The organism is Pseudomonas sp. DR 5-09, from assembly GCF_001655595.1.
GTDB classification, from domain to species: Bacteria; Pseudomonadota; Gammaproteobacteria; order Pseudomonadales; family Pseudomonadaceae; genus Aquipseudomonas; species Aquipseudomonas pharyngis.
In genome coordinates, this window is sequence record NZ_CP011566.1 from 4,397,093 (window position 1) to 4,454,763 (window position 57,671).

At 61.9% G+C, this 57,671-nt stretch carries 46 protein-coding genes and 1 rRNA gene (2 of these 47 running past the window's edge); 26 read left to right on the top strand and 21 right to left on the bottom strand.

Annotation, left to right across the window (positions count from 1 at the left end; all coding sequences use genetic code 11):
* Nucleotides 1-1,383 (bottom strand): 16S ribosomal RNA (locus PDR5_RS19650); it reaches 154 nt to the left of the window's first position.
* Between the two features lie 657 nt (nt 1,384-2,040).
* Between PDR5_RS19650 and rhtA the strand changes: the two genes are divergently transcribed.
* A complete protein-coding gene (gene rhtA / locus PDR5_RS19655; RefSeq protein ID WP_064598184.1) occupies nt 2,041-2,928 on the top strand; it encodes a threonine/homoserine exporter RhtA in 888 nt (295 codons plus the stop codon).
* 168 nt (nt 2,929-3,096) lie between these two features.
* On the top strand, nt 3,097-3,378 hold the full coding sequence (locus PDR5_RS19660) for a hypothetical protein (RefSeq protein WP_064598185.1): 282 nt from the start codon (nt 3,097-3,099) through the stop codon (nt 3,376-3,378).
* A gap of 10 nt (nt 3,379-3,388) precedes the next feature.
* On the opposite strand, the gene PDR5_RS19665 is transcribed toward PDR5_RS19660, so the two are convergent.
* Nucleotides 3,389-3,958: a TetR/AcrR family transcriptional regulator gene (locus PDR5_RS19665; protein WP_064598187.1), complete on the bottom strand. Its 570-nt coding sequence runs from the start codon at nt 3,956-3,958 to the stop codon at nt 3,389-3,391.
* Nucleotides 3,959-4,048: 90 nt separating this feature from the next.
* On the opposite strand from PDR5_RS19665, the gene PDR5_RS19670 reads away from it, so the two are divergent.
* Nucleotides 4,049-4,777 (top strand): SDR family oxidoreductase, encoded by a 729-nt coding sequence (locus PDR5_RS19670; protein ID WP_064598189.1) that lies wholly within the window; start codon nt 4,049-4,051, stop codon nt 4,775-4,777.
* 33 nt (nt 4,778-4,810) lie between these two features.
* Nucleotides 4,811-5,401, top strand: a complete 591-nt coding sequence (locus tag PDR5_RS19675) for a 2-hydroxychromene-2-carboxylate isomerase (RefSeq protein WP_064598191.1) — start codon at nt 4,811-4,813, stop codon at nt 5,399-5,401.
* A gap of 89 nt (nt 5,402-5,490) precedes the next feature.
* Here PDR5_RS19675 and PDR5_RS19680 read toward each other — a convergent pair whose 3' ends face one another.
* From PDR5_RS19680 to PDR5_RS19695, 4 genes are all read right to left on the bottom strand, one after another.
* Complete coding sequence (locus PDR5_RS19680; protein ID WP_064598193.1) at nt 5,491-7,299, bottom strand: aminopeptidase P family protein; 1,809 nt, start codon at nt 7,297-7,299, stop codon at nt 5,491-5,493.
* A gap of 55 nt (nt 7,300-7,354) precedes the next feature.
* Nucleotides 7,355-8,521 carry an aminotransferase class V-fold PLP-dependent enzyme gene (locus PDR5_RS19685; protein WP_064598195.1) on the bottom strand — a complete coding sequence of 389 codons (1,167 nt, stop codon included), beginning with the start codon at nt 8,519-8,521 and terminating at the stop codon, nt 7,355-7,357.
* A 206-nt stretch (nt 8,522-8,727) separates the two neighbouring features.
* The gene (locus tag PDR5_RS19690) at nt 8,728-9,342 is read right to left on the bottom strand and encodes a LysE family translocator (protein WP_039770336.1); all 615 of its coding nucleotides are present in this window, start codon (nt 9,340-9,342) and stop codon (nt 8,728-8,730) included.
* A gap of 101 nt (nt 9,343-9,443) precedes the next feature.
* A complete protein-coding gene (locus tag PDR5_RS19695; RefSeq protein ID WP_064598197.1) occupies nt 9,444-9,713 on the bottom strand; it encodes a hypothetical protein in 270 nt (89 codons plus the stop codon).
* A gap of 389 nt (nt 9,714-10,102) precedes the next feature.
* Here PDR5_RS19695 and msuE point away from each other — a divergent pair, with 389 nt between their 5' ends.
* The 4 genes from msuE to PDR5_RS19715 are packed head-to-tail and all read left to right on the top strand — an operon-like array spanning nt 10,103 to nt 14,148.
* A complete protein-coding gene (msuE, locus tag PDR5_RS19700) occupies nt 10,103-10,666 on the top strand; it encodes an FMN reductase (RefSeq protein ID WP_064600909.1) in 564 nt (187 codons plus the stop codon).
* A 10-nt stretch (nt 10,667-10,676) separates the two neighbouring features.
* Nucleotides 10,677-11,822: an FMNH2-dependent alkanesulfonate monooxygenase gene (ssuD, locus tag PDR5_RS19705; protein ID WP_007955828.1), complete on the top strand. Its 1,146-nt coding sequence runs from the start codon at nt 10,677-10,679 to the stop codon at nt 11,820-11,822.
* Between the two features lie 10 nt (nt 11,823-11,832).
* A complete protein-coding gene (locus PDR5_RS19710) occupies nt 11,833-13,020 on the top strand; it encodes an acyl-CoA dehydrogenase family protein (RefSeq protein ID WP_007955826.1) in 1,188 nt (395 codons plus the stop codon).
* 24 nt (nt 13,021-13,044) lie between these two features.
* Nucleotides 13,045-14,148 (top strand): sigma-54 interaction domain-containing protein, encoded by a 1,104-nt coding sequence (locus tag PDR5_RS19715; protein WP_064598199.1) that lies wholly within the window; start codon nt 13,045-13,047, stop codon nt 14,146-14,148.
* On the opposite strand, the gene PDR5_RS19720 is transcribed toward PDR5_RS19715, so the two are convergent.
* Nucleotides 14,145-14,510 (bottom strand): antibiotic biosynthesis monooxygenase, encoded by a 366-nt coding sequence (locus PDR5_RS19720; protein ID WP_064598201.1) that lies wholly within the window; start codon nt 14,508-14,510, stop codon nt 14,145-14,147. The two genes, PDR5_RS19715 and PDR5_RS19720, sit on opposite strands and share 4 nt — an antisense overlap.
* Nucleotides 14,511-14,600: 90 nt before the next feature.
* Between PDR5_RS19720 and soxR the strand changes: the two genes are divergently transcribed.
* Complete coding sequence (gene soxR, locus PDR5_RS19725; RefSeq protein ID WP_007955822.1) at nt 14,601-15,059, top strand: redox-sensitive transcriptional activator SoxR; 459 nt, start codon at nt 14,601-14,603, stop codon at nt 15,057-15,059.
* A 36-nt stretch (nt 15,060-15,095) separates the two neighbouring features.
* On the opposite strand, the gene PDR5_RS19730 is transcribed toward soxR, so the two are convergent.
* The 3 genes from PDR5_RS19730 to PDR5_RS19740 form a co-directional block, all read right to left on the bottom strand.
* Complete coding sequence (locus PDR5_RS19730) at nt 15,096-15,866, bottom strand: MetQ/NlpA family ABC transporter substrate-binding protein (protein ID WP_064598203.1); 771 nt, start codon at nt 15,864-15,866, stop codon at nt 15,096-15,098.
* Between the two features lie 73 nt (nt 15,867-15,939).
* A complete protein-coding gene (locus PDR5_RS19735) occupies nt 15,940-16,605 on the bottom strand; it encodes a methionine ABC transporter permease (RefSeq protein ID WP_064598205.1) in 666 nt (221 codons plus the stop codon).
* A gap of 2 nt (nt 16,606-16,607) precedes the next feature.
* The gene (locus tag PDR5_RS19740; protein WP_064598207.1) at nt 16,608-17,822 is read right to left on the bottom strand and encodes an SfnB family sulfur acquisition oxidoreductase; all 1,215 of its coding nucleotides are present in this window, start codon (nt 17,820-17,822) and stop codon (nt 16,608-16,610) included.
* A 282-nt stretch (nt 17,823-18,104) separates the two neighbouring features.
* Here PDR5_RS19740 and PDR5_RS19745 point away from each other — a divergent pair, with 282 nt between their 5' ends.
* The 10 genes from PDR5_RS19745 (at nt 18,105) to PDR5_RS19790 (ending at nt 25,975) form a co-directional block, all read left to right on the top strand.
* Nucleotides 18,105-18,563 (top strand): VOC family protein, encoded by a 459-nt coding sequence (locus PDR5_RS19745; protein WP_064598209.1) that lies wholly within the window; start codon nt 18,105-18,107, stop codon nt 18,561-18,563.
* 141 nt (nt 18,564-18,704) lie between these two features.
* Entirely contained in the window at nt 18,705-19,580 is an 876-nt protein-coding gene (locus PDR5_RS19750) for an alpha/beta fold hydrolase (RefSeq protein WP_064598211.1), read from the top strand.
* Nucleotides 19,581-19,831: 251 nt separating this feature from the next.
* On the top strand, nt 19,832-21,031 hold the full coding sequence (locus tag PDR5_RS19755) for a PepSY-associated TM helix domain-containing protein (protein ID WP_064598213.1): 1,200 nt from the start codon (nt 19,832-19,834) through the stop codon (nt 21,029-21,031).
* Nucleotides 21,028-21,570, top strand: a complete 543-nt coding sequence (locus PDR5_RS19760; RefSeq protein ID WP_064598215.1) for a hypothetical protein — start codon at nt 21,028-21,030, stop codon at nt 21,568-21,570. The genes PDR5_RS19755 and PDR5_RS19760 overlap by 4 nt, the downstream gene beginning before the upstream one ends.
* The gene (locus PDR5_RS19765; protein ID WP_064598217.1) at nt 21,567-21,908 is read left to right on the top strand and encodes a hypothetical protein; all 342 of its coding nucleotides are present in this window, start codon (nt 21,567-21,569) and stop codon (nt 21,906-21,908) included. The genes PDR5_RS19760 and PDR5_RS19765 overlap by 4 nt, the downstream gene beginning before the upstream one ends.
* A complete protein-coding gene (locus tag PDR5_RS19770; protein ID WP_064598218.1) occupies nt 21,905-22,471 on the top strand; it encodes a DUF6162 family protein in 567 nt (188 codons plus the stop codon). The genes PDR5_RS19765 and PDR5_RS19770 overlap by 4 nt, the downstream gene beginning before the upstream one ends.
* Before the next feature lie 35 nt (nt 22,472-22,506).
* Nucleotides 22,507-23,436: a metal ABC transporter substrate-binding protein gene (locus PDR5_RS19775; protein ID WP_064598220.1), complete on the top strand. Its 930-nt coding sequence runs from the start codon at nt 22,507-22,509 to the stop codon at nt 23,434-23,436.
* Nucleotides 23,433-24,176: a metal ABC transporter ATP-binding protein gene (locus PDR5_RS19780; protein ID WP_064598222.1), complete on the top strand. Its 744-nt coding sequence runs from the start codon at nt 23,433-23,435 to the stop codon at nt 24,174-24,176. The genes PDR5_RS19775 and PDR5_RS19780 overlap by 4 nt, the downstream gene beginning before the upstream one ends.
* Nucleotides 24,176-25,075, top strand: a complete 900-nt coding sequence (locus PDR5_RS19785; RefSeq protein ID WP_064598224.1) for a metal ABC transporter permease — start codon at nt 24,176-24,178, stop codon at nt 25,073-25,075. Before PDR5_RS19780 ends, PDR5_RS19785 begins: the two co-directional genes overlap by 1 nt.
* Nucleotides 25,076-25,975, top strand: a complete 900-nt coding sequence (locus PDR5_RS19790) for a metal ABC transporter substrate-binding protein (RefSeq protein WP_064598226.1) — start codon at nt 25,076-25,078, stop codon at nt 25,973-25,975.
* A 183-nt stretch (nt 25,976-26,158) separates the two neighbouring features.
* Here the strand turns inward: PDR5_RS19790 and PDR5_RS19795 are convergent, their stop codons facing one another.
* The 5 genes from PDR5_RS19795 to PDR5_RS19815 all read right to left on the bottom strand — a co-directional run bounded on the left by PDR5_RS19795 (nt 26,159) and on the right by PDR5_RS19815 (nt 30,617).
* On the bottom strand, nt 26,159-26,383 hold the full coding sequence (locus PDR5_RS19795; RefSeq protein WP_007917715.1) for an MbtH family protein: 225 nt from the start codon (nt 26,381-26,383) through the stop codon (nt 26,159-26,161).
* Nucleotides 26,384-26,465: 82 nt separating this feature from the next.
* Nucleotides 26,466-27,878, bottom strand: coding sequence for an aspartate aminotransferase family protein (locus tag PDR5_RS19800; protein ID WP_064598227.1), 1,413 nt, complete (start codon nt 27,876-27,878; stop codon nt 26,466-26,468).
* A 143-nt stretch (nt 27,879-28,021) separates the two neighbouring features.
* Nucleotides 28,022-28,507, bottom strand: coding sequence for a GNAT family N-acetyltransferase (locus PDR5_RS19805; protein WP_041475378.1), 486 nt, complete (start codon nt 28,505-28,507; stop codon nt 28,022-28,024).
* 107 nt (nt 28,508-28,614) lie between these two features.
* On the bottom strand, nt 28,615-29,937 hold the full coding sequence (locus PDR5_RS19810; RefSeq protein ID WP_064598229.1) for an ATP-binding protein: 1,323 nt from the start codon (nt 29,935-29,937) through the stop codon (nt 28,615-28,617).
* A complete protein-coding gene (locus PDR5_RS19815; RefSeq protein ID WP_011335250.1) occupies nt 29,937-30,617 on the bottom strand; it encodes a response regulator in 681 nt (226 codons plus the stop codon). Before PDR5_RS19815 ends, PDR5_RS19810 begins: the two co-directional genes overlap by 1 nt.
* A gap of 153 nt (nt 30,618-30,770) precedes the next feature.
* Here PDR5_RS19815 and dsbD point away from each other — a divergent pair, with 153 nt between their 5' ends.
* The 3 genes from dsbD to dsbG are packed head-to-tail and all read left to right on the top strand — an operon-like array spanning nt 30,771 to nt 34,122.
* Nucleotides 30,771-32,504, top strand: coding sequence for a protein-disulfide reductase DsbD (dsbD, locus tag PDR5_RS19820; RefSeq protein WP_064598231.1), 1,734 nt, complete (start codon nt 30,771-30,773; stop codon nt 32,502-32,504).
* A complete protein-coding gene (locus PDR5_RS19825) occupies nt 32,504-33,376 on the top strand; it encodes a TlpA disulfide reductase family protein (protein ID WP_064598233.1) in 873 nt (290 codons plus the stop codon). The genes dsbD and PDR5_RS19825 overlap by 1 nt, the downstream gene beginning before the upstream one ends.
* Nucleotides 33,352-34,122, top strand: a complete 771-nt coding sequence (gene dsbG, locus PDR5_RS19830; protein WP_064598235.1) for a thiol:disulfide interchange protein DsbG — start codon at nt 33,352-33,354, stop codon at nt 34,120-34,122. The genes PDR5_RS19825 and dsbG overlap by 25 nt, the downstream gene beginning before the upstream one ends.
* A 48-nt stretch (nt 34,123-34,170) precedes the next feature.
* Here dsbG and PDR5_RS19835 read toward each other — a convergent pair whose 3' ends face one another.
* From PDR5_RS19835 to PDR5_RS19845, 3 genes are all read right to left on the bottom strand, one after another.
* Nucleotides 34,171-35,691, bottom strand: a complete 1,521-nt coding sequence (locus PDR5_RS19835) for a hypothetical protein (protein ID WP_064598238.1) — start codon at nt 35,689-35,691, stop codon at nt 34,171-34,173.
* A 121-nt stretch (nt 35,692-35,812) separates the two neighbouring features.
* Nucleotides 35,813-36,637 carry an alpha/beta fold hydrolase gene (locus tag PDR5_RS19840; RefSeq protein ID WP_064598240.1) on the bottom strand — a complete coding sequence of 275 codons (825 nt, stop codon included), beginning with the start codon at nt 36,635-36,637 and terminating at the stop codon, nt 35,813-35,815.
* Between the two features lie 147 nt (nt 36,638-36,784).
* On the bottom strand, nt 36,785-49,786 hold the full coding sequence (locus tag PDR5_RS19845; RefSeq protein WP_064598242.1) for a non-ribosomal peptide synthetase: 13,002 nt from the start codon (nt 49,784-49,786) through the stop codon (nt 36,785-36,787).
* 379 nt (nt 49,787-50,165) lie between these two features.
* On the opposite strand from PDR5_RS19845, the gene PDR5_RS19850 reads away from it, so the two are divergent.
* Nucleotides 50,166-50,720 (top strand): RNA polymerase factor sigma-70, encoded by a 555-nt coding sequence (locus tag PDR5_RS19850; protein ID WP_039770389.1) that lies wholly within the window; start codon nt 50,166-50,168, stop codon nt 50,718-50,720.
* A gap of 72 nt (nt 50,721-50,792) precedes the next feature.
* Here the strand turns inward: PDR5_RS19850 and PDR5_RS19855 are convergent, their stop codons facing one another.
* The 3 genes from PDR5_RS19855 to PDR5_RS19865 all read right to left on the bottom strand — a co-directional run bounded on the left by PDR5_RS19855 (nt 50,793) and on the right by PDR5_RS19865 (nt 53,406).
* A complete protein-coding gene (locus tag PDR5_RS19855; protein ID WP_064598244.1) occupies nt 50,793-51,806 on the bottom strand; it encodes a GNAT family N-acetyltransferase in 1,014 nt (337 codons plus the stop codon).
* Nucleotides 51,807-51,893: 87 nt separating this feature from the next.
* Nucleotides 51,894-52,691, bottom strand: coding sequence for a substrate-binding periplasmic protein (locus PDR5_RS19860; RefSeq protein WP_064598245.1), 798 nt, complete (start codon nt 52,689-52,691; stop codon nt 51,894-51,896).
* A gap of 91 nt (nt 52,692-52,782) precedes the next feature.
* On the bottom strand, nt 52,783-53,406 hold the full coding sequence (locus tag PDR5_RS19865; RefSeq protein WP_007955773.1) for a TetR/AcrR family transcriptional regulator: 624 nt from the start codon (nt 53,404-53,406) through the stop codon (nt 52,783-52,785).
* Nucleotides 53,407-53,600: 194 nt separating this feature from the next.
* Here PDR5_RS19865 and PDR5_RS19870 point away from each other — a divergent pair, with 194 nt between their 5' ends.
* The 3 genes in view from PDR5_RS19870 to atuC are tightly spaced (at most 12 nt apart) and all read left to right on the top strand, a layout consistent with a single transcriptional unit that may run on beyond the window.
* Entirely contained in the window at nt 53,601-55,391 is a 1,791-nt protein-coding gene (locus PDR5_RS19870; RefSeq protein ID WP_064598247.1) for an acyclic terpene utilization AtuA family protein, read from the top strand.
* 12 nt (nt 55,392-55,403) lie between these two features.
* The gene (locus tag PDR5_RS19875) at nt 55,404-56,273 is read left to right on the top strand and encodes an SDR family oxidoreductase (RefSeq protein ID WP_064598249.1); all 870 of its coding nucleotides are present in this window, start codon (nt 55,404-55,406) and stop codon (nt 56,271-56,273) included.
* Between the two features lie 3 nt (nt 56,274-56,276).
* Nucleotides 56,277-57,671: the 5' portion of a geranyl-CoA carboxylase subunit beta gene (atuC, locus tag PDR5_RS19880; RefSeq protein ID WP_064598251.1), read on the top strand. The gene runs 222 nt beyond the window's last position; 1,395 of the gene's 1,617 nt are visible here — the first part of the coding sequence; the start codon lies at nt 56,277-56,279; its stop codon lies beyond the right edge, outside the window.

Sequence of the window (57,671 nt, forward strand, 5' to 3'; positions counted from 1 at the left end):
GCCCGGGAACGTATTCACCGCGACATTCTGATTCGCGATTACTAGCGATTCCGACTTCACGCAGTCGAGTTGCAGACTGCGATCCGGACTACGATCGGTTTTATGGGATTAGCTCCACCTCGCGGCTTGGCAACCCTTTGTACCGACCATTGTAGCACGTGTGTAGCCCAGGCCGTAAGGGCCATGATGACTTGACGTCATCCCCACCTTCCTCCGGTTTGTCACCGGCAGTCTCCTTAGAGTGCCCACCATAACGTGCTGGTAACTAAGGACAAGGGTTGCGCTCGTTACGGGACTTAACCCAACATCTCACGACACGAGCTGACGACAGCCATGCAGCACCTGTCTCAATGTTCCCGAAGGCACCAATCCATCTCTGGAAAGTTCATTGGATGTCAAGGCCTGGTAAGGTTCTTCGCGTTGCTTCGAATTAAACCACATGCTCCACCGCTTGTGCGGGCCCCCGTCAATTCATTTGAGTTTTAACCTTGCGGCCGTACTCCCCAGGCGGTCAACTTAATGCGTTAGCTGCGCCACTAAGAGCTCAAGGCTCCCAACGGCTAGTTGACATCGTTTACGGCGTGGACTACCAGGGTATCTAATCCTGTTTGCTCCCCACGCTTTCGCACCTCAGTGTCAGTATCAGTCCAGGTGGTCGCCTTCGCCACTGGTGTTCCTTCCTATATCTACGCATTTCACCGCTACACAGGAAATTCCACCACCCTCTACCATACTCTAGCTCGCCAGTTTTGGATGCAGTTCCCAGGTTGAGCCCGGGGATTTCACATCCAACTTAACGAACCACCTACGCGCGCTTTACGCCCAGTAATTCCGATTAACGCTTGCACCCTCTGTATTACCGCGGCTGCTGGCACAGAGTTAGCCGGTGCTTATTCTGTCGGTAACGTCAAAATTGCAGAGTATTAATCTACAACCCTTCCTCCCAACTTAAAGTGCTTTACAATCCGAAGACCTTCTTCACACACGCGGCATGGCTGGATCAGGCTTTCGCCCATTGTCCAATATTCCCCACTGCTGCCTCCCGTAGGAGTCTGGACCGTGTCTCAGTTCCAGTGTGACTGATCATCCTCTCAGACCAGTTACGGATCGTCGCCTTGGTGAGCCATTACCTCACCAACTAGCTAATCCGACCTAGGCTCATCTGATAGCGCAAGGCCCGAAGGTCCCCTGCTTTCTCCCGTAGGACGTATGCGGTATTAGCGTTCCTTTCGAAACGTTGTCCCCCACTACCAGGCAGATTCCTAGGCATTACTCACCCGTCCGCCGCTGAATTCAGGAGCAAGCTCCCTTCATCCGCTCGACTTGCATGTGTTAGGCCTGCCGCCAGCGTTCAATCTGAGCCATGATCAAACTCTTCAGTTCAAACATCTTTGGGTTTTTAAGAAACCCTAAACTTGGCTCAGCAATCGTTGGTTACATCTTTGATTTCTCGCGGAGTAACTTGTGATGCTGATAATCTTTCTGACTATCAGTCTGACTCCACAAGCACCCACACGAATTGCTTGATTCAGTTGTTAAAGAGCGGTTGGTTAAGATCTTTCGTCTCAACCGAGGCGCGCATTCTACAGCAGCCTCATTTACTGTCAAGTGATTATTTTCAGAAGTTTTCGAAGATTTCTTCAACAACTTCAACCACTTGCGCTTCCGATCTCTCGTTAGCGGGAGGCGAATTCTACAGCGTTACACGCTGCTGTCAACACCTCTTTTTCTCCGCTTTCGACCGAGAAGATCGAACCGTTGAAAGCACCAGAAAAACCGGCATTTCCAACTCTTTCCAGGCTTCGATGAACTGAAGCGACCCACTACCGAAACCTACTTAACTCATTGAATCTCAAGGAGTTTTCCGTTTCGACTGCGCCGGAAGTGGGGCGAATTATAGAGACTCAGAATCTGCCGTCAACCATTAATTTGAGTTTTCTATCAAGAGAAGGAAAAAGACCGCTTCTTTATAGACGGGGGCTTTGCGAGTGCGCACTATATTGCCCAATACAACAGCTACTCTTCGGATGATGCCACGCAATGAACGATCAACCTCGCAGCCTTGCCTCAACTCTGTTCCCGGTTGGCCTGCTATTAATAGCCATGGCATCAATCCAGTCCGGCGCTTCGCTGGCCAAAAGCATGTTCCCTATCGTTGGAGCCCAAGGTACTACTACCCTTCGCCTGATCTTCGCCAGCGTGATCATGCTGTTATTGCTCAAACCCTGGAGAGCGAAGCTGACAGCCAAATCACTGCGCACAGTGATTATCTACGGGATGGCACTAGGCGGCATGAACTTCCTTTTCTATATGTCGTTGCGCACCGTTCCGCTCGGCATCGCAGTCGCGCTGGAGTTCACGGGTCCGCTGGCAGTCGCTATCTATGCCTCGCGTCGCGCGATCGACTTTCTCTGGATTGCCCTGGCTGCCATCGGCTTGTTGCTGTTGATACCGACCGGCGCCACGGCAACGGGTATCGATCTGGTCGGTGCAGGTTATGCGCTGGGAGCCGGCGCGTGCTGGGCGTTGTATATCCTGTTTGGCCAGAAGGCCGGCGCAGATAACGGCGTGACCACTGCGGCACTTGGTGTGATGATCGCAGCCCTGTTCGTCGCCCCCATAGGCATCGTCCACGCCGGCAGCGCACTGCTGACACCCGCATTGATCCCCATCGCTATCGGGGTCGCGATCCTTTCCACAGCTCTCCCCTACACACTGGAAATGGTCGCCCTCACCCGCATGCCCGCCCGCACCTTTGGCACGCTTATGAGCATCGAACCGGCCTTCGGCGCACTCTCGGGTCTGCTTTTCCTTCAGGAATACCTCTCTTTGTCACAATGGATGGCGATCCTGTGCATTATTCTGGCCTCCGTAGGAGCAACCATGACGATGGGCAGCACCTCTAAACCCGCCATCGCGGCAGATTGAAAGAGGATTTTACGAAGGTCTGGCAATTGGCGTTCATTTAGGCCATGTTTAGCCTCGCAACCCAATGCCAGACATGGATTTTTTCGGATAGGGATATCGGAACGCTTCAAGCGAGAGCGCATACAGGCAGACCCGAGCGTCAGACTCGAGGCGGCCATAAGGACGGTAATGAAACGAATTTTGATACTGATCGCCATACTCGCCGTTGCGGGCTGCGCGGCGACGTCGAAGACCCACGTAAAACACGGCAAGAAAGGGCTGCACATCAACTGTTCGGGGTTGTCCTCCTCTTGGGACAAGTGCTACGCCAGCGCCGCGAACTCTTGCGCGCCGAAGGGCTACAAGGTCATTGCAAAATCTGGCGACACCGTAGAAGAGCCAGGTGATTATCCCTTTGGCCTCAACCCCGCCGGCTATACCAGCCGCAGCATGATCGTCATCTGCAAATAAATCATCGCCCCTACTGCGTTCGCGAAGCGGCGAGCTGGATCCCGATCTCTTCACGACAGGAATCCAGCACCCGCTGCTGAATCCTGGGCGACGCCAGCATACGCGCCACCACCAGTGCCCCGACGCATTGCGACAGAATTGCCCAGGCCAGGCTGTCACTTTCCAGAATTTGCGCCCAACTCTCCTGAAGCTTGCAAATCCACAGCTCAGCCTGTTCCCGCACAACGACGTCCGACCGCGCAATCTCGGCGCCCAGAGCCGGTAATGCACAGCCCAGTTCAGGCTGCTCGACATGAGCCATTTTCAGATACAGCTTCAGGCACCGCTCCAGCCGTTCGCGATCCTGCGCACCCTGCCCGCCCAACCGCTCCAGACTCTGGCATAACTCGCGCTCGACGATAGCCGCGAACAGAGCATCCTTGGACGAGAAGTGGCTGTAAAACGCCGCCCCACTCAGGCCGATCGCCTTCATCAGACCATCGACGCCCATTGATGAAAACCCATTTTTTTTCGCAGACAACGAGCTGCTTTGCAGGAGCTTTTCTTTGGTTTCCAGCTTGTGACCGGCGGAATACCGCATGTTCTGTCCTCACATTGAGTGCCTTGACGCTGAGCAAATCCTAGCATAACGTTCGTTCACTTAACGATCGTTTACTAAAGGGATCCACCCATGAATAACAAGAAGGTCGTGTTGGTTGTCGGCGCAGGTGACGCCACGGGCGGCGCCATTGCTAGGCGGTTTGCCAAAGAAGGTTTCATCGCTTGCGTCACGCGGCGCAGCGCCGACAAATTACAGCCCTTGGTGGAAGCCATTCAGATGGACGGCGGTGAAGCCCACGGTTTTGCCTGCGATGCGCGCAAGGAAGAAGACGTAATTGCGCTGATTGAAGATATCGAAACCCGCCTCGGACCGATTGAAGCATTCGTTTTCAACATCGGCGCCAACGTGCCCTGCAGCATTCTTGAAGAAACCGCTCGCAAGTATTTCAAGATCTGGGAGATGGCTTGTTTCTCCGGGTTTCTCAATGCCCGGGAAGTCGCCAAACGGATGGTGACCCGCCGTCGCGGCACGATCCTGTTTACGGGTGCCACCGCTGGTCTGCGGGGCGCCTCGGGTTTTGCCGCATTCGCGGGAGCCAAGCACGGTATCCGGGCTCTGGCACAAAGCATGGCCAGAGAGCTCGGCCCGATGAACATTCATGTCGCCCACGTTGTGGTCGACGGTGCCATCGATACCGATTTCATCCGCGACAACTTCCCTGACAAATATGCCACCAAAGATCAGGACGGTATCCTCGACCCCGAACACATTGCCGAGAACTACTGGTATCTGCATAGCCAGCCACGGGACGCCTGGACGTTCGAGCTGGATCTGCGCCCGTGGAACGAACGCTGGTAATCCCACCAAGAACAAAAACAGAGTGCAGCGAACATGAGCAAAACCGTGGAGTTCTATTTTGATCTCGGCAGCCCCGCCACCTACCTGGCGTATACCCAACTGCCGAAAATCTGCGCTGAAACCGGCAGCCAGTTGATCTACATTCCGTTATTGCTGGGCGGGGTCTTCAAAGCCACCGGTAACGCGTCGCCGGCGATGATCCCGGCCAAAGGTCGTTACATGTTTCAGGACTTGGACCGCTACGCCAAACGCTACGGCGTGCCCCTGAAATTCAACCCGCATTTCCCGATCAATACCCTGATGTTGATGCGCGCGGTCACCGGCATTCAACTGCGTCATCCTGATCGCTTCCCGGCATTCATCGATTGCCTGTTCAAAGCGCTGTGGGTTGAAGGCCGCGCCCTTGATGAACCGGCAGCGGTTGCCGCCGTGCTGACCGAACATGGCTTCAATCCTGAAGAAGTACTGGCGTTGACCAACGATGAAGCGGTCAAGGCTACGCTCAAGGACAACACCGAAACCGCCGTGAAGCGTGGCGTCTTCGGTGCGCCGAGCATGTTCATCGACAATCAGTTGTTCTTCGGTCAGGACCGGCTCGACTTCGTTGTGGAAGCCCTGCGCTAAATCTCCACAACCACACCAGTCCGCCTGGGTCAACGCGTTTGTCGACTTCATGACCCAGGCGCTGGCCGCAGCGCCCGAGCTTCAACCTGTTAAATAGCGGCAGTACGGGTGTTCAACCAATCCAGCGCCGCGCCATCAAGCAACGGGCTCAGGCGCTCGCGCACTTCGGCGTGATAGGCGTTGAACCACTGCCTCTCTTCCTGCGTCAGCAACGAGGGCTCCAGGCAGCGAGTATCGATCGGGCACAGGGTCAGGGTTTCGAACTTGAGGAATTCGCCGAACTCACTGCTTCCCGCTTCAACGTTCATCGCCAGGTTCTCGATCCGCACACCCCAGCGGCCCGGACGATAAGTGCCCGGCTCGATGGAGGTGATCATTCCAGGCTGCATAGCGGTTTGTGGCGCCGGCGCCGCCTGATAGGCGATCACCTGCGGACCTTCATGCACGTTGAGGAAGTAGCCCACGCCGTGACCGGTGCCGTGACCGTAGTCCACGTTTTCGGCCCAGATCGGCGCACGGGCAATCGCATCCAGTAACGGCGACAGAATGCCTTTCGGGAAATGCGCGCGGGACAAGGCGATCACGCCCTTCAACACCCGAGTGCAGTCACGTTTCTGCTCTTCACTCGGCGTACCGACCGCCACCATCCGCGTAATGTCGGTGGTACCGCCCAGGTATTGGCCACCGGAATCAATCAGCAGCAAGCCGTCACCCTCGATCACCGCGTGTTCTTCCGGAGTGGCGTGGTAGTGCGGCATCGCACCATTGGCGTTGAACGCAGCGATGGTGTTGAAACTCAGCGACACATAATCCGGGCGACGCTCCCGGGCGGCGGTGAGTTTTTCGTCGATGGTCAGTTCGGTAATACGCTCACGACCCCAGGCCGAATCCAGCCAGGTGAAAAACTCGCACAGCGCCGCGCCGTCCTGCTCCATCGCCTGACGGATGTGTGCGGCGTCCGCCAGGCTCTTCTGCGACTTGGCCAGTGTGGTCGGGTTCAGGCCTTCGACCAGTTTCACGCCAGTGTCGAGGTTATCCAGCAGACCGCTGGTGACCCGCGCCGGATCCACCAGCAGGCTCGCGCCACTCGGGATCGCACGCAAGGCGTCAGCGACTTCGCTGTAATCGCGCAGGGCCACGCCGTCTTTTTCCAGCACTGCGCGCAGCTCAGCATCGACCTTGCTCAGCGCCACAAAAAGCGTGGCTTGTTGCTGGCTGATCAGCGCGAAGGAAACGAATACCGGGTTGAACGACACATCGCCGCCGCGCAGGTTGAACAGCCAGGCGATATCGTCGAGGGTGGCAATGAAGTGCCAGTCGGCACCGCGTTCCTGCAAAGTCTCGCGCAGTTTGCCGAGTTTCTCGCCACGACTGACAGTCGCCTGCGGTGGCAGGTGCTGGTAGATCGGCGCGTTCGGCAGCGCCGGGCGATCACTCCAGACTTCCTTCAACAAGTCGATGTCGGTACGCAGACTGGCGCCCCGTGCTTCTAGCTTGCTGCCCAGCGTACGTGCCGACGCGACGGCCATCACCGCACCATCGACCGCGACCACGCCACCTTCCGGGGTCTGCTCGGCCAGCCAGTCCAGCGGGCTCGGCTGACCCGGTTGCAGTTTCACCAGTTCGATGCCGCTGCCCTTGAGTTCCTTGGTCGCCTGTTCCCAGTAACGGCTATCGGCCCAGACCCCGGCGAAATCGTTGGTGACAATCAACGTGCCGACCGAGCCATGGAAACCCGACAGCCATTGCCGGCCCTGCCAGTAACCCGGCAAGTATTCCGACAGGTGCGGGTCGGCGGACGGCACCAGCAACGCATGGATACCTTCGCGACGCATCAATTCACGGGTGTGCGCGAGGCGCTGGGGAACCGTTCCTTCGGTCAAAGTCTGGGTACTCATCATGTCTCCTGCCAATCACTGCATCGTTATTGTTCGTAGCCGTCAGGTCGGCTGGTTAAAGTCCTGTCGCCCAGAATGCCGGAGCACTGGCGCAGGCGGTCTTGATCAGTTCTACAGCCTTGTCGATGTCCTCGGCGGTGGTGAAACGGCCGAGGCTCAGGCGAATGGTACGGCCGGCCAGGTGCGCGTCATGCCCCAATGCCAGCAAGACGTGGGACGGCGCGTTGCTGGCGGAATTGCAGGCCGAAGTCGCGGAAAACGCGATCGAATGGCTCAGCGCCACCGGGTTGAACTCGCCTTCGCTGAAGGTCAGGCTCAAGGTATGCGGGATACGTTGGGTGCTGCTGCCGTTGAGGCGCACGCCCGGAAGGTTCAAGAGTTGTTCGAGCAGTCGCTCGCGCAACGCGACGATGGTTTTCTTCTCGTCATCAAAGGCCTCGGCGGCCAGGGCAAATGCCGAGCCCATGGCAGCAATCTGGTGAGTCGCCAGCGTACCGGAACGCAAGCCGCCCTCGTGCCCGCCACCGTGAATCTGCGCCTGCAAACGCTGTTGCGCACGCGGGCCGACGTACAGCGCACCGATGCCTTTGGGCCCGTAGAGTTTGTGCGCCGAAAACGACATCAGATCGACCGGCCATTGCGCCAGATCGATCACGACCTTGCCGGCGCCCTGGGCCGCATCGACGTGGAACAACGCCCCGCGCCCACGCACCACTTCGCCGATGGCCGGGATGTCGTTGACGGTACCGAGTTCGTTGTTGACCAGCATCAGCGACACCAGAAAGGTGTCTTCACGCATCGCTTCGCTGACCGCTTGCGCGGTGATCAGGCCTTCGGCGTCGGGCACCAGATAGGTCACGGCGACACCGGCATCCTGCAATTGCCGGGCGGTATCGAGGATGGCCTTGTGTTCGATCTGACTGGTGATGATGTGCCCGCCGGACATACCACGGGCCTGGGCCACGCCTTTCAGTGCAAGGTTGTTGGATTCGGTGGCGCCGGAGGTCCAGACGATCTGCTGCGCCTGGGCGCCGACCAGTTCGGCGACTTGCCGGCGAGCGTTCTCGACCGCTTGCCGGGCCTGCTGGCCGAAGGCGTGGGAACTGGAAGCCGGGTTGCCGAAATTACCGTTGAAACCCAGACACTCGATCATCACCTGGATGATCCGCTCGTCCACCGGGGTGGTGGCGGCGTAATCGAAATACAGCGGACGTGTGTTCATAAAAAGACTCGCAGAGCGTGTTCCGGGATCAGGAGGCTCGTGTCTGCAAACGGCACGACGCAGCCTTGTGAGCTGCGTCCGGGTTCGAGAGCGTCATCAATACCTGATCGGAGGCCGTTAAAGAAGAACAACTTCATTTAAAAGTGCGTAGGAACGCTCCTGAACGCGACTTTAACAGGCATCGGGCCGGCGGTTGTAGCGCTGCGTCAGCTAAAGCTTTCAAGGAGTAACGGATACAGCGAAATCACCAGCAGCGCTGCCATGCCCCAGTTGAACAGCCGCAACCAGCGGCGATCCTTGAGCACGTTGCGCAGCAAGGTCCCGCACGCCGCCCAGACGCCGACGCTCGGCAGGTTGATGATGGCGAACACCGCCGCAATCACGATCACGTTGGTGAAGTAGCCCTGCATCGGCGTGTAGGTGCTGATGGCACCAATGGCCATGATCCACGCCTTGGGGTTGACCCACTGGAAGGCTGCCGCGCCGAGATAGCTGATCGGTTTCGCCTCGCCCTGCTCGCTGTCGCCGACCGGGCCGGAGTGAGCGATTTTCCATGCCAGGTACAGCAAGTACGCCGCGCCGACATAACGCAGGATCGTATAAAGCAGCGGATAGGTCTGGAATACCGCGCCCAGGCCAAAACCCACCGCCACCACCAGCACGAAGAAGCCGCAGGTAATGCCAAGCATATGAGGGATGGTGCGGTTGAAACCGAAGTTCACGCCCGATGCCAGCAACATGGTGTTGTTCGGCCCCGGTGTGATCGAGGTGACAAGGGCAAACAGGGCGAAGCCCAGCAACAGGTCGAGCGAGAGGGTCATGGCAGGCAGTCCGTCAGGGTCATTCAGGTGTTGACCCTATCCCACGGCGCCGCGCAAACCCACGGACAGTTGGATAAAACTTCGAGCAGTACAGTTGCGGATCAGCTAGGACGACCGTGCAGCTGTACGGCCCGCTCGGCGCTCATCTCACCCTTGTTATCAAACCCGAAAGTCTTCTGTGGCTGGCCAAGCAGTTGGGCTTTCTTCGCGTGGTATTCCTCGAACGACAAGCCGCTGCGGTTCAAGTTTTCCAGCGCCAGTTCGCGGGTTTCTTCCGCCGTGTAAGGGCGCAGTTCCGGAGAAACGTGGCTCGCGCAACCAGCGAGAACGGAGACAGCGAGCATCAGGGAAACAGTCAGTAAACGATTCATGGGAGCGTCCTGGCGAGCAGTGTGGGTCGATGGAGAAAGGCTACGCCCGGGCACGCTTTGGCAGAAATCAACGCTCTCAATAGTGGCTATCAGAATTCGGGCAGGATTCGCCCTGTATATTCCTATAAGACCTATCAATATCAATTAACAGTCTTTTACGGAATAACAGTCAGCCTTTATAAATCCTTCATCGCGTTCGGCACTGTTGCTCCAGCAACTGTTTCCCAGGCAACAGCGGTTCAACAAACCCGCCTGAAAGTCACACAAACACAGCCGCCGACAACGCTCAAAGCCCCGGAATACGGGCCTTACAGGAATTGGTACAGCGCTTGCTCTGCTCCAGTGACTACTCACTGCTCGCCGAGCAACTGTTGAAAAAGGAACTGACCATGTCGCGTCCACTGAAAGTCGTCGCCCTGTCCGGCGGAACCTGGCGTCCGTCCCGCACCCTGGTGCTGACCCAGGCCCTGCTGGCCGAATTGTCCGGGCACTTGCCGATCGAGAGCCATTTGATCGAACTCGGTGACATCGCCCGCCCGCTTGGCGGCGCACTGTCCCGTCAAGAACTGCCGGCCGAGATCGAAGCCGAGCTGCAAGCCATCGAACAGGCTGACCTGCTGATCGTCGCCGCGCCGGTCTATCGCGGCTCCTATCCGGGACTGCTCAAGCATCTGTTCGACCTGATCGACCTGAATGCGCTGATCGACACACCAGTGCTGCTCGCCGCCACCGGTGGCAGCGAACGCCATGCGCTGGTCCTCGATCACCAGTTGCGCCCGCTATTCAGCTTCTTCCAGGCTGTGACCCTGCCGATCGGCGTGTACGCCACCGAAGCTGACTTCGCCGACTACCAGATCACCAGCGAACCGCTCAAGGCGCGCATCCGTCTGGCCGCCGAACGCGCCGCGCCGCTGTTTGGCACTCACATCAAACCGTTGCTGAAGATCGCTTGAGGAGCTGTTCATGGATGTTTTCTGGTTCCTGCCGACCCATGGCGACGGTCACTATCTGGGCACCACCCAAGGCGCGCGCCCGGTCACCCTCAATTACCTGAAACAGGTGGCGCAGGCCGCCGACAGCCTCGGTTACCACGGCGTGCTGATTCCCACCGGGCGTTCCTGCGAAGACTCGTGGGTGATCGCCTCGGCGCTGGTGCCACTGACCGAACGCCTGCGTTATCTGGTGGCGATCCGTCCGGGAATCATCTCGCCGACCGTCTCGGCGCGCATGGCCGCGACCCTGGATCGACTGTCCAACGGCCGCTTGCTGATCAACGTTGTGACTGGTGGCGACCCGGACGAAAACCGTGGCGACGGCAGCTTCCTCAGCCACAGCGAACGCTACGAAGTCACCGATGAATTCCTCAAGATCTGGCGCCGGGTGCTGCAAGGCGAAGCGGTGGATTTCGAAGGCAAACACCTGAAGGTGCAGAACGCCAAGGCGCTGTATCCGCCGGTGCAGAAACCCTATCCGCCGCTGTACTTCGGCGGGTCCTCCGATGCAGCTCACGATCTGGCCGCCGAGCAGGTCGACGTGTACCTGACCTGGGGCGAACCACCGGCCGCCGTCGCCGAAAAACTCGCCGACGTGCGTGAACGCGCCGCCCGCCACGGGCGCAAGGTGAAGTTCGGCATTCGCCTGCACGTGATCGTGCGCGAGACCGCCGAAGAGGCCTGGAAAGCCGCCGACAAACTGATCGAGCACATCAGCGACGAAACCATTGAAGCCGCGCAGAAATCCTTTTCCCGCTTCGACTCCGAAGGCCAGCGGCGCATGGCCGCTCTGCACGACGGACGCCGCGACAACCTGGAAATCGCCCCCAACCTGTGGGCCGGCGTCGGACTGGTGCGCGGCGGTGCCGGTACCGCATTGGTCGGCGATCCGCAGCAAGTGGCAGCGCGAATCAAGGAGTACGCAGACCTCGGCATCGAGAGTTTCATCTTCTCCGGCTACCCGCATCTCGAAGAGGCCTACCGCTTTGCCGAGCTGGTCTTCCCGTTGTTGCCCGAGCCATATGCAAGCCTGGCTGGACGCGGTGTCACCAATCTCACCGGGCCGTTCGGCGAAATGATCGCCAACGATGTACTGCCCGCCAAAGCCAACGCCTGAGGAAGACCGAGTGACTGCCAAACCGCAAAGCACCCTGCTCTCCCCGTTGCAGACCGCCCGCCAACTGGCCGCCGAATTTGCCCTGACCGCCGTCGAGCGCGACGAGCGTGGTGGCACGCCGAAAGCCGAACGCGACGCCCTGCGCGACAGCGGTCTGCTGGCCCTGAGCATTCCCACCCGTTACGGCGGCCTCGGCGCGCGCTGGAGCGAAACCCTGGAAGTCGTGCGCGAGTTCGCCAAGGTCGACAGCTCGATCGCCCACGTCTTCGGTTTTCATCATTTGATGTTGGCCACAGTGCGGCTGTTTTCCCGCCCGGAACAATGGCAGCCGTGGTTCGAACAGACCGCGCGGCAGAACTGGTTCTGGGGCAACGCGCTCAACCCGCTGGACACCCGCACCGTGGTCAAGGACCTCGGTGGCTGGCGCGAGTTTTCCGGCAAGAAGAGTTTCTGCTCCGGCGCCAGCGATTCACAGATGCTGATCGCCTCGGCGGTGGATGAAAGCAACGGCGGCAAACTGCTGATCGCAGCGATCCCGAGCGGGCGCAGCGGCATCACCCTGCACAACGACTGGAACAACATCGGCCAGCGCCAGACCGACAGCGGCAGCGCTACGTTCGAACGGGTGCGGGTCGAAGAGTCGGAACTGCTGCTGGATCCGGGCCCGCTGAGTACACCGTTCGCCTGTCTGCGCCCGTTGATCGCGCAACTGACGTTCACCCACATGTTTCTCGGCATTGCCGAAGGGGCCTTTGAAGAGGCGCGGCAATACACCCTCAGCGAAACCCGTGTCTGGCACAAATCCTCGGTGCGCGAGGTGCGTGAAGATCCTTATGTGCTGGCCCATTACGGCGAGTTCTGGGTCGCCCTCGAAGGCATTCGTCTGCTGGTGGAACGCGCCGCTGCGCTGCTCGACGAGGCCTGGGCCAAAGGCCCGAACCTCAGTGCCGAAGAACGCGGTCATCTGGCCACGGCAATTGCCACGGCCAAGGTCGCCGCCAGCCGACAAGGCCTGGAGATTTGCAGCCGATTGTTCGAAGTCACCGGCGCCCGCTCGACCCACGCATCGCTGCGCCTCGACCGACACTGGCGCAACCTGCGCACGCAAACCCTGCACGACCCGCTGGATTACAAGCTCCACGAGCTGGGCGACTGGGCGCTGAACCAGTCCCTGCCGGTGCCGACGTTCTATTCCTGATTTTCTTTCGTGGAGCGAGACCCCATGCAACTGCTGACCCTGCCGCCTTCACCCGCCCTGGCCACCTCAATCCGCGCCACCGCTCAGGTCTTCGAAGACCCGAAATCCCAGGCCCTGCTCGCGCATCTGCAACAGGTCGCACCGAGCGAAGCCAGCGTGCTGATCATCGGCGAAACCGGCACCGGTAAAGAGTTGGTAGCGCGGCACATCCACAACCTGAGCAACCGGCGCAACCGGCCGTTCATTGCAGTCAACTGCGGGGCGTTTTCCGAATCGCTGGTGGAAGCCGAACTGTTCGGCCACGAAAAAGGCGCCTTCACCGGCGCCCTCAGCGCCAAGGCCGGGTGGTTTGAAGAGGCGGATGGCGGCACCCTGTTCCTCGATGAAATCGGCGATCTGCCGATGGCGATCCAGGTCAAATTGCTGCGGGTGTTGCAGGAGCGTGAAGTGGTGCGCCTGGGTTCGCGCAAGAGCATTCCCATCGATGTGCGAGTGTTGGCAGCGACCAACGTGCAACTGGAGAAAGCCATCAACGCCGGGCATTTCCGCGAGGATCTGTATTACCGGCTGAACGTGGTCAATCTGGAGCTGAGCCCGTTGCGCGAGCGGCCCGGCGACATCCTGCCGCTGACCCGGCATTTCATCGAGGCCTACAGTCAGCGTCTGGGTTACGGGCGCGTCACCATCAGCCCCGGCGCCGAACACAAACTGCGCGGCTACAGTTGGCCGGGCAATATCCGCGAACTGGAAAACGTCATCCACCACACGCTGCTGATCTGCCGTAACGGCGTGATCGAGCGCGACGATCTACGTCTATCCAATCTGCGCATCGACCGTCCCGACGATCACCACGCGACCGCCGACGACTCACCGGAAGCGCTGCTGGAACGCGCCTTCCAGAAACTGTTCGAGCAACAGGCCGGCGCCCTGCATGAGAAGGTCGAGGACGCATTGCTGCGCGCGGCCTATCGCTTCTGCCATTACAACCAGGTGCACACCGCGTCCCTGTTAGGCCTGAGCCGTAATGTCACCCGCACGCGACTGATCAAAATCGGCGAACTGGCGGTGAACAAGCGGCGGCCCACGGAAAACCTGCAAGGCGAGCGCTTGATCCAGCTGTCGATCTAACCAACCAGTTGACAGTGCAAGCCGTCGTCATAGCTGCGGGCTATGCTGCTCAGCACCTGGAATGAACCGAAGGTCACGGTGCGCGCCTGATGGGTGCGGATCAGTTGCCAGAAATCCTGCTCGCCGGTTTCGAAACTCTGAAACGCCGCCTCCCCCGCCTCGCGGGACTGCCATTGCAGAAAGCTCAACACTCGCCGGCCATCGTCGCTGGCCTGGACGCTGGCGCTGACGAAGCCGGCGTAACGCTGGGCCAGACGTTCGGTCTGCACGGCCAGCGCCGAGACCAGCGCCGGTTGCTGGCCGGGTTCGATTTCAAATTCGATCAATTGGGTAAAGCTGCGGTTTTTCGCTGGTGCTTGCATGAGATCCCCACTCGGTCAGGCGAATCTTGCGATTCGAAGGCCTGCAGGGTAAAACCTCGAGTTAACTAGAGGTCAAGGGGCATTTTGCAAATGATCACTGCGGAAAATGTGCACAAGCAATTGACCGTCGGCGAAGTCGCGGCCCGCAGCGGTGTGGCCGTCACCGCCCTGCACTTTTATGAATCGAAAGGCTTGATCAAGAGCCAGCGCAATGCCGGCAACCAGCGGCGCTATCCACGGGAAGTACTGCGGCGGGTGGCGTTGATCAAAGTGGCGCAACGCCTGGGCATTCCACTGGCGGAAATCGGCGAGGCGTTGAAGCAGTTGCCGGACAATCGCGCGCCAACAGCGGCGGACTGGAAAGTGCTGTCGGAGCAGTGGCGGCGGGAGCTGGACGAGCGGATCAATCAGTTGATGCTGCTGCGTGACCGGCTGACCGGTTGCATCGGTTGCGGATGCCTGTCGATGGAAGCCTGCCCGCTGCGCAATCAGGGCGATGTGCTGGGCGAGCAAGGGCCGGGGGCGCATTTTCTCGACGTTCCCAAGTGAGGGCTCCCATGCCACGGGAGCCCTCGGATCTATCGATCAGAAACCCGGCGCAATCTGCCCTTTGTAGCGGGTCAGAATGAACTGACGCACTTCATCGGAATTCAACGCCTTGGCCAGTTTCTGCAGGCCCGGGTCATTGATGTTGTCGGGACGCGCGACCAGAAACTCGATGTACAGGCTCTTGCCCTTCTCGACGATCAGCGCGCTGTTGGTGTCGATCCCGGCTTCCAGCGCGTAGTTGGCGAACACGAATGCCAGATCCACCTGACTCACTGAACGAGCGAGCAATGCGCCCTCCAGTTCACGGATTTTCAGGTGTTTGGGGTTTTCGACGATATCGCGCTGGGTGGCCAGGGTGTTACTCGGATCCTTGAGTTTGATCAGCCCGGCCTCGTGCAACAGCACCAGCGCGCGACCGGTGTTCACCGGGTCATTGGGGATCGACACACTGGCGCCGTCCTTCAGCTCCGAAATGTTCTTGATCCTGGTCGAGTAGGCGCCGAACGGTTCGATGTGCACGCCGACCACCGGCACCAGATCGGTGTGGCGAGTCTTGTTGAAATCATCGAGAAACGGCCGGTACTGGTAGTAGTTGGCGTCGAGGTTTTTCAGCGCCAGTTGCTGGTTGGGCTGGATGAAGTCGGTGAAGACCTTGATGTCCAGATCCACGCCTTCCTTGGCCAGGGTCGGTTTGACGAACTCGAGGATTTCCGCGTGCGGCACCGGGGTGGCACCGACGATCAGTTTTTCGTTGGCATGGGCGCCGAACGACAGAACGGCAGCCAGAACGGCCAGGGTCTTTTTCATGCTGTGCTCCAAGGCAGATTTGAGTGGCCGTCGTGGGGTGAACGTGGGGCCTTTATGGGTTGAACTTGTTTTTTCAGCGTCGGCTGTAGTGCGCCACCAAGCGGTCGCCGGTCATTTGCAGGGCCTGCACCAGAATCAGCAGCAACACCACGGTGACCACCATCACGTCGGTCTGAAAGCGTTGATAGCCGTAGCGGATCGCCAGATCGCCGAGCCCGCCGCCACCGATCACGCCGGCCATCGCCGTGTAATCCACCAGCACGATGGCGGTGACCGTCACCGCCGCCAGCAACCCGCCGCGGGCTTCCGGCAACAGGGTGTGGCGGATGATCTGCCAGGTGTTGGCACCCATGGCCTGGGTCGCCTCGACCACGCCGCGATCGACTTCGCGCAGAGCGGTTTCCACCAGCCGCGCGAAGAACGGTGTGCAACCGACGACCAGCGGCGGAATGGTTCCGGGCACGCCCAGTGACGTGCCCACCAGCAACGTGGTCAGCGGAATCAGCACGATCAGCAAAATGATGAATGGCAGCGAACGCAGCATGTTCACGATCACCGACAGCACCCGATACACGCCGACCGTTTCATGCAACTGGCGCTTGCCGGTGAGAAACAGCAGCAACCCCAGCGGCAATCCCAGCAGCACCGTAAACAGTAGCGCCGCGCCGAGCATGCTGAGGGTGTCGAGACAGGCCTGGGCGATGTCGGCCCAGTAAATGTGTTTGAACCACTCGGCCATGGTCAGGACCAGTCGTGGCGCGGTGGTTTGACGCCGTTGAGCAGCCAGTTGCCGACCACGTGGTATTTCCAGCGCACCGGGTCATGCAGGGTGTGGACCCGGGCGTTGCGCCAGTGGCGGTCGAAGTTGTGCTTCTTCAGGGTCGAGCGGGTACCGCCGAGTTCGAACAGCTTGTTGCTGGCCTCGATGGCGATTTCGGTGGTCAGCACTTTAGCCTTGGCCACGGCCAGCGAGGCCAGCGCGACGTTGTCTTCATCAGGCGCCGGACGTGCGGCGTCGAGCGCCCAGCCGGCGCGTTCAAGCAAGGCTTCGGCGGCTTCCAGACGGATTTCCAGTGCGCCGATCTGAATGATGGTCAACGGATCTTCACTGGCCTTGTCCACACCTGCATCGATCCATGGCCGCGCAAACTGGCGGACGAATTCCACGGTATCGCGCAACGCTGCCCGGGCAATGCCGGCGTCGATGGCAGCGGTGGTCAACTGGGCGAAAGGCCCGGCCAGGGTCGGGCTCTCATAGGAACGGTACGTCGGAAACAGGTTGAAGGGCGCCACTTGCAGATTTTCCGCCAGCACCGTGCCGCTGGAAGTAGTGCGCTGACCGATGCTGTCCCAGTCGTCGACGATCACCAGCCCTTTCGTACCGCGCTCGACGAAGGCCAACTGGCCCTTCTGCTCTTCATCCAGCGCCAGCACCGCCAGCCAATGGGCGTAGAGCGAACCGGTGCAGTAGCCCTTGCGACCGTTGATCACGAAGCCGTCGCCATAACGGCGGAGGGTCGCCTGAATGTCCTGCACGTTCTTGCCGCCGGTTTCCGACAGCGCATTGGCGAAGCGATGACCTTGCAGCGCCAGCTCAAAGAAATGCGCTTGCTGGGCCGGGGTGCCTTGCAGGCGGATGTCTTCGAGCAGGCAGTAATGGTTTTGCGGAATCTGCCCGAGGGACGGATCGGCGGCGGAAATGATCGCGATCACCTGGGCCAGTACCGCAAAGGACACCTGCGCGCCGCCGTATTCCTTCGGCACGGTGATGCCCCACAGGCCACTGTTGGAAAACAGGTCGACGACCTCGGCGGGCACTTCGCGGTTGCGGTCACGCTCGGCGGCGTGTTCCTGCAAGACGGCGGCGACCTGCACAGCCACGCGCAAGGCTTCGGCGTCGTCGGCAATCCGGTGGGCGGCCGGCGGGTTGATCGGATAAACGGCAGATTCAGACATGGATGACTCTCGGTATCGGTGTTGTACCGGGTCATTGCAGCTTCTGTGCCTGACGCAAAGGCCTTGTTTTACGGGGGCTGCAGCGGAACTTCAGGGCGTCTGGCGATGAAAACCCGCGCACTCTGTTGCTTCGCTGTCGATGGCTGAACAGTGGGAGGCCTGCTCGTCGGCTACTCGGTCACGACGGCGGCACGGATCTATAGTTGAGCGACCGGCAATCCCGGCGAAGGCACACCTCAATCTCTAATAAAAACCAGGCAACAAATAACAGGGAGTACCGCCATGAGCGTCAAACCCATTCCCGAGGGGTATCACAGCATTACCCCGTACCTCGGCATTCACAAAGCTGCCGAAGCCATCGATTTCTATAAAAAGGCGTTCGGTGCCACCGAAGTCATGCGCCTGAGCATGCCCGACGGCGGCATCGGCCACGCCGAACTGCGCATCGGCGACAGCGCGATCATGCTCGGCTCGCCGTGCGATCAAGGGCCGTTGAGCAATCCGGACAACGCAGTGTCGGTCGGCCTGCATCTGTACGTGACCGATGTGGACAAATCCTTCCAACGCGCACTGGAGGCCGGCGCCACCTCGGTGTCCGAGGTCAAGGATCAGTTCTACGGCGACCGCAGCGGCACGTTGAAAGATCCGTACGGGCATCTGTGGTTCCTGGCCTCGCGCAAGGAGGACCTGACCCAGGCGCAGATCGAGCAGCGGGCGAAGGAAATGTTCCAGCAGAGCTAACTACGCCGAGTGTCCATTCCCGCGCGGCGCGCGGGGATGGGCGAACACGATTCATGAACCGTCGAATCACGCATCACGTCTTGTCATGAACGCCCGGCGATTTCAGGATGCAGGCCACTCGCCTGAATAAAGGATCACCCGATGTTTGCCGGATTCGTCAAAGACCAGCGCCACGTCAACGGTGTGGATATCGCCTACCGCTTCGGCGGCAGCGGGCCGGGCCTGCTGCTGTTGCACGGGCACCCGCAGACCCACGTCATCTGGCACAAGATCGCCGAGCAACTGGCGGAGCACTTCACGGTGATCGCCGCCGACCTGCGCGGTTATGGCGACAGCAGTCGCCCGCCGGCCGATGAGGCTCACCTCAATTACTCCAAGCGCGAGATGGCCCGCGACGGCGTGGAATTGATGAAGGCGTTGGGTTTCGAGCACTTCTCGATCCTTGCCCACGACCGTGGCGCGCGGGTTGCCCATCGCCTGGCGCTTGATCATCCCGAGGTTGTGCAGCGCATGGTCCTGCTCGACATCGCGCCAACGCTGGCGATGTACAGCCAGACCAATGAGGCCTTTGCCCGCGCCTATTGGCACTGGTTCTTCCTGATCCGCCCGGCGCCGTTGCCGGAAACTTTGATCGAAGCCGACCCCGAAGGTTATCTGCGCAGCGTCATGGGCAGTCGCAGCGCCGGGCTTGCACCCTTTACCGACGAGGCGTTCAGTGAGTACCGGCGTTGCCTGGAACGTCCCGGAAGTGCTCGCGGGATCTGCGAGGATTATCGCGCCAGTGCCAGCATCGATCTGGAACATGACCGCGCCGACATCACGGCTGGTCGTCACCTGACCCTGCCGTTGCTGGTGCTGTGGGGCGCCGAGGGCACCGTCGGTCGCTGCTTCAATCCGCTGAGGGAATGGCAACAGGTTGCTACCGACGTACGGGGCAAGGCCCTGCCGGCCGGGCATTACCTCGCCGAAGAAGTGCCCGAACTGGTGCTCGCCGAGGCGCTCGACTTTCTCCGCTGATTCCCCTCCTCGATCCGGCGGAATCTGCCGTCGGACCGCTTCGCCTCCCCCGCAGAAATTCGCCCACGCGGCATCAAGATGTAATCGCGAAACATTTACTTTCATATCGTTCATCGGGAATTGCTTCGGTCATCCGTCCTATAGAGATGCGGGCCGGTCGCGTAGGCAAAAGCCACGACCGGCCTTTCAGGGACTCCCGTGCTGCGAAGCCCGTAGTACCGCTCCCTCTCACTGAATCAAGACCCGTCATCATGTCGAAGAAATCCCGCTCGAAACTGTGGTTCCTGGTACACAGCTGGCTGGCATTGCCGATCTGGTTTTTCGTTCTGATCGTCTGCGTCACCGGCACCCTGGCAGTGGTCAGCCAGGAAATCGTCTGGCTGGCCAACCCGCAAATGCGCGCCAGCGCGCCGTCCGACGACGCACCATTGCTCAGCTACGACCAGATCCTCGCCGAAATCAAAAAAGCCGAACCGCAGACAGTGGTGCAAAGCATCAACCGTCCGGACGAGTCGCACTTTGCTCTCGACGTCGACGTCAGCTATCCCGACGGCCGCTCGCTGACCGTCTACGTCAACCCGTACACCGGCGTGATTCAGGGCACGGCACCGAGCTTCAACTTCAAGGCGTTCACCCGCGCACTGCATGGCTGGTGGCTGGTGCCGTTCACCAACGGCTTCAGCTGGGGCTGGTATCTGGTGTCGTTCCTCGGCCTGCCGATGCTGGCTTCGCTGGTGACCGGGCTGGTGGTGTACAAGCGCTTCTGGAAGGGTTTTTTCCGCCCGACCCTGCGCTTCAATCACGGCGCACGGATCTTCTGGGGCGACTTCCACCGCTTGAGCGGCATCTGGTCGATCTGGTTCATCGCGGTGATTTCGATCACCGGCACCTGGTTCCTGATTCAGGCGCTGCTGTTTGACAACCAGATTTCCATTTCCAGCGAGCCGATCGTCCCGGCCATGTCCCGCGAAGCCGTGCCACAGTCCAACGATGGTTCGCCACCGCCGCGTATCAGCCTCGACCGCGCCATCGAAATCGCCCAGACGAAAATCCCCGGCTTCGAAGCCAGCTTCATCAGCCTGCCGGGCAATGCCTACGCGCACCTGGATATCGGCGGTCGCGGCTGGTACCCGCTGATGTACCAGACCGCCACGCTCAACCCATACAGCGGTGAAGTGGCGGCTTCGCGGCTGTTGTCCGATCGCACGTCGCTGGAGTTCGTCACCGAATCCATGCGCCCGCTGCACACCGGTGACTTCGGCGGTCTGTGGATCAAGCTGATCTGGTTCTTCTTCGGCCTGCTGCTGAGCATGATGGTCCTCAGTGGCCTGCTGATCTGGACCAAGCGCACCGCGCTGGCCACCGCCAACGCCCTCAAGCGCGAGCACAAGAAACAGCGCGTGCAGGCACAACCGGCCCTGCGCCGTGAAACCTCGGAGGCCAATCTGTGAGCAAATCCACTACCGTGGCTCAGCCTTCACGGCTGAGCGTGATCTGGCACAAATGGCGCTTCCATATCAACGTGCTGTTGCTGCTGATCCCCTTGGGCTTCATGCCCAAATACTTCGCCGATGCCTCGCTGTTTCGCGGTGACAGCGGACTGGGTGAACGGGAGATCGGCGAAATCCAGGTCGGTCCCTGGAGCCTGCGACTGGCCGAACTGCGTAATCAGGCACCGATCCTGACCGGCCCCGCCGGCTACATGAAAGATTTCAGCGCCGCCCTCTGCGACGCCTGCGTCGACCACGTCAAGGCGACGTATCTGCGCATCGGCAAACCTCGCAGCCTGCGCGCGGCCGGGGTGATTTTCTTCGGCACGCCGTACCGCATGGGCACCCAGTTGCCGGTTCCGGAAAAGACCGCTGCCGACGCCGAACTGTGGATCACCATGGAAGGCTGGGACGGCAGCATGCACCAAGCCTCGATTCCGCTGAGCCAGGCCTCGCCTGCCACCCTCGCCTGGCTGAACAAACAAGGAGCCAAACCATGAGCCACGCCCAACGCCCCTTCCGCTTGCTCCTGAGCAATGCCTTGCTGGTGCTGACTGCCGGTTTCAGCGCCGGCGTCCTGGCCCATAACCCGATGTGCGAGTGCAAGGCCATCGATGCCGAGCAGATCAAATGCACCGGCGGTTTCTCGGACGGCAGCGGCGCGCCGGGGGTGACCCTCGATGTGATCGGCTACGACGAAACCATCCTCGTGCCGGGCAAGCTCGGCGCCGATTCGACCCTGACCTTCAAGAAACCCGGCGCCGAGTTCTACGTGCTGTTCGACGCCGGCCCCGGCCACGTGGTCGAAATTGACCAAGCGGATATCGAAGCCCCATGACCACGCCGACTACCCAGGTTGTCCGCCCGGCCGGTGCCGGGCACGAAACCCTCAATGTGCTGCTGATGTGCCTGCTGATCCTCGCGATTGCCGGCTCGGTAGTGACATGGCGCGGCGTTTCCCACGAACCGGAGCCGGTCTCCAGCCATCAACTGGATGCCCGTCGCGACCTTGGCGCCAGCGAGCAGGGCATCTATGCCGATCTGCGCGTGACCCTCGACGAGATCCGCCTGCTGCGTGAAGAACAGCAAACGCTGCCAAGCCCGCAGAACCTGGCCGATGAAGGTTTTGCACCGTTCGCCCAGGACGCCAGCTCGGTCAGTCGTGGCGGCCATGCCTGGCAGTTGCTGGCCGACCGCGCCTACTTCGGCCACAGTCAGGCACCGGCCGTGGCCGGTTCGTTTCTGATGCGCCTGAACGACGCCGCGCCGGACATCTGGCTCAACCGCGCCACCGACCTGCAAGCGCCGAAAGACCTGTCAGACGCAGCGCTGACCGCTGCCGGATGGAAACAGATCGTCGCGCAATTCGATGCCGGGGTGACCCGCGAACATCGTCATTGAACCCTCGCCTTCATTCGAGAGAAGACCGCTTGCCCATGCCTAGTTCATCTCAACGCCGTCCTTTCCTGCGCCTGCTGCTGATCGGTCTGTGCGCCTGCCTGCTGAGTCCGCTGGCCAGCGCCGATCAGGCCAAGCGCCTGCGCATCGGCATCACCCTGCATCCGTATTACAGCTATGTGGCGAACATCGTCGGCGACAAGGCCGAGGTCGTGCCGCTGATTCCCGCCGGCTTCAACCCGCATGCCTACGAGCCGCGCGCCGAAGACATCAAGCGCATCAGCGGGCTGGATGTGATCGTACTCAACGGCGTTGGCCATGACGACTTCGCCGACCGCATGATCGCCGCCAGCGAAACGCCGAACATCAAGACCATCGAAGCCAACGAAAACGTGCCGTTGCTGGCCGCCACCGGGGTTGCCGCGCGCGGTGCCGGCAAAGTGGTGAACCCGCACACCTTCCTGTCGATCAGCGCCTCGATTGCCCAGGTCAACAACATCGCCCGGGAGCTGGGCAAGCTCGACCCGGACAATGCCAAGACCTACACCCAGAACGCCCGCGCCTACGGCAAACGCCTGCGGCAGATGCGCGCCGACGCCCTGGCCAAGCTGACCCAGGCACCGAACGCCGAACTGCGAGTGGCCACAGTGCACGCCGCTTACGACTACCTGCTGCGCGAGTTCGGTCTGGAAGTCACGGCGGTGGTCGAGCCGGCCCACGGTATCGAGCCGAGCCCGAGCCAGTTGAAGAAAACCATCGACCAATTGCGTGAACTGGACGTGAAAGTGATCTTCTCCGAGATGGACTTCCCCTCCACCTACGTCGAAACCATCCAGCGTGAATCCGGCGTGAAACTTTACCCGCTGTCGCACATTTCCTACGGCGAATACACCGCCGACAAATACGAAAAGGAAATGACCGGCAACCTCAACACCGTGGTTCGAGCGATTCAGGAGTCCGGCGCATGACAGCTCAGGAAAACCTGTCGATAGCCAGCAGCGGCCCGACCCTGGATTTCGCTGACGTCAGCCTGACCCTCGGCCGCACGACGATTCTGGACAAGGTCACCTTCCAGGTGCAGCCCGGCAGCGTGCATGCGCTGGTGGGGCCCAACGGCGGCGGCAAGAGTTCGCTGATCAAGACCCTGCTCGGGCAGATGCCCCATCAGGGCCGGCTCAGTCTGCAATGGCCCGGCGAGCCCGGCACCATCGGCTACGTGCCGCAGGCGCTGGAGTTTGATCGCGGCCTGCCCATGACCGTCGACGACTTCATGGCCGCCATGTGTCAGCGGCGCCCGGCCTTCCTCGGCTTGAGCAAACGCTACGCCGGCGCCATCGGTGATGCGCTGGAGCGGGTCGGCATGCAGGACAAACGCAAACGCCGAATGGGTGCGCTGTCCGGTGGCGAACGCCAGCGGGTATTGCTTGCCCAGGGCCTGATTCCGGCGCCGCAATTGCTGGTGCTGGATGAGCCGATGTCGGCCCTCGACGAAGCTGGGATCCAGGTGTTCGAGCGTTTGCTGGGCGACTGGCGCGCGGCGGGCATCACCGTGCTGTGGATCGAGCACGACCTGGAAGCGGTCGGGCGTCTGGCCAATCGCGTCACCGGCCTTAACCGCCGGGTGCTGTTCGACGCCACGCCGCAACAGGCCCTGACCCCGGAACGTCTGCTGACCCTGTTTTCGACCCATCCACGGAGCGCTGCCTGATGAGTTACGAAGCCTTTCGTTTGACGGTGCAAGGCTGGGCCTCTTCCGGTTATCTCCCGGAAGCCCTGGCCTACGGGTTTGTGGTCAACGCGCTGCTTGCCGGTCTGCTGATCGGCCCGGTACTGGGTGGCCTCGGCACGCTGGTGGTGGTCAAGCGCTTCGCGTTTTTCTCCGAAGCGGTGGGCCACGCGGCGTTGACCGGCGTGGCCATCGGCATCCTGCTCGGCGAACCCTACACCGGGCCGTACGGCAGCCTGTTCGGTTACTGCCTGCTGTTTGGCATTCTGCTCAATTATCTCCGCAACCGTACCGGGCTGGCCCCGGACACATTGATCGGCGTGTTCCTGTCGGTGTCCCTCGCTTTGGGCGCCAGCCTGCTGCTGATTCTGGCGGGCAAGATCAACGTGCACATTCTGGAAAACGTGCTGTTCGGCTCGGTGCTGACGGTCAACGGTAACGACCTGCTGGTGCTGGCGATTGTCGGCTCGCTGGTCATGGCGCTGGCCCTGCCGCTGTACAACCGGATCATGCTCGCCAGCTTCAACCCGCAACTGGCGGCGGTGCGTGGCGTCGCGGTGAAAACCCTGGATTACCTGTTCGTGATTCTGGTGACGCTGATCACCGTTGCCGCCGTGAAAGTCATCGGCGCGATTCTGGTCGGTGCACTGCTGGTGATTCCGGCGGCGGCGGCCCGCTTGCTCAGCCAGTCGCTCAAGGGCTTTTTCTGGTGTTCAGTGCTGATTGCCACGGTCAGTACGCTGTGCGGGATTCTCGCGCCGATCGTGTTCGACCTGCCGATTCCGTCCGGTGCCGCGATCATCCTGGTCGCCGGTATCGCCTTCGCCCTCGCCGCGATTGCCCGGGGCGTCGTCCCCAGTCTGAAAGGGAACCTTGGATAAATGGCTTTTTCATTGCGACAACTGACCCTGGCCATCGCCCTCAGCGGCGCGGTTTCGAGCCCTCTGCTGGCGGCCGAAAAACCGCTGCGGGTGCTGGCCTCGTTGCCGATCACTTATGGTCTGGGCGAAGTCCTGCTCAAGGGCACCGACATCAGCCTCGAACGCGCAGCACCGGCCAACCTGCCAGGCAGCCGCCAGACCGCCTACTTCACCGGTCGCGGCGCCCCCGCGCTGAGCAAACTGGCCACGGGCGCCGATGCAGTGATCGGCGTGCGCTCGCTGTGGGCCGATGATCCGCTGTACCCGATCGCCCGCCGCAGCAACATCCGCATCGTCGAAGTCGATGCTGCCCGCCCGGTGGACGGCGCCCTGCCCGGCATTGCCGTGCAACCGGGGCTCAAGGTCGACGGCCTGAACAGCCAGCCGTGGCTGGCGAGCAACAACATGGGGCGCATGGCCGATGTGATGGCGGCGGATCTGGTGCGCCTGGCACCGAAGGACAAACCGAAGATCGAGGCCAATCTGGCGGCACTGAAACAGCGTCTGCTGAAACTCAGTGCCGACAGCGAAGCGCGTCTGGCCCGTGCCGACAACCTGAGCGTGATCAGCCTGAGCGATCACTTCGGTTATCTGATCGGCAGCCTCAATCTGGAGTTGATCGGACAGGATGCGCGACCGGATGCCGAATGGACGCCGGAGGATCTGAAAAAGCTGACCGCGACCCTGAAAGACCATGACGTGGCGGTGGTGCTGCACCATCGCCAGCCGTCGGACGCGGTAAAAGCGGCGATTGCCGAATCGGGCAGTCAACTGCTGGTGCTGAGCACCGATGCAGCGGATCCGGTGGCAGAGCTGGAAGGCAATGTGGATGTACTGCTCAAGGGCTTGAGCGGCGCCTGAGGTTCAGTGATCGTTCCCACGCTCTGCGTGGGAATGCCTCATTGGACGCTCCGCGTCCGCTTCGGAAGGGACGCGGAGCGTCCCGGGCTGCATTCCCACGCAGAGCGTGGGAACGATCGAATGCCGGACATGAAAAAACCCGCTGACTGATTCCAGTCCAGCGGGTTTCTTTTGGCTGATAACTTACTGGGCGGCTGCTTGCGCTTCCATCTTCTGGCGCAGGCTTAGCGGACGCATGTCGGTCCAGACTTCTTCGATGTAGGCCAGGCATTCCTTCTTCAGGCCGCTCTTGCCCACAGTGCGCCAACCTTCCGGCACGGCCTTGTAGTCCGGCCAGATCGAGTACTGCTCTTCGTGGTTGACCACGACTTGAAAGAGGATGTCCTCGCGGTCGAATACTGACGTCATGCTGTGTCTCCATCGCTGTAAGGGTGGGCTGCACGACGGTGCAGCCGGGTATGTAGAAAGAACGTTCGACGCGGCGAAAAATTTACAGGCCGGCGGTCGCAGCGCTCAACGCACGGCCGAAGATCTCGGCGACGCGGTCGATTTCCGCGGCGGTGATCACCAGCGGCGGCAGGAACCGCACCACCGCACCGTGACGCCCGCCCAGCTCCAGAATCAGCCCGCGCTTGAGACATTCGCGCTGAATCAGCGGCGCCAGACGTGCGAAGGCCGGTGGATGCCCCAGCGCATCCGGTGCGCCGTTCGGATCGACCAGCTCGACACCGAGCATCAGGCCACGACCACGAATGTCGCCCAGTTGCGGGAAATCGCGCTGCAGAACGCGCAGGTGTTCGCTCAGGCGTTCGCCCATGGCGGCAGCGTGTTCGCAGACCTTGTGCTCGACCAGGTAACGCATCACCGCGGAGCCGGCGGCCATCGCCATCTGGTTGCCACGGAACGTACCGGCGTGGGCGCCCGGCTGCCAGGTGTCGAGCCAGTCGCGATAAACCACCACGGCCAGCGGCAGGCTGCCGCCGATGGCTTTGGACAGCACCACCACATCCGGGGTGATGCCGGCGTGTTCGAAGGCAAACATCTTGCCGGTGCGGGCGAAACCGCTCTGGATCTCATCGATGATCAGCGCCACGCCGGCCTTTTCGGTGATGCGGCGCAGACCGCGCAGCCACTCGATGTCCGCCGGGATCACACCGCCCTCGCCCTGCACCGCTTCGACGATGACGGCGGCCGGCAATTGCACGCCGGCTTCGGGATCATTGAGCAGGTTTTCCAGGTAGCTCAGATTGGCCTTCACACCCGCCGCGCCACCGAGGCCGAACGGGCAACGGTAGTCGTAAGGGAACGGCATGAATTGCACGCCGTTGCTGAGCAACGCGCCCAGTGGTTTTTTCGGCCCCAGGCTGCCCATCAGGCTCAAGGCGCCTTGGCTCATGCCGTGGTAACCGCCGGAGAACGACAGCACGGTGCTGCGCCCGGTGGCGGTGCGCACCAGTTTCAGCGCGGCTTCCACCGCGTCGGTGCCGGTCGGGCCGCAGAACTGGATTTTCGCTTCCTTGGCCAATGCCGGAGGCAGCAGGCCGAACAGGTCCTGCACGAATTGATCCTTCACCGGCGTGGTCAGGTCCAGAGTGTGCAGCGGCAGTTCATCGGCCAGCACCTGCTGTATCGCCTCGATCACCACCGGATGGTTATGCCCCAGCGCGAGGGTGCCAGCGCCGGCCAGGCAATCGATGAAGCTGCGGCCTTCGACGTCCTCGACGTACAGGCCCTTGGCGCGCCTGAGCGCCAGGGGAATACGACGCGGGTAGCTGCGGGCATTGGATTCCTGCCGGCTCTGACGGGCCAGCAACGGCGATTCATTGAACTGATACAGCGTTTCCGCCGGCGCGGAGGCGATCCGGGCCGACGACTCTTCGATAAGGCTGGTGGCGACTGACATCTCTCGACCCCTCAATACGCTATGGATAGTGACCAAAAACTGCACACCGGGCAGGTGCGCGTTCCGGTCGCGGGGCGCACATGCAGGTTTTCCTGTTCTGGAAACGCACCAGCGTGTCGAGGATTTACACCCTTGATCGAATGTCAGGCCGACAATGCCAGCGGCTTGTGCATCGGCAGGGTCAAAACGCCGTGTTGCATGAAGGGAGACGCCGTTTCGCGATACCCCAGGCGCCGGTAGAACGCCGCGCCGGTTCGCGTGCTTGCAAGCGTGATGCATGGCCTGCCACGAATCCTCAGCCAACCCTCGAGATCGCCCATCAGCGCACGGCCCGCACCTCGGCGAAACCACTCCGGCTGCACGTGACAGAACATGACCTCGCCATGGGCTGCGGCCATGCCGACGCCGACGGGTTTGTCCTGCAGCAGCGCGATGTTCAGATAGTGATGGGGATCGGCGAGCCAGGCGCTGACGTGCTCCGCCGATTGTCGGCGGACCCAGCGGTCGACCAGTTGCGGGTCGTTGCGATGATCGAGCGCGCAACCGACGCGGATCGAACGCTCAAGGATCCTGCTGATGATGCCGGCGTCGGCGGGGGTGGCGGGACAGATATAGACGGGTGCTTCCATGGCGCTGTTTCCCTCAATCCATTGAGTCAAAGGCTGGGGCGACAATACCGTCACGGCCGGCGGATGACTAATGGAGAGAGGTTACATTTGATGTGCCCGGCAAACTGTCAGACCGGTTGCAGCGGCATGGTCAGCTCGACCCGCAAACCATCCGGACGGCTGTCGAAATGCAGGGTGCAGGCGCAGCGCTGAACGATCGCCTGGACAATCGCCAGCCCCAGTCCGCAGCCGATGCTCTGGCCGTTGCGCCAGAAGCGCTGGGTCAGGTGTTGCAGATCGTCAGGGGCGATTCCCGGCCCATGGTCGCGCACCACAAAACGCACGCGATTGGCGCTGGTTTCCAGGCTCAGGTCCACCGCGCCGTCCGTCGGCGTGTGACGCAGAGCGTTGTCCAACAGGTTGCGCAGGGCCGCGATCGACAGCACCGCCGGCATTTGCAGTGGAGCTTCGGACAAACGCTCGGGCAGGTGCAGTCTTATCCGCTGGCGCTGGTCGCTGGCCGAGTCCTGGATCGCCAGTTTCGCTACCTGCTCGGCGCTGCACTGCACACCGTCGTCGAACGACAGACTGCCTTCGACCCGCGCCAGCAACAGTAACTGCTCAAGGGTCCGATGCAGGCGGTCGGCCCCCTCCTCGGCTCGGGCCAGAGACTGATCGCGGGCACTGCCATCGGTCATGCGCGCCACTTGCAGGTGGGTTTTGATCGCCGTCAGCGGGCTGCGCAGTTCGTGAGCGGCATCGCCGGTCAGGCGACGCTCGCGTTCGATGGTCTTGCCGATGCGCTGAAACAATTGGTTCTGGGTTTCCAGCAGCGGTTTCAGTTCGCTGGGGAATGACTGCAACTGCAACGGCTCAAGCGAATCCGCGTTGCGACGCATCAAGGCTTCACGCAAGCGGTTGAGCGGCGCCAACCCCTGGCCGATCCCCAGCCACAACAGGCACAGGCAGCCAAGCAGCGCCACGCCGACCGGCACCGAGGCCGCCAGCAGGATCGACATGTTCAGGGCTTCGCGCTCGATCACCCGGTCGGCGGTGGTAATACGCACATCGCCCCGGGCCAGGGTGAAGCTGCGCCATGGGGCACCGTCGATCATTTGATCGTGGAAGCCCATCTTCTGGGCTTCCAGCGCCTGTTCCGGATTGTTGTGGCTGCGAGCGAGGATTTCCCCGCGCAGCGAGCTGACCTGACAGGCCATGCCGCCGGGAATGTTCAACTGCTCGGCGCTGAAATGAGTGCCCTCGCCTTTGCTCGGGACAGCCGGCAATTGTTCCAGCAACCCGGCGACCATCCGCGCCGACGCCACCAGGCGCTGGTCGAGGGAAAACATCATCTGGTTGCGCAGGTCGCTGAGCATCCAGGCGGCCGCCAATGCCCAGATCAGCGCGAATGCGGCGCCGAGGGTCAGGCTCAGGCGCAGGCGCAGGCTCATCACTTGTCGGGTTCTCCGCCATCGGCCGGGCCCAGGCGATAACCCAGACCGCGCACGGTTTCGACGATGCCTTTGCCGAGTTTGCTGCGCAGGTGATGGATGTGCACATTGAGCGCATTGCTTTCCAGTTCATCGTTGAAACCGTAGACGCTGTCCTTCAACTGCTCGGTGGACAGCACCCGGCCACGGTTGTGCAGCAAGGCTTGCAACAACGACTGCTCGCGCCGCGACAGATCCACCGGACGCCCCGCCAGGGTGGTTTCGCGACTGCTCGGATCGTAAGTCAGCGCGCCGTGTTCGATCAGATTGACGCTGCGTCCGGCCACCCGGCGCAGCAGGGTTTGCAAGCGGGCGAACAACTCGCGCAGGTCGAATGGCTTGAGCAGGTAGTCGTCGGCACCGGACTGCAGGCCGTCGACACGGTCGGTAACCGAATCCCGCGCAGTCAGGATCAGGACCGGAATCTCCAGGCCTTGCTGACGCAGTTGTTGCAGCAACTTGAGGCCATCTTCGTCCGGCAGGCCGAGATCGAGCACCATCACGTCAAATTCGGCAACCTTGAGAATCGCCCGCGCCTTGGAGGCGGTGTTGACGTGCTCGACGGTCAGGCCCTGCGCCGTCAGCCCGGCGACGATCCCGCTGGCGATCAACTCATCGTCTTCGCAAACCAGTACGTGCATGGTGAGTCCCGTGGAAAAGTGCTGATTAGGCCGCTGGCCGATTAAGCCGACATTATGCCCCGAACGCCACCGCGACAAGGGCGTCGCGGTTAATCATCGGTTAATCGCCGCCGCCCATTGTGCCCCTCAATTGCACAGGGACAAGGCTCCTCCATGCGTCATTTTTTTCTGTTTTTTGCACTGCTGATTTCGAGTCTGGCCCAGGCGGGGAATGATCCATTTGCGTCAAAACCGGAGTTCTTGCCGGTCGACAAGGCATTCGTGCTGACCTCGCAACGTCTGGATTCCGGTGAGACCCAGTTGTTCTGGCAAATCGCCGATGGCTATTACCTGTATCAGAAGCGTCTGAAGTTCGACGGACTGACGACACAAAACATCCCGGCCCTGCCCGAAGGCGAGTCCCACAGCGACGAGTACTTCGGCGAACAACCGGTTTATCGCCAGGGTCTGGAACTGAAGATTCCGGCGGCCGCCACGGGCCAGATCAAGGTCAGTTATCAGGGCTGTGCCGATGCCGGTCTTTGCTATCCCCCGCAGACCCGAGTGATCGACCTCGGCGGCAAAGCTGCCGCTGCGGCGACAGATGAAGCGCCGGATCAGGCACTGGCCAGCGGCCTGCAACAGCACTCGCTGGGCTGGAGTCTGCTGGTGTTCTTCGGCCTGGGTCTGCTGCTGGCGTTTGCGCCGTGTTCGCTGCCGATGCTGCCGATTCTGGCGGGCATGGTGGTGGGCAGCGGTGCTACGCCGCGTCGCGGTTTCGCGCTGGCCGGCAGTTATGTGGTTTGCATGGCCCTGGTGTATGCGGCGATGGGCGTTATTGCCGCGCTGCTGGGGGCCAACCTGCAGGCGTGGTTGCAGAACCCGTGGCTGCTCGGGACATTCGCGGCCGTATTTGTGGTTCTGGCGTTGCCGATGTTTGGCTTCTTCGAGCTGCAATTACCGGTGGCCCTGCGGGATCGACTGGAACACGCCTCGCGCAGCCAACGCGGCGGCAGCCTGATCGGCGCCGGCGTATTGGGCGCGCTGTCCGGTCTGCTGGTCGGCCCGTGCATGACCGCGCCGCTGGCCGGCGCTCTGCTCTACATCGCGCAAAGCGGCAACGCGCTGCACGGAGGCCTGATCCTGTTTGCTTTGGGCATTGGCATCGGCGTCCCGCTGCTGTTGCTGGTAACGGTCGGCAATCGCTTCCTGCCCAAGCCCGGCGCGTGGATGAATCTGCTCAAAGGCGTGTTCGGCTTCCTGTTCCTCGCCACCGCGCTGCTGATGCTGCGCCCGGTGCTGGAGCCGTCGCTGTGGTTGGGCCTGTGCGGCGCGCTGCTGTTGATCGCCGCTTACAGCGCCTGGAAACAGTCCGATGGCTTTGGTCGCGTGGCGCAGCTGTTCGGTGCCGGTTCGCTGTTGCTGGGCCTGTGGGGCAGTCTGCTGGTGGTCGGGGCGGCGGGTGGCAGTGACGATCCATATCAGCCGTTGCAGGTGTATAGCGCCGGACGCGTCGGATCTGCGGCGCCCAGCGGCCACGAAGCCTTCACGACGATCAAGGATCCCGCCGCCCTGCAACGCGAGTTAGACGCCGCCAAAGCCCAAGGCCAGTGGGTGCTGCTCGATTACTACGCCGATTGGTGCGTGTCGTGCAAAGTCATGGAGAAACAGGTGTTCGGCCAGGCGCGGGTGATGCAGGCCCTGAGTGATGTGCGCTTGCTGCAAATCGACGTCACCGCCGACAATGCCGCCAGCCGCGAATTGCTCGGTCGTTATAAAGTGCCTGGGCCACCGAGTTTCGTGTGGATCGGCGCCGACGGTGAAGAGCGCCGCAGCCAGCGCATCACCGGCGAGGTCGATGCCGATACTTTCCTGCAACGCTGGACCACCATCCGAGACGCCCGTTAATGCTGACCTTCACCCTCGGCACCTTTGCCATCGCACTCAATCACTTGTTGCTGATCAGCGCGCTGGCACTGGCGACCTTCGTCGGCTGGCGGGTGGCCAAGCGCGGCGGTGACAATCCCGAGTCGGCGCTGTTCAGCCTGTTTCTGCTCGGCATGCTGGCGGCGCGCATTGCGTTCGTCGCCGTGTATTGGGGGCACTATCGCAACGACCTGTGGCAGATCATCGATCTGCGCGACGGCGGTTTTCTCGCCTGGCCGGGGGTGATCGTGCTGTTGCTCGCGGCGTTGTATCGCGGCTGGCGCCGGCCGGGTCTGCGTCGACCGCTGGGTTTCGGTGTGGTCAGCGGTGTGGTGTTCTGGGTGATGGCGACCCTGTCGCTGAACATCTACGAGCAAGGCACGCGCCTGCCGGACATCACTCTGCGCAACGCCGCCGGGGAAACCGTGAAACTCACCGACTATCAGGGCGGGCCGCTGGTGATCAACCTGTGGGCCACCTGGTGTCCGCCGTGCCGCCGGGAAATGCCGGTGCTGGAAAACGCCCAGCAACAACGCCCGGACCTGACGTTCCTGTTCGTCAACCAGGCCGAAAGCATGCAAAGCGTCGCCACGTTTCTCGAAACCCAGGGTTTGAGCCTGAACAACGTGCTGTTCGACCGCAGCGGACGCCTCGGCCAGGCCGTGGGCTCCATGGCCCTGCCGACTACCCTGTTCTATAGCCCGGACGGTCGCCTGCTGGGCAGCCATTTGGGCGAATTGTCCAACGCCAGCCTGGCCCGTGCCCTGGAAAGCTTCGACACCCCGGCATCCAGCCTGAATCCGGCCACCTCTTCTTCAAGGAAACTGCCATGCCCCGCCTCCGCCACCTGCTGACGCTGACCCTGGGCGCCGCCCTGCTGCACTTGCCGTCGGTCCAGGCCGCTGAAGAACTGCCTGAAGCGATCAAGAAGATCGAAGCCAAGGGCGCCAAGATCGTCGGCCAGTTCGATGCGCCGGACGGCTTGCGCGGTTACGCCGCGCAATACCAGAACCGCGGCATGGCGCTGTACCTGACGCCGGACGGCAAGCACGTGCTGCTGGGCAACCTGTACGACGCCGACGGCAACGACCTGAGCAGCGCACCGCTGCAAAAACTGGTCTACGCGCCGATGGCCAAGGAAGTCTGGGCCAAGTTCGAGGCCAGCAACTGGATTCAGGACGGCAACAAGGATGCACCACGCACTGTGTACCTGTTCAGCGACCCGAACTGCCCGTATTGCAACATGTTCTGGGAACAGGCCCGTCCATGGGTCAAGGCCGGCAAGGTGCAGCTGCGACACATCATGGTCGGCATCATCCGCGAAGACAGCCCGGCCAAAGCCGCCGCCCTGCTCGCCGCCAAGGACCCGAGCAAAGCCCTGGAAGATCACGAGAAGGCCGGCAAGGCCAGCACCCTCAAGGCCTTGAAGGACATTCCGGTCGCCGTGCAGACCAAACTCGCGGCGAACATGCAGTTGATGGAAGACCTGGAGTTACAGGCCACCCCGGCGATCTTCTACATGGACGACAAGGGCGAACTGCAACAACAGCAAGGTGCACCGACGCCGGACAAGCTGGCGAAGATTCTCGGCCCGAATTAATGACAAAAGCCCGCTCTCAGGAGTGGGCTTTGATTGTGGCTCGAAAAATCAACCACACATTGTGAAAAAGTCGAGGAAGCTATAGTCCTCGCATATCACTTTCATGGACTTGATGCGTGTTTGCGGTGGCGCCACGAAGTCAATCAATTGATGCAGTGCTCCACCCTCGCTATGGCCGTGGTATTCCTTCCTCCCCAAGGATGCACCATTGGCATCGAAGTATTCGACGACGCCTTTAAGATGCAGGTAAGTCCAAGTGAAAGAAATTCGATCGTAGTCCGCCTGAAATTCAAACTGGATGTGTTGAGGCGGCGTTATAACGCTCGAGTTGATGCACATGCCGAAAGAGAGTCCTTCCAAGAACCCCACAATGGTGGAGCCAAAACGCATGATGCCTGCCGATCCTGCCCCCTCCAACAGCGTGATCGACATGGTGGGCAAGGTGAAAGTGTATTCGTCAGCGGCGCTGACAATTTTTACTTCATGACCATCAAAATTTTCCACATGAACATAACGTTGCTTCTGCACCGTTACTCGAGTGATGGGTGACGGCCGCACGATTTCGTCCCGCAAGACCCTGTAGCTCACGTCAACCGTTTCACCTTCATTGGCAGCCACTGCCGACGCACTCACGGCGACTTTAACCTCGCCTGATGAATTGCCATCAATCGTTTTCAGTTCAGGTGTCCCCTCGCCCGCAGTGCCAAGCCACAACGGCATGATCCTGTCGGCAGGACGCATGTCCTTGTACTTGATGACGATCATCGCTTCGTCCGGGACCAGCGCCGGATTCAGCACGTCGTACAGTGTCTGTTCAACAATCGGTGCCGGTAAATCGGTGTCGGATTTCAGCAGAAGTTCTGTCCAGCGCGGCAATTCATGCGCGGTGTCAATATTCGGACTTTTGTCGAACGCGACAAACACCTCTAGCGTCAGCGCCGATTTATCGTCAAGCCGAGTCAAAAAGCTTCGATCAATAGTCAATTCCAGACCGTTGCTCACCTGCTCGGATGTCACTTCCAGCGCCTTGACCAAATCAAGCGTTTCGTGGGTTGGATAATTGCGCTGTCCGACAACGCTGATCCAGATGCGCTGCCCAGGCGCGATGAACACCCAAGGTGAAAGCAGAACGCGCGCGTTGCCCGAAAACCTGCGCAAGTCCAGAAATACAGTACCTTCGATCTTGACGACATCGGGTAACTGCGGTTCCGGCAACTTGGCGGGAGGAATGTGTTCTACCGTCAGATGACGTGTATGGGAAAGCTTCACTTCTTCATTCAAGCTTGCTTTGTACCAGATTTGCACGGTTTTACCGACCGACTCACCGATGACCGACGCAGGGATGAAAACCTCAGCGGGAAGCGAAGCGTCCTTCGACTGAGTGGTAAATTCCTCGATATGGCCGGGCCTCGCCCAGAAGAGCTGGACACTATGTGCCGTACTGAGCCCTGGAAAATCGATTTGAACAGTTGTACCGCCCAAAAAATCGGTAGGTTGTAATGTTGAGTGCGGAGCATCAGGTACCAATGGAACCGGAAGCTCAGGAACATTTGCTGATTGGCTGGACATGACGACTCTCCTGTCGGCGATCACACGATTCAGCCCACACTGGGCGAGACCATTTAATGCCTGCTCAAGAAGAGCGCGCTACTGTCAGAGTTGACAGTAGCGCGGGACGCAGAAAGGTGATTCAGTCGACGGAAGGGTTCTGTTCAGACAAAAAGGTAAACAACACCTCAGTCACAAACCCGGGATTCTCCAGATTGGAGATATGCCCGGCCTCCGGCACCAGCACACACGGGCAACCAATCAACTCGGCCATTTCCCGTGCTTCCGACGGCGGACGTGGTTTGTCCTGATCGCCACAGACCACCAGCGTGGTGGCCGCATTCAGCTCGCCCAGACGCGGCAACAGGTCATCACGGCCAAAGGTGATGCGCCCCATCGGCACGATGCTGTCGCGCAGGCGTTCGGCCGAATAGCCGGCGAGTTTTGCGCGGAAATCCTGATACAGCGCCGACGCCCGATCGATGCCCGGACGGAAGAAGATCGGCACCACGATATCCAGCAGTTGTTCGGAGATTCCGCCGCTTTCCTCGATCTGTTTGAACAGCGAGAAATAGTACTGGCGGGTCGGCTCCGGCTCGACGCCGACGTAAGTGTCCATCAGCACCAGACCGTTGAGCCGCTGCGGCGCCGACAACGCCAGACGCACGCCCCACATGCCGCCGACCGACAACCCGACCAGCGTGACCCGGTCGATGTCCAGATGATCGAGCAAGGTCAGCGCCTGACGGGCGATGTCATCCAGCGAAGTAGTGCCTTGCGGCAAGCGCCCGGATTCACCGTGGCCCCACAGATCCAGGGCAATCACCCGGTAGTTCGCCGACAACGCTGCGATTTGCGGGGCCCACATGGCCTGGTCCCACAGGTAGCTGCCGGCCAACAACACCGCCGGGCCCGTGCCTTGATCAATGTAGTGAAGCGCCTGTCCGTCAACCGTGAAAAAAGGCATGGATAACCCCCGTGGCAAAGAAACTGGAGCACGAAGACTGAGCGGGCGCGCCTCGGCCGTCAATGATATGAAAGGATTACAAAGCCCGATTTGCGACAACGGCCACAGCGAAACTCATGTTTCGGTAGCCATTGCCGCGGCTGTGCTTTACAGCCCTTCCAGCTCCGCCATCAGATCATTCAGGCGATCAACCTTCTCCTCGGTAATGTCGCTGGCCGCCAGTCCTTCGATGTACCCGGCCAGTTCCTCCACCGTGCTGCATTCGAACATCGCTCGCAGCGGCACGTTCCGTTGCAGGGCTTTCTGCACCCGCGAGGCGATCTGCGTGGCGAGCAGCGAATGGCCGCCGAGTTCGAAGAAGTTGTCGCGTACCCCGACCTTCTCGACCTTCAGCACCTCGGCCCAGATATCGGCCAGGGTCTGTTCCAGTTCGCTGCGCGGCGCCAGGTAATCCTGGCTCTGCAGCTGGCCGATCTCCAGCGCCGGCAAGGCCTTGCGGTCGAGTTTGCCGTTGGCGTTGAGCGGCAAGCGGTCGAGCCACAACCAGTGCAGCGGCACCATGTATTCCGGCAGTTCGGCGCGCAGGCGCTGCTTGATTCGCTCCAGCCGTTCGCTTTGGTTCAGTGCAGAATCGGAGGCGACCAGATAGCCGACCAGATGCTTGCCATTGACGCCTTCCTGCACGCCGACCGCGCCGTCACGGACTTCCGGTTGCTCGTGCAGACGCGCCTCGATTTCACCCAGTTCGATCCGGTAACCGCGGATCTTCACTTGATGGTCGACCCGACCGACGTACTCCAGCACCCCGTCACTGCGACGACGCGCCAGGTCGCCGGTTCGGTACAGACGCTCGCCCGGCGCACCGAACGGATTCGGCACAAACACCGGCGCGGTGCGCAGCGGATCGCTGACATAACCGCGACCGACCCCGGTGCCCGCCACACACAACTCACCCACCGCACCCAGCGGCACCAGCTCCAGCGCGCCATCGAGCAGGTACAGCAAATTGTTGTCGGTCGGCGTACCGATCGGCAGGTAACTGCCGCGAGTCGAGGCCATGTCGACACGGAAGAACGCCACGTCGTCCGAGCACTCCGCCGGGCCATAGGCGTTGACCAGACCGATGTCCGGGTAGCGCAGCAGCCATTGGTGCGCCAGCTCCGGCGGCATTGCTTCACCGGTCGGCAACATCCAGCGCAGACCGTCGAGGCTCAGACGATCCGAAGCGAGCATGCCCTGAATCAACGACGGCACACTTTCCAGCACGGTGATGCCCTGCTGTTGCACATGCACCAGCAAGCCTTGCGGATCGTGGGCGATGGTGTTCGGCACGATGTCCACCCGCGCCCCGAACAGCGGCGCGGCGAGGAATTGCCAGACCGAAATGTCGAAACTTTGCGAAGCGGTCTGGGCGATCACATCGGCGTCGCTCAGGTTCAGGTACGGCACCTTGCTTAACTGGTTGTTGAGCATGCCGCGCTGCTCGACCATCACGCCTTTCGGCAACCCGGTGGAGCCCGAGGTGTAGATCACGTAGGCCAGATTGTCCGGACCGCTGAAGATGCCCGGATTCGCCGATGATACCGCGCCGGCCTGAACCTCCTCCCACACCAGCAAGCGTGGGCGGTTGGCGCAGCTGAACTCATCCAGCAAGGTCGTCGCCTGTTCACGGCAAGCCTCGGTGCACACCAGCACCGGCGTGCGGCTGAGCTCGATGATCCGCTGCAGACGCTGGCTCGGCAGGCCCGGATCCAGCGGCAGGTAACCGGCACCGGCCTTGAAGCTGCCGATGATCATGCCCAGCAGATCCAGATTCCGTTCGCCCAACAGCGCCACCGGTTGATCCATCTGCACCCCGGCCGCGACCAGTGCATGACCGAGACGGTTGGCGTTCCGGTTCAGCTCGGCATAGCTCAGTTGCTGATCGAGGCAACTGGCGGCGATGCGTTGCGGATGTTGCGCGACCTGCGCTTCGAACAGTTCGACGTAGCTCTGCTCCAGCGGATAGTCGTGCTCACTCTGGTTGCAGCCGTGGAGCAGGAAGTCCTGTTCCTCTTGGCCCAGCAGCGGCAGGTCAGCCATGTCGCCATGGAAGCCATCGACCAGCGCCAGCAGCAGACGCTTGAACTCGCCGAGCATGCGCTCGATGGTCGACTCGTCGAAGTAACGCTGGTCGTAGGACAGATGCAGACCGAGGTCATCACCCGGATAGCAAACGGCGGTCAGCGGGAAGTTGGTGTGGGTACGGCCCGAGTCCGAGGTCGCATTGAGGCTCTGCGCACGGTCCAGCACCGAGACTTCCACCGGGGCGTTTTCGAACACGAACAGGCTGTCGAACAGTGGTTGGCCTTTCGGCAGTTCGCTCTGCTCCTGAATGTTCACCAGCGGCAGGTATTCGTACTCGCGCAGTTGCATGTTGCTGTCGAGCAGTCCGCTCAACCACTGGCGCACGCTGACACGCTGATCGTCCGCCGGGATCTGCACCCGCAGCGCGATGCTGTTGATGAACAGGCCGACGGTGCGTTGCATCTCCGGCATTTCCACCGGGCGACCGGCCACTGTCACGCCGAACAGCACGTCGCGATCTCCGCTCATGCGGCGCAGCACCAGCGCCCACGCCGCCTGGGCGAAGGTGTTGATGGTCAGTCGATGGGCCTGGGCCAGCTCACGCAGACGGGCGCCGTCCTCGACACTCAGTCGCGTGTAGCGGTCGCCGACGATCATGCCGCCGCTTTCGCCGGCGTGCTCACGCAGGAACGGACGGTCACTCGGGATCGGCGTGGTGCGCTCGAACCCCTGCAGGTTCTGCTGCCACCACTGACGCGCTTCGGCCAGGCTCTGGCGTTGCAGCCAGCCGATGTAATCGCGGTAGCGCGGCGGCACCGCCAGTTGCGCTTCGCGACCTTCGCCGAGGGCGGTGTAGATCTCGAAGAAATCGTTCATCAGCAGCGAGCGGCACCAGGCATCGATGAGGATGTGGTGGTTGCTCATCATGAACCAGTAACGCGCCGCGCCGACCTTGATCAGGCGCAGGTGAAACGGTGCCTGATTGAGCAGATCGAACCCGGCCTCGCGTTCGGTCTTGAGCAGCGCTTGCAGTTTCGGCTCCTGCTCGGCGTCGGCGATGGCGCTCCAGTCCAGGTACTCGATCGGCGTGCGCCCCGGCGTATGAATCACTTGCAGCATGTCTTCGCCGACGTTCCAGCAGAACGAGGCACGCAGCGCTTCGTGACGGGCGACCACCGCTTGCCACGCCTGGGCGAAACGCTCGGGATCGAGTTCGCTGTTGATGCGGTAGCGATCCTGCATGTAGTACAGACCGGTGCCCGGTTCGAGCAAGGTGTGCAGCAGCATGCCTTCCTGCATCGGCGTCAGCGGGTACACGTCTTCAATGTGCGACGCCGGCACCGGCAATGCATCGAGCTGGGCCTGAGTCAGTTTCGCCAGCGGGAAGTCCGACGGCGTCAGGCCACCGGCCTCGTCCTGCAGGCAATGCTCGATCAGGCTCTGCAACTCGCCGACATAGGCATCGGCCAGCTCGTTGATGGTCTGCGCGTCGTAGCGTTCGGCGCTGAAGGTCCAGCGCAGCAGCAGTTCCCCGCCATACACCTGACTGTCGACACTCAACTCGTTCGGCAACGGTGCGTGCGGATCGTGGGCGGCGCCGACCGATTCATCCAGCGGACGGAACAGCGCGTCGCTGCCGAAGCTCTGGTCGAACTGGCCGAGGTAGTTAAACGTGATCGGAGCATTCGGCAACGCCGCCATGCTCTGACGGCTGACGTCATCGGCCAGATAACGCAGCACGCCATAACCGAGGCCTTTGTGCGGCACGGCGCGCAGTTGCTCCTTGATCGCCTTGATCGAAGCGCCCTGCCCCGCGGCTTCTTCGATATTGTGCGGGGTCAGGCGCAGCGGATAGGCGCTGGTAAACCAGCCAACGGTGCGGGTCAGGTCGATCTCGTCGAACAGGGTTTCCCGGCCGTGGCCTTCCAGTTGAATCAGCGCTGACGGCTGACCGCTCCAGCGGCACAGCACGCGGGCCAGCGCGGTCAGCAACAGGTCGTTGACCTGAGTGCGATAGGCGCTCGGTGCCTGTTGCAGCAGTTGCCTGGTGCGCTCGGCATCCAGTCGCACGCTGACGGTTTGCGCGTGACGATTCTCGCGACCGCCCTCAGGACGTTCGCACGGCAAGTCGGCATTCGGACCGGCGAGTTGCGCTTGCCACCAGCTCAGTTCTTCACGCAGGGATTCGCTGCCGGCGTAGGCCTGCAAGCGCGCCGCCCAGTCCTTGAAGGCGCTGGTTTTCGCCGGCAGTATCACCGACTGATCGGCGTCGAGCTGGCGATACACGGTTTGCAGATCGTCGAGCAGAACCCGCCACGACACACCGTCGACCACCAGGTGATGGATCGCGACGAACAGCCGTTGCTGAGCGTCCGGCCCATCGACCAGCACTGCGCGCAGCAGCGGGCCCTGGGCCAGGTCGAGACTGCGCTGGGCGTCGGCGAACAGTGCGGCGCACTTGTCCATCGACGGCACGCGAACCTGCCACAGCACGGCGGCATCGGTCACCGGTTGATAGGTCGCCTGCCATGCGCCGTTGACCTCGCTGAAGCGCAGACGCAGGGCGTCATGCTGCTCGATCACCGCCAACAGTGCTTGCTCCAGACGATGCGGTTCCAGCGCCACAGTCGGCTCCAGCAGCAACGCCTGGTTCCAGTGCTGACGCTCGGGAATCTCGGTGTCGAAGAACCAGTGCTGGATCGGCGTCAGACGCGATTCACCCGTTACCAGACCTTGCTCAGCGGTCACGGTTTCACTGCGGCTGGCAACAGCGGCCAGAGTCTGCACGGTCTGATGCTGGAACAGGTCGCGCGGGCTGAAGTGAATGCCCTGCTGGCGCGCGCGGCTGACCACTTGAATGGACAGGATCGAGTCGCCGCCCAGTTCGAAGAAGTTGTCGTTGAGACCGACCTGCTCGACGTTGAGCACTTCGCACCAGATCTGCGCCAGGGTCTGCTCCAATTCGTTGCTTGGCGCCACGTAATCCTGGCGATTGAGCTCCGGATCCGGCGCCGGCAAGGCGCGGCGGTCGAGCTTGCCGTTGGCGGTCAGCGGCATGCTCGCCAGCAGAATCAGATGGGTCGGCACCATGTAGTCCGGCAGTTGCGTCTTCAGGTGCGCCTTGAGGGCGTCGCGCAGTTCGGCCTGCTTGGCTTCGCTTCTCGAAGCGACCTCGGTCACGAGATAGCCAACCAGTTGCTTGCCGCTCGGCGCATCCAGCGCCAGCACCACCGCTTCGCGGATCGAGTCGTGATCGAGCAGGCGGGTTTCGATCTCGCCCAGTTCGATCCGGAAACCACGGATCTTCACCTGATGGTCGATACGCCCGAGGTATTCCACCAGACCGTCGGCGCGCTGGCGCACCAGGTCGCCGGTGCGGTACATGCGCCCGCCAGCGGCGGCAAACGGGTCGGCGACGAAACGTTCGGCAGTGATGCCCGCACGCTCGTGATAGCCCAACGCCAGACCGGCGCCGCCGACGAACAATTCACCGGTCGCGCCTTGCGGCACCAGCGCCAGATCGGCGTCGAGAATGTAGGCTACGCGATCACCGATCACACTGCCGATCGGCACGCTGCCGGCGCCCTCTTCCAGCACTTCCGGCGCCAGACTGGCCAGCGGCATGACCACGGTTTCGGTTGGGCCGTAAGCGTTGAAGAACAGGCTCGGCTTGAATGCTGCGCGAATCCGCTGCAGGTGTTCGCCGGTCAGCGCCTCGCCGCCGGTGATGATCATCCGCACCGGCAAAACCTCGTTTTGCGTCGCGAGGAACTGCGCCAACTGGCTGCCGTAGCTTGGGGTGAAGCCGAGAATATTGATCCGGTGTTCACGGATCAGGCCGCAGATTTGTTCCGCGTCCCATTGACCCTGCGCACGCAGCACCACCTGCGCACCGCTGAGCAGCGGCACCAGCAGACGCTCGGTGGCGGCGTCGAAGTTGATCGAATAGAAGTGCAGTTCGCAGTCGTCCGGACGCATGCCGAAGCGCTCGATCACAGCATGGCAGTGCATGGCGATTTCACCGTGGGACACCACCACGCCTTTCGGCTTGCCGGTGGAACCCGAGGTATAAATCAGATAAGCCTGATGCTGCGGCAGGCTGATAAAGGGCAGCTCGGTGGCCGGATAATCGGCCAGCGCGGCGCTGTCATCCTCCAGGCACCAGCGCGCCACGTTCGACGGCAGTTCGCCGAGGGCCTTGAACATCGCCCGGTCGCTGAGCAGCAGGCCGACGCCGCTGTCTTCGATCATGTAATGCAGGCGGTCGAGCGGGTATTCCGGGTCCAGCGGCACATAGGCGCCGCCGGCCTTGAGGATCGCCAGCAGGCCGACGACCATTTCCAGCGAACGCTCCAGCGCCAGACCGACTCGCACTTGCGGGCCGACACCGCGCTCACGCAGGGCCCAGGCCAGACGGTTGGCGCGGGCGTCGAGTTCGGCGTAGCTCAGGGTCTGCCCGGCGAAGGTCAGGGCCGGTGCGTCCTTGCGCGCCAGTGCCTGCTCGGCGAACAGGTGATGGATGCACTGATCGAGACGACGTTCGCCCGGCTCGACGCCGAGGCTGTCGAGCAATTGCTGTTGTTCAGGCGCATCGAGCAACGGCAATTCGCTGAGACGCTGTTGCGGGTTGGCGATCAACGCTTCCAGCAGGTTGCGCCAGTGCCTGGCCATGCGCGCAATCGTCGGCTCGTCGAACAGATCGGTGCTGTAGGTCAGGCAGCAACCGAGGCGATGGTCGAGGTCGGTGACTTCCAGGTTGAGGTCGAACTTGGTCGCCCGCGCATCGTTGGCCAGGTACTCGACGGTCATGCCGGCAAGCATGCGGCTTTGCTGGAATTCCCAGCGCTGGACGTTGCACATCACCTGGAACAACGGGTTGTAGGCGGCGCTGCGCGGTGGCTGCAAAGCTTCAACCAGATGATCGAACGGCAGGTCCTGATGGGACTGACCTTCGATCACGGTGTGGCGCACTTGCTCGAACAACTCGCCGACCGACATCTGGCCGTCGAGCTGGCAACGCAGCACCTGGGTGTTGAGGAACGCACCGATCAGGCCTTCGCTTTCCGGGCGGATCCGGTTGGCCACCGGCGCGCCGATACGCAGATCGGTCTGGCCGCTGTAGCGGTAAAGCAAGGTCGCGAGTGCAGCAGTCATGGTCATGAACAGGGTCAGACCGTTCTGCGCGTTGAACGCCCGAACGCGCGCGGCGAGATCGTCGCTGAGGTCGAAACGGAACAGTTCACCCTGATGACTTTGCACCGGTGGGCGCGGACGGTCGCCCGGCAGTTCCAGCAGTGGATGTTCGCGGCCGAGTTGCGCGGTCCAGTAGTCGAGCTGACGCTGACGCTCGCCGGACTCCAGCCAGTTGCGCTGCCACACGCTGTAGTCGAGGTACTGCACCGGCAACGGTTCCAGCGGCGATTCGCGATCATCGACGAACGCTTCATAAAGCGCGCTGAGTTCCCGGGCGAAGATGTCCATCGCCCAGCCTTCGGTGACGATGTGGTGCAGGGTCAGGACGAAGTAATGCTCCTGCTCGGCAGTCTTGACCAGGCAGGCGCGCAGCAGCGGGCCGGTCTCGAGATCGAACGGCAGGTGCGCTTCATCGTCGGCCAGTTGCTGGACCTTCTGCTCGCGCACATCGGCGGCGAATTTCGAGAAATCCTTCCAGTCCATACGCACGCCGGTCTCGGCATGCACCTGCTGACGGGCCACGCCGTCGACGCTCGGGAACGTGGTACGCAGGGTTTCGTGACGCAGGATCAGCGCTTGCAGCGCGGCCTCGAAACGCCCGACATCCAGCACGCCACGCAGGCGCGCCATACCGCCGACGTTGTACGCCGGGCTGTCCGGCTCCATCTGCCAGAGGAACCACATGCGCTGCTGCGAATAGGACAGCGGCACCGGTTTGCTGCGATCAACCTTGTCGATCGGCGGCTGCTTGTTGGTGCGGCCGCTGGCCTGGATCTGAAGGATCTGCTCGGCGAAATCACCGAGCTCGCTGTGTTCGAACAAGGCACGCAACGGCAGCTCGACGTCACAGGCCTGACGGGTGCGGGAAATGATTTGCGTGGCCAGCAGCGAGTGACCGCCGAGGGCGAAGAAGTCGTCACGCAGGCCGACCTGTTTCAGGCCCAGCACTTCGCGCCAGATCGCGGCGATCTGTTGTTCCAGCTCGGTGACCGGCTCGACGTGTTCGCGCACCTGCCATTGCGGTTCGGGCAAGGCGCGGCGGTCGAGTTTACCGCTCGGGCTCAGGGGCATGGCGTCCAGGCGCATCAGTTGCGCCGGGACCATGTATTCCGGCAGCTCGGCGGCCAGTGCGGTTTTCAGGCGAGCGATTTGCCCGTCCTGATCTTCACTGGCGTCGGTGGCGGTGAAGTAACCGATCAGTTGCGGGCCGGCGACGGTTTCGCGCACCAGCACGGCGACCTGCGCCACGCCGTCCTGAGCCAGTAGACGGGCTTCGATTTCTTCCGGCTCGACGCGGAAACCACGCAGTTTGACCTGCTGATCGAGGCGGCCGAGGTATTCGATCACGCCATCGTTCGTCCAGCGTGCGCGGTCACCGGTGCGGTACAGACGCGCGCCCTGCTCGCCCAGCGGATCGACCACAAAACGCTCCGCCGTCAGCGCCGGACGGCCGAGGTAACCCCGGGCCAGGCCGATGCCGCTAATGCACAGTTCACCCGGCACACCGGCCGGCACAGGATTGAGATCGCTATCGAGCACCCGGCAGACCACGTTGCCCAGCGGACGACCAATCGGCGAACGCTCGCCATCCGCCACGCTGCAATGCCAGTGAGTGACGTTGATCGTGGTTTCGGTCGGGCCGTAACGGTTGTGCAGTTGCACCGCCGGCAGTTGCGCCAACACGCGGTTGCGCAGTTCCGCCGGCAGCGCTTCACCGCCGGAGAAAACTCGGCGCAGGCTGGTGCATTCGCCGCTCAGTGGTTCATCGATAAACAGCGAAAGCAGCGGCGGCACGAAGTGCAGCGTGGTCACGCCGTATTGCTGAACCAGCTGCGCGATGCGATGCGGATCGCGGTGTTCGCCGGGGCCGGCGATCAGCAGGCGCGCGCCGGTGATCAGCGGCCAAAAGCACTCCCACACCGACACGTCGAAACTGATCGGCGCCTTTTGCATCAGCACATCGGTTTCATTCAGGCGATAAGTGTTCTGCATCCATTGCAGACGCTCGGCCAACGCCGCATGCGTGTTGCCCACACCTTTCGGCTGGCCGGTGGAACCGGAGGTGTAAATCACGTAGGCGAGATTGTCGCCGTGCAGGTGCAGGCCCGGTGCCTGGCTCGGCCAGTTCTCCAGGTGCAGGGTGTCCATGGCGATCACGCTGACGCCTTCGCTGGCCGGCAAGCGGTCGAGCAATGCCGTCTGGGTCAGCAGCAGTTCGACGCCGCTGTCGTTGAGCATGTAGGCCAGACGATCGGCCGGGTAATCCGGGTCCAGCGGCACGTAGGCGCCACCGGCCTTGATGATCGCCAGCAGGCCGATCAGCAGTTGCGGCGAACGCTCGGCGGCGATGGCCACGCACACGTCCGGGCCGACGCCCTTGTCGCGCAGGTAATGGGCGAGACGGTTGGCCTGGGCGTGCAGTTCGGCGAAGTCCAGGCTGCCGCCGTCCCACGCCAGCGCGGTGCGATCCGGGGTCTGACGGGCCTGTTCATTCAGCAGTTCCGGCAGCCATTGTTGCGCCGGGGTGCACGGGGCAATGCTCCACGCGTTTTGCTGAGTATGTTCAGTGGCGGTCAGCAGTGGCAGGTCGCCGATGGCTTGGTCCGGACCTTCGCAGACAGCACGCAGCAGGTTGCTGAAATGCTCGGCGAGGCGCTCGATGGTTGCCGCGTCGAACAGCTCATCGGCGTAGTCGAAGGACAGCGTCAGGCGACCGTTGCGGTCTTCTTCACTGTGCAGTTGCAGATCGAACTTGGCCTCGCGGCTGTGCCACGACAGTTCTTCGGCGAGCAGGCCCGGTAGACGTTTGAGCGCACTCAGGTCGCGTTGCTGGTGGTTGAACATGACCTGGAACAGGCCTTGTTCGCGGGCCTGCGGGAAGGCTTCGAGCAGTTGTTCGAACGGCAGGTCCTGATTCGCCTGAGCGCCGAGTACCGCCTGACGGGTTTGCGCCAGCAGTTCGGTGAACGGCAGTCGTGAATCGACGTCGGCACGCAGCACCTGAGTGTTGATGAAGAAGCCGATCAGGCCCTGGGTTTCCAGACGCGGACGGTTGGCGTTGGGCACACCGATGCGGATGTCGCGCTGGCCGCTGTAGCGATGCAGCAGGCTCTGGAAGGCCGAGAGCAGCAGCATGAACGGTGTGGATTGATAGGCCTGGGCCGTCTGGCGAATGGCGTCGCTGAGGCTGATCCCCAGACGAACGCTGTGGCGTGCGGCGCTGTGAATTTGTTTGGCAGAACGCGGATGGTCGGTCGCCAGCTCCAGGGTCGGATGTTCGTCACCCAGCTGCGCTTTCCAGTACGCCAGTTGCCGTTCGCCCTCGCCTTGCGCCAGCCATTGGCGCTGCCAGCTGCCGTAGTCGGCGTATTGGGTTGGCAGCGGCGCGAGTTCGGCGCGCTGGCCTTGGGAAGCGGCGGCGTACAGGCGCGAGAACTCGTCGATCAACACGTTCAGCGACCAGCCGTCGGCGATGATGTGGTGCAGGGTCACCAGCAACTGGTGATCTTCATCGTCGAGGCGAACCAGCGTCACCCACAGCAGCGGGCCCTTCTCCAGGTCGAATTGGGTGCGGGCTTCGTCCTCGCGGATCTGTAGTGCGCGGGCTTCACGTTCGGCGACGGCCAGGTCGCTGATGTCGATCAGTTGCAGGTTGAATTCGCCCGCCGCTTCGACCTGTTGCAGCGCTACGCCGTCGCGCTCGAAGAAGCGCGTGCGCAGGGATTCATGGCGCTCGATCAGTTGCTGGAAACTGGCGCGCAGGGCGTCTTCGTCCAGTTCGCCACGCAGGCGCAGGGCGCCGGGAATGTTGTAGGCGCTGCTTTGCGGATCGAGTTGCCAGGTGATCCACAGTCGGTTTTGCGCCAGGGATTGCGGCAGCGCTTCGCTACGCGACAGCGCGGTGATTTCGCCTTGGGCGCTGCCGCCGTCCTGTTGCTGTTGCGCCACGGCAGCGGCGAATGCGGACAGGGTCGGTGCTTCGAACAGCAGGCGCAGGTTCAGCTCCAGGCTCAGTTCTTCGCGGACCTTGGCGATCACCTGGGCGGCGGCGATCGAGTTGCCCCCGAGCAGGAAGAAATGATCGTCGGCGTTGACCTGTTTGACGTTGAGTTGCTCGGCCCAGATGTTGCCGATCAGCGCTTCCAGTTCGGAGGCGGATGCCGTCGAGTCCAGAGCGATTTCCGCAGTGACCGACGGGAACACCGCATAGCTGTCGAGGCTGCCGTCGGCCAGGCGATTGCGGCAGGCCGAACGTTGCAGCTTGCCGCTGGAAGTTTTCGGCAGCGCGCCCGGGTTGAGCAGCACCACCACGCTCGGTGCTTCCTGATACGCCTCGGCCACCGCTTGGCGAATGGCTTTGATCAGCGCTTCGGGCGGCAGGATTTTCTGCACGCTGCGGCTGATTTCCGCCGCGATGCCGATGCCCTCCTCGCCATTCTGATTGACCGCAAACGCCGCGACGCGGCCCTTGCGCACCACCTCCACTTCGTTTTCGACCGTCTTCTCGAGGTCCTGCGGATAGAGGTTATGACCGCGCACGATCAGCATGTCTTTCAAGCGACCGGTGATGAACAGTTCACCTTCGCGAATAAAGCCCAGGTCACCGGTGCGCAGCCAGGTCTGGCCGGCATGCTGGACGAAGGTCTTGGCGCTGGCCTCGGGGTTGCGCCAGTAGCCGAGGGCGATGCTCGGGCCGGCGGCCCAGACTTCACCCACGGCGTTGTCGGCCAGTTCTTCGAGGGTGTTAGGTTCGACGATCAGCACCGCATGTTCCGGCTGACTGATGCCGCAGCTCATGATCGGGCTGCCCTCGCCCGCTTCGGCGCGGTTCTGTGCGAGGGCTTGATCGTCGACGCGCAGTGCTGGAATCCCTGTGCCGCGCGGTGTGCCGGCGACGAACAGGGTCGCTTCCGCCAAACCGTAGGACGCCATGAAACTGCTTTCGCTGAAACCGCACGCGGTGAACTTCTCGGCGAAGCGCTCGAGGGTGTCGAGACGGATCGGCTCGGAGCCGGAATAGGCCACGCGCCAGCGGCTCAGGTCGAGACGCTCCAGCGCCGATTCGCTGACTCGTTCGCTGCACAAACGGTAGGCGAAGTCAGGCCCGCCGCTGATGGTGCCGCCGTACTGGCTGATCGCTTCAAGCCAGCGCAACGGCCGGCCGAGGAAATACGCCGGCGACATCAGGATGCACGGCACGCCACTGAAGATCGGTTGCAGCAGACCGCCGATCAGGCCCATGTCGTGGTACAGCGGCAGCCAGCTGACGATCACGTCATCGGGGTTTACGTCGATACCGAAACCGTGGCGGATCAGCAGTTCGTTGGCCACCAGATTGCCGTGGCTGACCTGCACGCCTTTGGGCAGCGCGGTGGAGCCGGACGTGTATTGCAGGAAGGCGATGTGGCCTTGCGGCAAGGTCGGTTCGACCCAGCGCTCGGCCAGCGCAGCGTCGAGGGTGTCGACGCACAGCAGCGGTGGCGCGCCTTCGATTTGCTGCAGGGCGTCGCGCAGGTCGGCGCTGGTCAGCAGCAGGCGCGGTTCGGCGTCGGCGATGATCGACAGCAGGCGTTCCTGATGGTGACGCTTGGCCGATTCCGGCGGATAGGCTGGCACCGCGATCACCCCCGCATACAGGCAACCGAAGAACGCCGCGACGTAATCCGGGCCGCTGGGAAACAGCAACACCGCGCGATCACCGAATCCGGCCTCGGCCTGCAACGCGGCGGCGATGGTGCGCGCGCGCTGATCGAGTTCGCGATAACTGAGCACCACAGCCTGCTCCTCGGTTTCGGCGAGAAAGCGCAAGGCCAGCCGATCCGGCGTCAGGGCCGAACGGCGCTGAAGGGCTTGGACCAGGGTGCTGGGGAGTTCGAACGCGTCGGTCATGAGGTTTCCTGCCTGAATTCGGCTTGCTGGTGGAATCGGGTTGGCTGCGGCATGCCCGTGCAAGGCATGCGGGACACGGTCTTCGCCGACCGTGCAAGGCACTGGAATGCGGTAGGTCCGGGGCTGCGTACCCGGATCCATTCACCAATGAGAACGGATGACGTCTTGAAATAATTAGTCGGCAGGCTGGATCGCCAACGGGGCTGGGCGCTTGGGCGAGTGCGGCGGCGTGTCGCAGTTCTCAGATCGCACTGTTATGGATCATTAGTTCTCTTTCTCAATTGACAATCATTATCATTCAACATAATTTGTCGCTCGATGTGTAGGACGGCCCCGCCCCCAGGCGTCCCACTAACCTATTGGCAGCAAGGTGATTTCCATGACGGAACAAGTATCCACAAGCAGGTGCGATTCACCGCTACTTCAGGCATTCGTCGACAATCGACTGATTCTGGTCAAGATTGCAGCCCGCATTACCGGCTGCCGGTCACGCGCCGAAGATGTGGTGCAGGATGCGTTCTTCCGACTGCAATCGGCACCGCCGATCACGTCGTCGATCAAGGCCCAGCTGAGTTATCTGTTCCAGATCGTGCGCAATCTGGCGATCGATCACTACCGCAAACAGGCGCTGGAGCAGAAGTACGCCGGCCCCGAGGAGGAAGGGTTGAACGTGGTCATTCAGGGCGCTTCGCCGGAAACCTCACACATCAACTTTTCGACCCTGGAACACATTGCCGACGCGCTGACCGAGCTGCCCAGCCGCACCCGCTATGCGTTCGAGATGTACCGCCTGCACGGCGTGCCGCAGAAGGACATCGCCAAGGAACTCGGCGTTTCCCCGACCCTGGTCAACTTCATGATTCGCGACGCGCTGGTGCATTGCCGCAAGGTGTCGAGCAGTCGCGCCGATGCGGTGACCGCAAACCGTCGCTGATAAAAATCGGCCGCAAAAAAAGATCGCAGCCTTCGTCGAAGGGCTGCGATCTTTTTTGTCTTCAGCGAAATATCACACCAGCGTGCAGCGGTCGAAAAAGCGCTCGCGCCCGAGAATCATCAGCGCCGCGCGTTTGTGCGGGAAGTCGAATTCCTTCTCGCAGTGGAAGCACTGGTTATGCATGTGGCCAATCATTTTCGCGTTGTCGGCACGCGGTTCGGCGACCACCCGCTGCGTGCGCGGATCATCCAGGAACAGATAATGCACCAGCGCCGACAGCCAGCTCGCCACCTTGTGCGGGCCGCGATGGTCTTCTTCCCCGACCAGCATGTGAATGCCGCGATCGTAATTGTCGGCATCGTAGAACGGTGCGATGCGATCTTCCTTGGCCCAGTAGGCTTCGAAATAGGCAAACGGCTGATCATCGAAACAACCGATCAGGGTCAGCGTGTGCGGATCGGCGTCGAGCTTGCTCAGGTACTCGCGATGCTGTTCGAGGCTGCCCTCTTCCTGCCAGAAACTGGCGACTCGCGGGCTGTTCTGCCAGCGATTGAAACGCGCCAGATCCTGCTCGATCTCCACCGTTCGCAGGGAAATCCAGGCACCGAGACGCGCATCGAAGCGCCGATAAACCTCACCACGCGGTTTCACCGGTCGCAGCGGATGACGCTTGCCGTTGCTGATGACCATCTGCTGCGGATAACTGCCGGTCAGCGAGGCCCCCAGCCACGGTTGCGGCAGTTGCCAGAACAGCGTGCGCTCGCAGCGATATTCGCCCGCCACTTCAGTGCTCACCAGCAAGCCGCTGAGCAAGGCTTCGGTCGGCGCCTGGTCCAGTTGCCAGATCAATTGCTGACGCGCCGGCTCCCGGGCAAACAGCCAGTAACAGGCTGCCCACAGCGCCTGGCCTGGCGGCAGCGCGTAGCGTTCATCGATCTGGATCGGCCCCTGACCTTCACGATCGAGGCGCAGGCGAATCAGCGGTTGCCCGTCCAGGCTCAGGCTCAGACGGCTTTCGGTGGCATCGGCTACCAGTTGGCTGCCCGAAGGCAAGGCCAGGGCAGTCAGGTCATTCAGATTGGACATGGGTCGGGCTCACGATAATCGTCGACAGTTCAACGATGGGACGTGAGCCGGGGCGGGAAATTTAGGCCGGACGCGAAAAACCGCAGCTCATTGATGCGGCACCGGCACCACCGCAATCTTGTACGGATCGAAGATCTTCAGCATCTGCCCGTTGTCGCGTAGGCCTTGCAGCAGCTTGCCGAAGGCTTCACCGGTGATCGGAGCCTTCGGACTGAGAATCGCGTAATGGTGGTAGATCTGGTCGATGCGCTGGGACACCAGCAACTCGTCGCGCACTTTTTCGTTGCGCAGCAGGTAATCGAACAGGTACGAGCGGGTCACCAGCGCAATGTCTGCGCGCCCGCGCAAGACCATCAGCAGGTTGCTGTCGTGGGAATAGGTCAGCGTGGCGCTGTAAGTTTCGGCGAGGTACTTGGGATCGGCATTGAAGTTGGCGAATTCGTAGTGATAGCCGCTGTACAGCGCCAGCCGTTTACCCTTGAGATCGGCGAAGTAATTCTGCTGGCGACCGGGCTTGTTCTGCGCGACGAAAATCTCTGCGTCCTCAAGCCCCATGTCGACGGTGATGTGGGGAATGTCTTTCCAGCCCCACTCAGGGTTTTCGAAGATCGCCATGTCAGTGCGGCTGTCCTTGAAATCGCCGAACCGGCGAGGAATCGAGGTGGGCACCAGTTCGAAGCGATAGTCGCTCTGGGCGCTGTTCAAAGCCGCGACCAACTCGGGCAGCAGGCCGGTGTCGGCGCCATTTTCCGGGCGAATGGTGTAGGGCGGAAAATGCGCCGCGCCCACTCGAACCACCTGCGCCGCCGGAGCGGGCAATACCCATAGTGCAGCCAGCGCTGCGAGCATCAGCCCGGCGGCCGTCCGAATTGGCGAAGACTTCAAAACACCCCACTCCCCGAAAAAGTACCGATCATTGCATTCAAGCTAGGCGGTTTCGCCAAGTTAGCCAGTTTCCCGGCCCGATAGAAAGCGCCTAGCGCTCTTCGAGCACCAGAATCAGCGCTTCTTCGGCCAGTTGATCCAGGCTCAGGCTGCCGCCGGCACGGAACCAGGTGGTGGTCCAGGACAGCGCACCCGTGAGAAAACGTCGGGTAATGAACACGTCACCACGGATGAACCCCGCCTCCTTGGCCTCGCCCAGCACTTGCAGCCAGAGGTCTTCGTAGATGTCGCGCAGCGCCAGCACTTTGGCCTGACCGTCCTCGGACAGCGAGCGCCATTCATACACCAGCACCGCCATCGCCTCGCCGCTGCCGCCCATGATCGACTGCAATTCGCAGCGGATCAGCGCCAGCACCCGCTCGCGCACATCGGCGGCATCGGCAAGGGCTGCGCGCATCAGCGCGGTGTTGTAGCGGATGGTTTCCTCCATCACCGCCCGCAGGATTTCATCCTTGCTCTTGAAGTGATGAAAGATGCTGCCGGACTGGATCCCCACGGCACCGGCCAGATCGCGCACGGTGGTGCGCTCGTAGCCTTTGTTGCGGAACAGGTGGGCCGCCACTTGCAGCAATTTGCCGCGAGCGCTGTCCGGATCGGTCAGCTGGCCGGCGTCTACCAGTTCACGCATGACCCTCAGGGCTTTTTGCTCGTCCACCCGTTCTCTCCTACAGTCGATCAGTCAAATGCGCCGCACACCGCAGAAACGGCGGGGTTGCGCGGGCAATTTAAGCCGCCGGCGGTGACCAAGCAAGCGCTTGGGCAGAAGATAATTTCAGCTGTTTACAAACCAAGCGCTTGCTTGGTAGCCTCGATGCACTTCTGTCACAGGTTCCTGAGCCGGAGATCAAAATGCCCACCACGGTTCGCATCGGATGCGCCAGCGCATTCTGGGGAGACACTTCCACCGCTGCCGCGCAGCTCGTGGCCGGAGGACAGCTGGATTATCTGGTCTTCGACTACCTCGCCGAAATCACCATGTCGATCATGGCCGGCGCCCGCATGAAGGATCCGCAGGCCGGGTTCGCCGGCGATTTCATCGAAGTCCTCGCGCCCCTGCTGCCGCAACTGGCCGAACAGAACATTCGTGTCATCAGCAATGCCGGCGGGGTCAATCCAAAGGCCTGCGCCGCCGCGCTGCAAGCGGCCTGCGACAAGGCTGGCGTGGCGCTGAAGATCGCCGTGCTTCTAGGCGATGACCTGCAACCCCAGTTCAAACAACTCGCCACCCAAGGCATCACGGAAATGTTCAGCGGCGCCCCGCTGCCGCCGATGTGCGTGTCGACCAACGCTTACCTCGGCGCGCCGGGCATTGTCGAAGCACTGCGCCTGGGCGCCGACATCGTCATCACCGGCCGGGTGGTCGACAGCGCAGTGGTCAGCGGCGCGCTGGTGCATGAATTCGACTGGTCGTGGCACGACTACGACAAACTCGCGCAAGCCGCCCTGGCCGGGCACATCATCGAATGTGGCGCGCAGTGCACCGGCGGTAATTTCACCGACTGGCGCGACGTGCCGGACTACGAACACATCGGTTTCCCGATCGTCGAGGTCAGCGCCGACGGTCAGTTCATCGTCAGCAAACCCGAGGGCTCCGGTGGACTGGTCACGCCGCTGACGGTCGGCGAACAGATGCTCTACGAAATCGGTGATCCGCAGGCTTATCTGCTACCCGATGTGGTCTGCGATTTCAGCCAGGTAAAACTCCAGCAACAAGGCAAGAACGCCGTCCGGGTCCACGGCGCCAAAGGCTTGCCACCCAGCGACCAATACAAGGTCAGCGCAACGTATCCGGACGGTTTCCGTTGCACCGCCAGTTGCCTGATCGCCGGCATCGATGCCGTGGAAAAAGCCCGGCGCGTCAGCCAGGCGATCCTCGACAAGACCTCGGAAATGCTCGACCAGAAAGGATTGGGGCCCTACACCGAAACCCACGTCGAACTGCTCGGCAGCGAAGCCACCTACGGCCCTCACGGTCAGCGCCGGGACAGTCGCGAAGTGGTGATCAAACTCGCCGTGCGCCACCCGAACAAACAAGCCTTGATCCTGTTCTCCCGGGAGATCGCCCAGGCCGCCACCGGCATGGCGCCGGGCCTCACCGGTATCGTCGGCGGGCGGCCGACGGTGTATCCGCTGATCCGGCTGTTCTCGTTCCTGATCGACAAAAGCGCCTGCACATTGCAGATCGACATCGCCGGCGAACCTCACCCGTTCGCCCTCCCCGCCCCCACCGCCCTCGACAGTCAGGATCTGCCCCTGCCCCATGAAACGCCCAAACCCCAGGGCCGCGCCGACGCGAGCGTGCCATTGGTGAAACTGGCCGTGGCGCGCTCCGGCGACAAAGGCAATCACAGCAATATCGGCGTCATGCCACGCCGTCCCGAATACCTGCCGTGGATCGCTGAAGCACTGACCCCGGCGGTGGTCGTTGACTGGATGAACCATGTCCTCGATCCGATTCACGGCCGGGTCGAACGCTGGTATCTGCCGGGCACCCACAGCCTCAACTTCCTGCTGGAAAACGCCCTCGGTGGCGGCGGCGTGGCGAGCCTGCGCATCGACCCGCAAGGCAAAGCCTTCGCCCAACAACTACTGGAAATCCAGATCCCGGTGCCGCAGAGCATCGCCGAACAGTTCGACTAGAGGATTGGCACCATGGCGTTCGAATCGATTTTCAGGGCTGACCTATTCAGCGGCCAGACCGTCATCGTCACCGGGGGCGGCAGTGGCATCGGGCGTTGCACCGCCCATGAACTGGCGGCGCTCGGGGCCAACGTGGTGCTGGTCGGACGCAAGCCGGAAAAGCTGCAAACCGTCGCCGCCGAAATTGCCGAGGACGGCGGTCGGGCGAGCTGGAAGGCCTGCGATATCCGTGACGAAGAAGCGGTGAAGGCGCTGGTCAGCGAACTGATCCGTGAACACGGGCCGATCCACGGGCTGGTCAACAATGCCGGCGGCCAGTACCCCTCGCCCCTGGCCTCGATCAATCAGAAAGGTTTCGAAACCGTGCTGCGGACCAATCTGGTCGGCGGTTTCCTGATGGCCCGCGAGGTATTCAATCAGTCGATGAGCAAACACGGCGGCAACATCGTCAACATGCTCGCCGACATGTGGGGCGGCATGCCCGGCATGGGCCACTCCGGCGCCGCCCGTTCGGGCATGGACAACTTCACCAAAACGGCGGCGTTCGAATGGGGTTATGCCGGTGTTCGGGTGAATGCAGTGGCGCCGGGCTGGATCGCTTCCAGCGGCATGGACACTTACGAAGGCGCGTTCAAAGCGGTGATCCCGACCTTGCGCGAACACGTGCCGCTCAAGCGCATCGGCACCGAATCGGAAGTCAGCGCGGCGATCGTGTTTCTGCTCAGCCCGGCTGCCGCGTTCATCAGCGGCAGCACCTTGCGCATCGACGGTGCGGCCAGCCTGGGCAGTCGCGCCTGGCCGTTGCACAAGGCGACCCACAGCGAATCCTTCAACGGTTTTCACCGGGCCTATATGCCGGATGTCTTGAAGGACAAGGAGTAAGCCATGCCGGTCATTCAATCCCGACTCGACCCGCACAGCGAAGCCTTCGCCCGCAACCGCGCAGCGATGCTCACCGCCATCGAGCAAGTCCAGCAACTCGAACAGAACCTGCTGAACAAGGCGACCGAGGCCAAGCCGAAATTCGATAAACGTGGACAACTGTTGCCCCGCGAACGCCTGAATTTGTTGCTCGACCCCGGCGCGCCATTCCTCGAACTGGCGAGCCTGGCCGGCTATAAACTGCACGACGACAAGGACGGCAGTTCGGCCGGTGGCGGCTTGATCGCCGGCATCGGTTACGTGTCCGGCGTGCGCGCCTTGATCGTGGCGAACAACAGCGCGATCAAGGGCGGAACGATTTCCCCGTCAGGCCTGAAAAAATCCCTGCGCCTGCAACAGATCGCCCAGGAAAACAAACTGCCGGTGATCACCCTCGCCGAAAGTGGCGGCGCCAACCTCAACTACGCGGCGGAAATTTTCGTCGAAGGCGCGCGCAGTTTTGCCAATCAGGCGCGGATGTCGGCCATGGGTTTGCCGCAGATCACCGTGGTGCACGGCTCAGCCACCGCTGGCGGTGCCTATCAGCCGGGGCTGTCGGATTATGTGGTGGTGGTGCGCGGCAAGGCCAAGCTGTTTCTCGCCGGTCCCCCATTGCTTAAAGCGGCGACCGGTGAAGTCGCCACCGACGAAGAACTGGGCGGCGCCGAGATGCACGCGCAAGTCGCCGGCACCGCCGAATACCTGGCCGAAAACGATGCCGACGGCGTGCGTCAGGTGCGGGAAATCGTCAGCCTGCTGAACTGGAACGAGCAACTGCCGTGGCTGCCTGAGCCGCCATTCAAGGAGCCGTTGTACCCCATCGACGAACTGCTCGGGCTGATCCCGGACGACCCGAAAAAACCCTACGACGTGCGCGAAATCATTGCGCGGATCGCCGACGAATCGCGCTTCCTGGAGTTCAAGGGCGAGTTCGATCAGCAGACCATTTGTGGCCACCTGAAGATTCAGGGGCGCGCCTGCGGTTTCATCGGCAACAACGGCCCGATCACGCCCAACGGCGCGAGCAAGGCGGCGCAGTTCATTCAACTGTGTGACCAGAGCCAGACGCCGCTGCTGTTTTTCCACAACACCACCGGGTTCATGGTCGGCACCGAATCGGAACAGCACGGCGTGATCAAGCACGGCTCCAAATTGATCCAGGCCGTGGCCAATGCACGGGTGCCGAAACTGACGATCGTGGTCGGCGGCTCCTACGGCGCAGGCAACTACGCGATGTGCGGACGCGGGCTCGATCCGCGCTTCATCTTCGCCTGGCCCAACAGCCGCACGGCGGTGATGGGTGGCGCCCAGGCCGGCAAGGTGCTGCGCATCGTCACCGAAGCCAAACAGCTCAAGGAC

Bases quoted from the DNA above. Each gene is read 5' to 3' on its own strand.
- rhtA (WP_064598184.1), top strand. From the start codon at position 2,041: ATGAACGATCAACCTCGCAGCCTTGCCTCAACTCTGTTCCCGGTTGGC.
- PDR5_RS19660 (WP_064598185.1), top strand. From the start codon at position 3,097: ATGAAACGAATTTTGATACTGATCGCCATACTCGCCGTTGCGGGCTGC.
- PDR5_RS19665 (WP_064598187.1), bottom strand. From the start codon at position 3,958: ATGCGGTATTCCGCCGGTCACAAGCTGGAAACCAAAGAAAAGCTCCTG.
- PDR5_RS19670 (WP_064598189.1), top strand. From the start codon at position 4,049: ATGAATAACAAGAAGGTCGTGTTGGTTGTCGGCGCAGGTGACGCCACG.
- PDR5_RS19675 (WP_064598191.1), top strand. From the start codon at position 4,811: ATGAGCAAAACCGTGGAGTTCTATTTTGATCTCGGCAGCCCCGCCACC.
- PDR5_RS19680 (WP_064598193.1), bottom strand. From the start codon at position 7,299: ATGAGTACCCAGACTTTGACCGAAGGAACGGTTCCCCAGCGCCTCGCG.
- PDR5_RS19685 (WP_064598195.1), bottom strand. From the start codon at position 8,521: ATGAACACACGTCCGCTGTATTTCGATTACGCCGCCACCACCCCGGTG.
- PDR5_RS19690 (WP_039770336.1), bottom strand. From the start codon at position 9,342: ATGACCCTCTCGCTCGACCTGTTGCTGGGCTTCGCCCTGTTTGCCCTT.
- PDR5_RS19695 (WP_064598197.1), bottom strand. From the start codon at position 9,713: ATGAATCGTTTACTGACTGTTTCCCTGATGCTCGCTGTCTCCGTTCTC.
- msuE (WP_064600909.1), top strand. From the start codon at position 10,103: ATGTCGCGTCCACTGAAAGTCGTCGCCCTGTCCGGCGGAACCTGGCGT.
- ssuD (WP_007955828.1), top strand. From the start codon at position 10,677: ATGGATGTTTTCTGGTTCCTGCCGACCCATGGCGACGGTCACTATCTG.
- PDR5_RS19715 (WP_064598199.1), top strand. From the start codon at position 13,045: ATGCAACTGCTGACCCTGCCGCCTTCACCCGCCCTGGCCACCTCAATC.
- PDR5_RS19720 (WP_064598201.1), bottom strand. From the start codon at position 14,510: ATGCAAGCACCAGCGAAAAACCGCAGCTTTACCCAATTGATCGAATTT.
- soxR (WP_007955822.1), top strand. From the start codon at position 14,601: ATGATCACTGCGGAAAATGTGCACAAGCAATTGACCGTCGGCGAAGTC.
- PDR5_RS19730 (WP_064598203.1), bottom strand. From the start codon at position 15,866: ATGAAAAAGACCCTGGCCGTTCTGGCTGCCGTTCTGTCGTTCGGCGCC.
- PDR5_RS19735 (WP_064598205.1), bottom strand. From the start codon at position 16,605: ATGGCCGAGTGGTTCAAACACATTTACTGGGCCGACATCGCCCAGGCC.
- PDR5_RS19740 (WP_064598207.1), bottom strand. From the start codon at position 17,822: ATGTCTGAATCTGCCGTTTATCCGATCAACCCGCCGGCCGCCCACCGG.
- PDR5_RS19745 (WP_064598209.1), top strand. From the start codon at position 18,105: ATGAGCGTCAAACCCATTCCCGAGGGGTATCACAGCATTACCCCGTAC.
- PDR5_RS19750 (WP_064598211.1), top strand. From the start codon at position 18,705: ATGTTTGCCGGATTCGTCAAAGACCAGCGCCACGTCAACGGTGTGGAT.
- PDR5_RS19755 (WP_064598213.1), top strand. From the start codon at position 19,832: ATGTCGAAGAAATCCCGCTCGAAACTGTGGTTCCTGGTACACAGCTGG.
- PDR5_RS19765 (WP_064598217.1), top strand. From the start codon at position 21,567: ATGAGCCACGCCCAACGCCCCTTCCGCTTGCTCCTGAGCAATGCCTTG.
- PDR5_RS19770 (WP_064598218.1), top strand. From the start codon at position 21,905: ATGACCACGCCGACTACCCAGGTTGTCCGCCCGGCCGGTGCCGGGCAC.
- PDR5_RS19775 (WP_064598220.1), top strand. From the start codon at position 22,507: ATGCCTAGTTCATCTCAACGCCGTCCTTTCCTGCGCCTGCTGCTGATC.
- PDR5_RS19780 (WP_064598222.1), top strand. From the start codon at position 23,433: ATGACAGCTCAGGAAAACCTGTCGATAGCCAGCAGCGGCCCGACCCTG.
- PDR5_RS19785 (WP_064598224.1), top strand. From the start codon at position 24,176: ATGAGTTACGAAGCCTTTCGTTTGACGGTGCAAGGCTGGGCCTCTTCC.
- PDR5_RS19790 (WP_064598226.1), top strand. From the start codon at position 25,076: ATGGCTTTTTCATTGCGACAACTGACCCTGGCCATCGCCCTCAGCGGC.
- PDR5_RS19795 (WP_007917715.1), bottom strand. From the start codon at position 26,383: ATGACGTCAGTATTCGACCGCGAGGACATCCTCTTTCAAGTCGTGGTC.
- PDR5_RS19800 (WP_064598227.1), bottom strand. From the start codon at position 27,878: ATGTCAGTCGCCACCAGCCTTATCGAAGAGTCGTCGGCCCGGATCGCC.
- PDR5_RS19805 (WP_041475378.1), bottom strand. From the start codon at position 28,507: ATGGAAGCACCCGTCTATATCTGTCCCGCCACCCCCGCCGACGCCGGC.
- PDR5_RS19810 (WP_064598229.1), bottom strand. From the start codon at position 29,937: ATGAGCCTGCGCCTGCGCCTGAGCCTGACCCTCGGCGCCGCATTCGCG.
- PDR5_RS19815 (WP_011335250.1), bottom strand. From the start codon at position 30,617: ATGCACGTACTGGTTTGCGAAGACGATGAGTTGATCGCCAGCGGGATC.
- dsbD (WP_064598231.1), top strand. From the start codon at position 30,771: ATGCGTCATTTTTTTCTGTTTTTTGCACTGCTGATTTCGAGTCTGGCC.
- PDR5_RS19825 (WP_064598233.1), top strand. From the start codon at position 32,504: ATGCTGACCTTCACCCTCGGCACCTTTGCCATCGCACTCAATCACTTG.
- dsbG (WP_064598235.1), top strand. From the start codon at position 33,352: ATGCCCCGCCTCCGCCACCTGCTGACGCTGACCCTGGGCGCCGCCCTG.
- PDR5_RS19835 (WP_064598238.1), bottom strand. From the start codon at position 35,691: ATGTCCAGCCAATCAGCAAATGTTCCTGAGCTTCCGGTTCCATTGGTA.
- PDR5_RS19840 (WP_064598240.1), bottom strand. From the start codon at position 36,637: ATGCCTTTTTTCACGGTTGACGGACAGGCGCTTCACTACATTGATCAA.
- PDR5_RS19845 (WP_064598242.1), bottom strand. From the start codon at position 49,786: ATGACCGACGCGTTCGAACTCCCCAGCACCCTGGTCCAAGCCCTTCAG.
- PDR5_RS19850 (WP_039770389.1), top strand. From the start codon at position 50,166: ATGACGGAACAAGTATCCACAAGCAGGTGCGATTCACCGCTACTTCAG.
- PDR5_RS19855 (WP_064598244.1), bottom strand. From the start codon at position 51,806: ATGTCCAATCTGAATGACCTGACTGCCCTGGCCTTGCCTTCGGGCAGC.
- PDR5_RS19870 (WP_064598247.1), top strand. From the start codon at position 53,601: ATGCCCACCACGGTTCGCATCGGATGCGCCAGCGCATTCTGGGGAGAC.
- PDR5_RS19875 (WP_064598249.1), top strand. From the start codon at position 55,404: ATGGCGTTCGAATCGATTTTCAGGGCTGACCTATTCAGCGGCCAGACC.